Source organism: Cellvibrio sp. ATLC23 (assembly GCF_057196725.1).
In genome coordinates, this window is the sequence record NZ_JBXUOS010000012.1 from 1 (window position 1) to 57,671 (window position 57,671).

Sequence of the window (57,671 nt, forward strand, 5' to 3'; positions counted from 1 at the left end):
CATCCGCAAGTGCCCACACGCATTGCTTGATCTGTCTTGTTAAAAAACCGGTTAGCGCTTCGGCTCAACCGTGGGAGGCGCATTATACGCACCTTCTTACTATTCGCAAGCGTTTTCTTTTTCAGATTTCGCTTGCCGGTAACTCGCTTAAAACACTCAGCTTTTCGCTTTTCGTTACCACTCACCGTTTGGCGAGGCGCGTATATTACGCTATTTTTTTACTTTGTAAAGCGTTAATTTTATTAACTTTTTACATTCTTGCCGCACCTTTTAATCACTCCGCTTTCGCGGCTGACCCCGGCTCGGCAAGGGCGCGCACTATACGAACCCGACCACCCTTGCGCAAGCTCTTTTTGGAATTTAATGCACTTTAAATTCACACAAGATCAATGAATCACCAATCACAACAAAAATCATACAACCTCAAACAAGTGATACTTCTTTTTCCCTACTCGTGCGATATAAAAGCGACCGAAAAAAGAGTCCCCCGAGGCAAAACAATTAGCAGATTGCATATTGTCATCGATAGACTTAGCTGCACCATTGATAAAAACAGCACTTCTGGCCAGCGCATCTTTAATTTGCTTTCCTGATGCAGCCAACTCTGCATCAGCTAATAACTGAGTAAGCGGCATATCAACAATATCTGCACGAATTAATTTCGACGATGGAAGTCCATCTTGCTGCAACTGCAATAGGTCAGACTCACTCAACCCTGCCAATTCATCACTAAACAACGCTTGAGTGATGCGCTGGGCAGCCTGTAGGCCGGCATCGCCATGGACGAGCCGCGTAACCTCTTCTGCCAAGATGCGCTGCGCATCAGGCTTACCTTGACGAGCTGCATCTTCCGCTTCTATGGCAGCAATTTGCGCCACAGAAAGAAAAGTGAAGTAACGCAGGAACTTGTAGACGTCCGCATCCGCAGTATTCAGCCAGAATTGATAGAAGGCATAAGGAGAGGTTTTTGTAGCATCCAGCCAGACAGTACCCGTTTCCGTTTTTCCAAACTTTGTGCCATCTGATTTTGTTACCAACGGCATAGTCAAGCCAAACACCTGCGCCCCATGCATACGACGCGTCAAATCAGTGCCGCCAGTAATATTGCCCCACTGATCGCTACCCCCAATCTGCAAGGTACAACTATTGCGTGCATAGAGCTCAGCAAAATCATAGGACTGCAACAGCATATAAGTGAACTCAGTGAAAGAGATACCCTCACCTTCACGATCGAGGCGCTGCTTCACGGACTCTTTATTAATCATGTTATTAACGGAAAAATGCTTACCTACATCGCGAAGAAAGCTCAGCACGTCCATTTTTCCAACCCAATCAAGATTATTAACCACATCAGCAGATTGGCTGCCGCAATCAAAGTCAATAAATTGGCTAACTTGCCTCTTTAATTTATCCACCCAATTGGCAACAACATCTGATGTATTGAGTTTGCGCTCCTGAGCTTTAAAGCTTGGGTCACCAATTAAACCAGTCGCACCGCCCACCAACGCGATCGGTTTGTGACCAGCCAGCTGGAAACGCCGCAACATCAATAGAGGAACCAAACTGCCGATATGCAAGCTGTCCGCCGTAGGATCAAAGCCACAATAAAGCGTGCGACTACCGGAATTGAGGTGTTCGGCAAAAGCATCCCCCCCAGCGATCTGAGCAATAAGCCCGCGCTCCTGCAACTCTTGCAGGAAATTAGTATCTATAGCTGTCATAACGCACCAATCAAGCTTGTAAAAATGTATCGATTAGGAACAAAAACGCGCAAAGATACCTCATCTTCCCCCAATTACAAGACAAAACCAGGCGCTTGTTGCAGTAAGATGAAATTTTGGGGTGTTAATGGCGTTTTTTTCTGCTATAAATGTTGTCTCTTGGATCACTTATCTATAAAAGAATTGCGACTATATTTTCCGATGCCTCCAATAAAAAGTTACTACACGATCATTCGATCGACCCTGTTTCAACATCTGCCGCGCGGGCACCTCATGGCCGCTGTGGCACTATCTGCAGGATTAGTAGCCATTTTAGGCAGTAGCTCCCCGTCCGACTCCGCAATTGTAAGCACGCAAAGCAAGAACATCCCCGGGCTAGAAATACAAGGCATAGAAACTCAAGCAACGCCAATCGCCGTACCAGCAGTTGAAACCATTATCCAATCGCTCGCTGCGACTCCTGAGCCCACAAGTAGTCGCGAAATTGAACCTGCCCCACCACAGTGGAAAGAGTTCACCATACAAAACGGTGACAATTTATCAATTTTATTCAAACGCGCAGGCCTAAACGATCGCAGTATTTATGAATTGTTTAGCGATGCAAAAGACGCCAAAGGCTTACGCAATATTCGTCCAGGCCAAAAAATGGCTTTTTTGGTAGAAAACGATCAATTACAGAGCCTGAACTATACGATCGATAAACTAAATAGCCTGCACTTCACTCGCGGCGCAAAAGGGTTTACCGGCAAAGAAATTGCCCTAAAACCCGATATCAAGTATGCGTTCCGTCAAGCATCTATCGACAGTTCTCTTTATATGGCAGGTAAACGCGCGGGCATGCCCAGCAACCTGACAATGGAGCTGGCCAATATTTTTGGTTGGGATATCGACTTCGCGCTGGATATTCAAAAAGGTGATAGTTTTAAAGTGATGTACGAGGAGCAATTCCTCGATGGCAAGCGAATCGGCACCGGCAAGATCATGGCAGCCGAATTTACCAACGGTGGAAAAGCCTTTAAAGCAGTCCGCTATACTGATAAACAAGGTGCCAGCAACTACTACACACCCGATGGCCGCGGCATGCATAAAGCCTTTTTGCGCACCCCAATTGAGTTTGCCCGCATCAGTTCACATTTTAATCTTGCACGTAAACACCCCGTTCTACATATCATTCGCGCGCACAAGGGAACCGACTATGCTGCGGCAAGAGGCACCCCGATCCGCGCAGCTGGCAATGGAAAAATTGCATTTGCTGGACGCAAAGGCGGCTATGGTAATTGCATCATAATCCAGCATGGACAAGGTATTGAAACCCTCTACGGTCACATGAATGGCTTTGCTAAAGGGATGCGAAGTGGAACTCGCGTGAGCCAAGGCGATATAATCGGTTATGTAGGCTCCACTGGTTTGGCATCTGGTCCTCACTTGCACTATGAATTCCATGTTAACGGCCAGGTGCGCAACCCGGTTACCGTTCCACTTCCGAAATCCATCGGCATTGAAAAAACCGAGCTGGCGCGTTTTAACGAGACTACTCGTCCATTGATTGCCAAACTGGATCAGTACAAATCATCCAGCCGTTTGGCGGTTGCCAAAAGCGGCAGTAATAGCAACTAAATATCTCATGCCTCGGAGCCAGCTCTACATAGGCTTGATGTCCGGCACCAGCGCTGATGCAATAGATGCAGTGCTTGTCGATCTGCAATCCACTCCGCAGCTCATTGCAAGTCACACAACCCCCCTTCCAGCTAAAATCCGACACCAAGTTCACGCTCTCTCACTCCCCGGTCAGAATGAAATCGACCGAATGGGGGCACTTGATGCAGACTTGGGAAGATTATTTGCCCAGGCAAGCTTGGGGCTACTAAGCAATGCCGGGGTCAATGCAGCAGAAGTTGCAGCGATTGGCAGCCACGGTCAAACCATTCGTCACCGCCCCCCAGCTTCAGCTGAAGGTACGTTTACCCTGCAGATTGGCGACCCCAACCTAATCGCAGAATTAACCGGCATCACTACAGTGGCTGACTTTCGCCGGCGCGATATGGCAGCTGGCGGACAAGGCGCACCTTTAGTCCCCGCATTTCATCGCGCCATCTTTCATACGCGCGATAAAGATCGCGTCATTATTAATATCGGCGGTATGGCAAACATCACCTGGTTACCTGCACAAGGGAAAACACTCGGATTTGATACCGGCCCAGGGAATGTACTGATGGACACATGGATAGGAGAGCATCTGGGAAAGCCATACGATAAGCATGGCGATTGGGCAGCTACCGGTCAGCCATATGCTCCACTACTCACGGCGCTCCTGGCAGATCCCTATTTCACCTTACAAGCCCCCAAAAGCACCGGCAGAGAAAGCTTCAATCGTGTATGGCTGGAGAGGAATTTACACAAGTGCACGCCAGCGCCATCACCCGCTGATATTCAGGCAACATTACTTGAACTCACAGCAGTAACGATTGCAAACAGTATCGACCTACTCAGCCAAGCACCAAAAGAAATTTTTGTTTGCGGCGGCGGCGCTTATAACGCTGCGCTCATTAAGCGACTGAAAAGCCTGTTAGCCAAAGATGTCATAGCAAGCACTTCAGCGTTAGACTTGGATCCGCAATGGATAGAAGCCATGGCATTTGCATGGTTAGCGCAACAGACAATCCATCATCGCCCAGGAAATATCTGCGATGTAACGGGAGCAAAAAGAGAGGTGATTCTGGGCGGTATTTACCACGCAGGATAAATACCGGAAGGTTGTTAAGGTGGGATTAGACGGTAAACGAAGAACCACAACCGCAAGTGCTGGATGCATTCGGATTCTGGATGACGAACTTGGAGCCCTGCAAGCCCTCTTCATAATTCACCACCGCGCCAACCAGATAGGGATAGCTCATCGCATCCACTACTACTTTAACGCCATCGCGCTCCACTACTGAATCATCATCAGCCACTGCTTCATCAAAGGTAAATCCATATTGAAAACCCGAGCAGCCGCCGCCGGTGACGTAAACTCGCAGCTTTAGATCGGGATTGTCTTCCTCCTCAATCAGGCTCCGCACCTTGGCAATAGCGCTCTCGGTAACAGTGACAACTTGAGGGACGTAGATTTCAGCGGTAGACATACTTACTCCGAATAACAACAAAGCCCGGCGGGCGATGTTTATTATCCCTTTACCCCAGTAAAACAGTCAACTATTAAGCCTTTGCGCTCGCGATTTCCAAGACACTGGCTGACTCTTGCTGCTTATTGATCATACTGCCATTGACTTGGGCACCCTTAACCATCTCGATCGAGTGGTAATGTACAGTACCCGTAACATTGCCTTTGGCCGCCAACTCCAAATGCTTGCTCGAGTAAATATTGCCCTGTACCTTGCCATTTACAATAACAATCGGCGCTCGAATTTCCCCTTCTACTACGCCAGTATCTGAAATCACCACTTTTGCATCCTTCTCATCTTCAGCGATGATATTGCCTGTTACCTTTCCCTCTAATTGCAACTCGCCGGTAAAGTAAAGATCGCCCGTCACTTTGGTTGCGCGTGAGATAAGAGTGTGATTATTAGAAAATGCCATCTGGGTGCTCCTTAGCAACTGCTATTTAATTTCTGGCCATTCAAGGTCTGCTTCAACCGTCACTGGATTGCGGCCTGAGCTTGACTTAACTGCCAGCTCAACCCGTGCGGGAACAAATCCATCTGGCAACACTATCTCGCACTCAACAGCTTGAAAAAATTTAAAGTTCAGGGGGATATTTTCAGCCATAGATTCGGCGTCGGTTTTACTCACAACGAGTTCATGCAGGGACTTTTTAATCTCGTTACCATCCTGCTGCCCAACGACCAATACCTGCAACTGCCCGGAAAAATCATCGTCACCTTCCGCCAGTTTTTGTACAACCAGTTTGAATTGTTTTTTATTGTCTGCAAGCGCAGACACAGAAAAGATGCCGAAGCTTATCCCCTTGGGATTGGTACTTTTTTTCGAGGTCAGAATGCGGTAAACCTGCACTTCGCGCTCCAGCGCCGCCTTTTCATCGCGCAATACCATAACTCGCTTACGTAACTCTTCTCCTGCCTGATGATCAACCTGCGCATTTAATTGATACTTTGCCAATTCGCGCTTTGATTCACTCAACTCGTGATTCAGTGTCTCCAGCTGCGCGCGCAACTCTTGCGCTTCTTGCAGGGAAAGGCGCTCACTGCTGGCTTTATTTTGGGCATAAAAATAGGTGGCGACGAGAGCGGCAGTAGCAACTGCAAGTAATAGCAGTACAACAAATGCATTTTTGAGTGGCCGATGAGGAACCACTTTCATACGGTAGACAGGAGAACCTTTTACTTTAGCCTTAGCGGGATTCATAGCGACCATCTTATTATTGGCAGGATGGGGTATTAAGCCATCCCGCATAGTGAGCTTCAAATTAAACCGTTAGGGCATCAGCGCCACAACATCCAAACCGGCTTTTTCATCAAATCCAAACATGATATTCATATTCTGGATTGCCTGACCAGAAGCGCCTTTAGTGAGATTATCGATCACCGATAACACCACCACAGTATCGCGCTGTTGCGGGCGCAAAACCGAGATGCGGCAGACATTTGAGCCTTTTACACTTCTCGTTTGGGGCAATTCACCGGCGGGCAGCACATCCACAAACGGTTCGTTGGCATAGCGCTGCTCATAGAGCGCCTGCAAATCGGGCACCTTGTTCGCATCGAGCAGTGTCGCGTAAAGTGTGGCGTGGATACCGCGGATAATCGGCAACAAATGCGGTACAAAGGTCAGGGCAACTGGCGCGGCACCGGCAGGCTGCACATCGCGCAAGCCCTGCTCAATCTCAGGTAAATGGCGATGGCCAGCAACGCCATACGCTTTGAAGCTATCGCTGATTTCCATCAACAGATTGTCGATCTTAGCCTGACGCCCAGCACCACTGGCACCACTGGCGGCATTAGCGATCAGACGGGTCGGATCGACCAAGCCATTCTCAATCAAGGGCAGATAGCCCAATTGCGTCGCGGTAGGATAACAACCAGGGCAAGCAACCAGCTTGGCGGTGCGAATCGCTGCGCGGTTCACCTCGGGCAAGCCATACACCGCTTGAGCGACTAAATCGGGCGCGCCGTGGGTTTGGTTGTACCATTTTTCCCAGAGCGGAACATCGCGGATACGAAAGTCTGCCGAGAGGTCGATAATGCGCGCTTTGGTATTCATCAACGCGCCCATCATGTTTTGCGCCACACCGTGTGGGGTAGCAAAAAAGATGACATCGCACTCACCCAATACCGCTACATCTGGCTCGCTAAACGCCAAGTCGACATGACCGCGCAGGCTTGGGTACATCTCCGCCACTTTAGTACCAGCCTCGGCACGAGAGGTGATTACCGTCACTTCTACTTGTGGATGTTTGCTAAGCAAGCGGAGTAACTCCACGCCTGTATAGCCGGTTCCGCCAACGATGGCTGCTTTAATCACCTCAACCTCCAATAGATTGGTTCACTGTCATTGCGCTTAATTGAACGGGGCTGAGTCTGTTATCCTGCCCGCTGTATTCAACTTGGAAAAATTAAAGACGGCTATCATAAGAGCCTTATCCATAAATCGAAAGTAAAAGCTGCCCATTTTGCAGGGCAAATAAGCAGGTAATGCCCGTGGCCGATACACCAAATGACGATATCCCGCCCATTTCTACCAGCAGCGCCGCACCCATAGCAGGTAAATTGTCACTCGCTCAACGGCTGGAATACTGGCGCGAAACCTTTCGCGACCGCTTGGCCGATGTAGACTCCCTACCCCAGCTGACACTGCTTGGCTTACTCACCGGCATATTGGCTGGTCTGATTATTATTGCGTTTCGCCTGCTGATCGAAGTACCACTGGGCTACTGGCTGCCCGACAGCTTTGAAAATTTTGAGGCGCTAGACCCCAGCCTACACTTTTATCTTCCCTTGGTCGGCGGGTGCCTGATCGGGGTAGTGCTGCAGTTTATCGACAAGCGCCATCACGGCACCGGTGTTGGGCATGTCATTGACCGCTTGCAAAATCATCAAGGGCGCATGCCCGTGGGCAACTTTGCGGTGCAATTTTTTGGCGGTGCCGCCTGCTTATTAACAGGGCAATCGGTTGGGCGCGAAGGGCCTGCGGTACATATGGGCGCTGGCGCCGGTAGCCTATTAGGGCAGTGGATGAAATTACCCACCAACAGCTTGCGCCCCTTAGCGGGATGCGGTGTCGCCGCGGCCATTGCCGCCTGTTTTAATACCCCTATGGCCGGGGTGATTTTCGCCATGGAAGTGGTGGTGATGGAGTACAGCATCGCCGGTTTTATTCCGGTGATTTTAGCCGCTGTCGCAGGCACGACCTTATCCCACTTGGTATTTGGTAATGTCATCAACTTTGCGCCGCTCACCGGTGAGATGGGCGGTTTGCTGGAGATGCCACTGATCCTGCTTGCCGGTTTCTTTATTGCACTGCTCGCCGCTCTCTACATTCGCTCGCAAGCCTTTTGGTGTCGCCTCGCCCTCAACCGCCCTATCGCGCTGCGTTTTGCCTTTGCCGGATTAATCACCGGCTGCACCGCCTATTACTTTCCCGAGATTCTCGGTATCGGCTACGACACGATTGAGCGCACGCTGGCTGGCCAACAAGGCTTTTGGCTGTTAATAGGGATTATCATCGCCAAGCTATTCGTGACCAGTGCTGTATTGGGTGTGGGCATGCCCGGCGGCGTGATAGGACCACTGCTGTTTTTAGGTGCCTGCGCCGGTGGTGCCATAGGTGTACTCGCGCACAACCTGATGCCCGCATCAGCCAGCCCGATTGGTTTTTATGTGGTGCTGGGCATGGGCGCGATGATGGGCGCGACACTCAATGCACCGCTTGCATCGATGATGGCGATTATCGAATTAACCTATAATCCGGGTATTATTTTCCCCAGCATGCTAGTGGTAATCATCGCCTGCCTCACTACCCGCTGGGTATTTCGCTGCAACGGATTATTTGAAACCTTATTAAAAATCCAAGGCAAATTTCGTACACCGGAAATTGCGGAACAATTGCTCAATAAAACCGGCACGCGCCAATTGTTAGATCGCCATATCAAAATCTGCGCAAGCACCTTGTCTTATGCGGAAGCGAATACGCTGCTCACTCATCGCCCACGCTGGCTGGTGTTTGACGATAACAAACACATCATCCCCGGTCAGGATTTAGCCGCTTTTTTAGCGCAGCAAGGCGAAACCGGCGCAAGCGATACCATCAATTTATTAGAGATACCGGCGCGTCGTCTGGATATAATCCCGCTCGCGGATGACTCCACCTTATTTGAAGCGCTGCAAACACTTGAAGCGGCAAAAGTTGAAGCAGGCTATATCACCACATCACAAGCGCAGGTCGCAGGCATAATCACGCGCGACAAAATCAATAATTACTACCGTATTTAATATTGTTAATTTGAGGATAAAGATTTGGAATTGCTGAATTGGATTTTGTTGGCGCTGAGCGGCATCATTATTGTCTCTTACTTGTTCGATGCCTTTGCACACCACTCTCGCATCCCCTCAGTCGTTCTGCTTATTTTTAGCGGGATTTTACTGCGCATTGTGTTGGATTATTTTGGTTTCAGCATTCCCCTGCTCGATATGTTATTGCCAATTATCGGCACTTTGGGCTTGATATTAATCGTGTTAGAGGGTGCACTGGACTTAAAAGTCACGCGGGAAAATTCCGGGCTGATTGCCCGCGCCACCATTTGCTCGCTACTGGGGCTGTTAATTACCGGCGGATTAATCGCCGCGTTAATCCACTACAGCTTTGATGTTGATTGGCGTTTATCCTGGTTATACGCAGTCCCTATGGCCGTTATCTCTAGCGCAGTAGCCATTCCCGCTGCTGCATCACTCTCACCAAAATTACGTGAATTTGTGATTTACGAAAGTTCGATTTCCGATATCGCCGGGGTGTTATTGTTTTACACGCTGCTGGAAGGGCAAGGTAATTTTGGCCTGCGCGCACTCACTTCAGTCGGCACAGTGGGGCTGAGTTTGGTTGTTGGTTTTATCGCCGCTATTGTTTTGTATTGGCTAATCAGCCGCATTGAAGCTCATGTACGTTTTGTACCTATGATTGCCGGTATCGCGCTCATGTATGCCGGTGCAAAATTACTGCATTTAGCCCCACTGGTTATTGTGATGGTGGTCGGTTTGGTTTTGAATAATTTTATTCTCGTTAAACCACTACCACTGGTACGACGTATTCGCAGTTACAATTTCGGTGAAGAGCTGGATACATTTAAACATTTAATCGCCGAAGCCACATTTGTCATTCGCACTTTCTTTTTTGTATTACTCGGCTACTCAACGCTAATTTCCGATTTAATGCATACCCATGTATGGATATTAGCGACCGCACTGGTCGCCTGTTATTTAATTCCTCGCATCGCGATAGTCTATTTTTTTGCGGGCGACAAAAAAATAGAGCCACTGCTTTGGTTTGCACCTAAAGGACTCATTACTATTTTGTTAATTCTCAGTCTGCCCGAGTCAGAGTTAATTGAAAGTTTCCCCAGCGGCGCGATTATGTTGTTGGTGTTGATGTCTGCACTCTTGTTAACTTACGGCAATGTGCGTTATGGCAAACAGCATAAAAAGAAAATCCAAGAAGCTCAGCAAGAAGAAAAACCCGCGGCTACTACAACCGTATCAATTGATACAACCGCTATAGAGCCGCCGCCTGGGCAAATCACTCCCGATCATCCCATTAAATAATTAGCGCAGGTACATCATGCTCTGGATCAAAGCCTTCCATATTATTTCCGTTGTAAGCTGGATGGCAGCGCTATTTTATTTGCCGCGGCTCTTCGTCTATCACACCATGAGCGAAGACGAGATCAGCCGCGAGCGCTTTAAAATTATGGAGCGCAAATTACTGCGCGGCATAGCCAACCCGGCAATGATCGCCACCTTTATTTTTGGTGTCTGGATGAGTTGGCTCGGCTGGGAGTATTACTCCACCCAGATTTGGTATTGGTGCAAGATTACACTTGTAGCCCTGCTTACCGTTTACCACCATGCCTGCGTCGTCTATTTCAAACAACTGCGCGATGATCGCTGCAGCAAAAGCCATAAATTTTTTCGCGTGTTTAACGAGCTGCCGGTACTTTTGTTGGTCGGCATTGTCATTTTAGTTGTGGTAAAACCCTTTTAATATGAACAGCAAACTCTACGCAATTACCGATACCCAACTCTTGCCCGGCGACAAATTATTTTACGCCGTAGCCGCCGCCTTAACCGGCGGCTGCAAGCTGGTGCAATATCGCGATAAATCCGGCGACCAAATCCGCCGCTTATTTGAAGCCAAAAGTTTACTGGCACTCTGCATACAACATCAGGCGCAATTATTAATTAATGATGATGTTAACCTCGCTCAGGAGATTGGCGCCCACGGTGTACATCTGGGTCAGGGTGATACCAATCCGGTCGCCGCGCGTATTATTCTCGGCAGCCGAGCGATTATCGGTATCACCTGTCACGACTCACTGACACTCGCGCAACAAGCAATCAAAGACAGCGCCAATTACATCGCCTTTGGCCGGTTTTTTTCATCCAATACCAAACCCGATGCACGCCCAGCACCCGTCTCGTTAATTAGCGATGCGCGTAAAGCATTTGGCAAGACCCCCATTGCAGTGATTGGCGGTATTACGCTGGATAACGGCAAACAATTATTGGACGCAGGTGCCGATATGCTCGCTGTATGCCACAGTTTATTTTCCGCCGATGATATTACCGCACAAACCAAAAAATTTATTAATTTGTAGGAATCACCATGAGCCGCTCTGAAGAATTATTTTTACAAGCCCAAAAAACCATTCCCGGCGGTGTTAACTCACCGGTGCGCGCGTTTAAAGCCGTAGGCGGCACACCCATCTTTTTTGAAAAAGCATTAGGCGCTTATGTATGGGATGCGGACGGCAAACGCTATATCGATTACGTGCAAAGTTGGGGGCCAATGGTGCTGGGTCACGCCCACCCGGAAGTCATCAACGCGGTTATTGAAACCGCCAAATTTGGTTTAAGTTTTGGCGCCCCCACCGAGCGCGAAACTACACTCGCTGAAAAGCTGTGTAATTTAATTCCCAATATGGACATGGTGCGTTTTGTTAGCTCGGGCACCGAAGCCACCATGAGCGCCATTCGTCTTGCGCGCGCATTCACCAAGCGCGACAAAATTATTAAATTTGAAGGCTGCTATCACGGTCACTCGGATTCGCTGCTGATTAAAGCTGGCTCCGGCGCACTCACTCTGGGCGTGCCCAGCTCACCCGGTGTACCTGCGGTATTGGCCGATCACACCCTCACCTTGGATTACAACAACGCCGAACAAGTGCGCGAATGTTATGCCAAGCTCGGCGATCAAATCGCCTGCATCATTGTTGAACCGGTAGTGGGCAATATGAATTGTGTACCACCAGTGCCAGGCTTTTTAGAATGTCTGCGCGAAGTCTGCGATCAATACGGCAGCGTATTAATTTTTGATGAGGTGATGACCGGCTTCCGCGTAGGCCACACAGGTGCGCAAGGCCACTATGGTGTGAACGCCGATATCATCACGCTCGGCAAAGTGATCGGCGGCGGCATGCCAGTCGGCGCCTTTGGTGGCCGCCGCGACATTATGCAAATGATTGCCCCATCCGGTCCCGTTTACCAAGCGGGAACCTTGTCAGGCAATCCGGTGGCCATGGCCGCAGGCTTAAAAACATTAGAGCTATTAGAGCGAGATGGTTTTTACCCTATCCTCTGCACACGCACGACGCAATTAGTGGAAGGTCTACAAAAACTCGCGGATGAGGCAGGCATTCCTTTCACCACCAATCACGTTGGCAGTATGTTCGGTTTCTTTTTTACCAGCGAGAAAAAAGTCACCAACTTTAAACAAGTGATGGCCTGTGATATCCCACGTTTCAATAAGTTTTTTCACGGCATGTTGGAGCGCGGAGTGTATTTAGCTCCCGCGTCTTACGAGGCGGGGTTTATGTCGGGCGCGCACACTGAGGACGATATTAACAACACACTTAAAATTGCGGCTGAAGTTTTTGCCAGTTTGTAGTCGCTAGCAAATAAGTCACAAACGAAAAAGCCGGTACTGTTAATACAGCACCGGCTTTTTTAATACTCAAATAAGTAATTACCCCGTATACGCAGGCCCAAACCCAAAGCTCCAAATTAACACGGTGATGGCCATAATCGATACAAACATTACCAAGCCTATGGTGAGAATAGAGCTGGAATAAATGAAGCCTTCATCCTCCGGGATATTCATAAAAATTGGAATCCCCATATACAGCAAGTACACCGTGTAAAACACAGCGGCTATGCCCACCAGCATAGTGAGAATTACATTGGGATAAAGAGCGCACAAACCCGCAAGAAACAAAGGAGTCGCAGTGTAGGCGGCAAAAACAATACAACGCGCAAGACCAGGGGCCGAGTCATAAGTACGCGCCATCCAATTAATAAACACCCCGATAACAGCAACACCAGCAAGCATAGCCAAGTACATTAGTATGCTCATCACTGCCGCGCTGGATTCGGTCAGCATAACTGGAGCACCATTGCCGATCACCCAGCCCACTTTTGTAGTGCCGATATACATAGAGACAGGGGGAATTAATGCCAGTAAAAGAACGTGTGCAAAATACAAATGGGAAACGCTTTCTTGGGTATCGCGAATCTCTTCCCACTCTTGATGAGGGTGAATAAATAGACCAGCAACATGGGAAATCATAGTTTGTCTCCAACACTGTTATTAGATTATTCGGTATTAATCGTGATAGGTCTCAACAACTAAAAAACTATTTCCATCTTTTACAAGTATACGTTAGTGCCAGCCTTCCTCCTAAGTACAGTTAGATCAAATCAATTTCAAAAGAAAAATCTCAATAACTGCAACATCTATGATTAATGATGATTGCCGTAGTCCGATGATACTTAAAAGTCTATCTGCCCATTAATTTTTGCATATCAAACAACATATCTTTCACGCTGTAGGGTGACGTAAAACTGCCAACAAACTCCCCACTGGGATTGATCATGAACACTCGAGTCGAATGATTAACCTGATATTGTTCACCTACTTCAAGAGGCATATTGATTCCGGCGGGAATACTTAACACCTTACTGTTTAAAATTGCGGAACGATCATAGGCTGCGCCAAAAAATTTGGCAAAACTGGCCAACTCAACATTACTCCCCCGTAGACCAGTTATCTGCGAATGAAAAAATTGAACATAGCTCTCCAGTTTTTCTTGCCCGTCGCGCTCTGGATCAACAGATACGAATACCACTTGCAGCTCATCCCCCGCCCCCATCATATTTAGTAACTTGGCTAATTTCTGCAATTCCATCGGGCAGTAATCTGGACAAGATGTAAAGCCGAAAAAAACCAAACTCCAATGACCGCGAAAAATATTTTCATTAGCCACTTCACCACGATGATTTTCCAAAATAAATCCGGTCAGCGGTTTTGGTTCTGGCAATAGCTGAGCCGCAGTTAGCGGGGATGCAACAGAAAAATGCTGCATCCCCAATACAATTCCAAGTCCCACGCTGGCGGCAATTGCTACTGGATATAACACCTGCCAAGGTTTCTTATAAATCATTTTTTTTAACATGGAGGTCAAACTCTTGGGTACTGCCATCGCTAAAACTAAAAGTGAGTTTCACTTTGCTTTCAAGCGTCAACTCTTCTTGTGGCTCCATTAACATGATATGCATACCGCCAGGCGCCAATTGCGCTTTTGATTGGGCAGGAAGCTCCAAGTAGTCAAGGTGCTCCATGACTACTTTATCGCCCATCTTGCGAGTATTATGCAACATCACCATCGCGCAGCAATCTGCACTCAAACTCACGATGGTTTGTGGCCGCAGTTGCGGATTGTGAATTTGCATATAAACAGCGTTAACTGTTATTGCAGGTGGCGCCAATTGCACCCAGGCATCTTCTATTAATACTTGTGCTGCACTATAACTAGCCAAGCTACACAAAAATGCCGCCGCACCAACCTTATTGTAGTAATTCACTGAAACTCCACTTTGCATAATGATCAACTAACAACACCAAAAACAAAACCATTAAATGCACAATAGAAAAACGGAATGTTTCCATGGCTGTCACCGATGTAGCGCTAAACTTTAATTTCCACGCGTGATGAATAAACTTGCCATTAAGATAAATACTGGCAGCAAGATAGATAATGCCAGTCATGCCGACCAAGTAAGGTAAGAGGCACACCAAAAACAATAATAATGTGTAAAGTAAAATAGCGGTTTTAGTAAATTCGATGCCGTGAGTAACCGGCAGCATAGGGATATTAGCTTTGGCATAATCGTTACAACGATGAATAGCCAGTGCCCAAAAATGTGGCGGCGTCCAGGTAAATACAATCATCATCAATAACATCGCCTCACCACTCAAACTGCCAGTAATTGCAGTCCACCCCAACACCGGTGGCAAGGCGCCAGCAAGACCGCCAATCACAATATTTTGCGGTGTCGCGCGTTTTAGCAGCAAGGTATACACCACAGCATAACCAAATAAGCCAAACAGTGTTAACAACGCGGTGAGCGTATTAACGGCCAACAACAAAATCATAAAACCCGTAATCGCCAGTAGGCAGGCAAACCCCACTGCTTGCACTGTGGTTAATTTTCCTTTTGGCAAAGGGCGCATATAAGTGCGCGCCATTTGTGCATCAATTTTTTGGTCAAGCACATGATTAAACGCAGCGGCAGCAGCAGAGACTAAAGCAATCCCCAAGCTGGCCAATACAACCAATAAAAAATTCGGCGGTGTAGGCGTAGCCAACATCATGCCAACCCAAGCTGTGAGCACCAAAAGTGCAACCACTTTTGGTTTGGTGAGCTGATAATAATCGCGGAAATTCATGATGAAATCGCTACGCGCAAGGGCTGGCGCCACAGCGTTTTTGATACTTCCCATATACAACTCCTACTGCAAATAATTAGTCGTAATTAACGAGTTATCGTTATTTATTATTGTCTTGTTGCAAAAGATGTTTTTCTGAAAAAGAGAAATCCGCACAGACAGCCACTTTCCGTAAATATATTTGCCGTACAAAAACCACAAACAGCATTAATAGATTAGCTGCCACCACATTATGTGCAACAGCATTTAATAGCGGCAATCTCGCCACCACATTGATTAGCCCCAGCGTAAACTGCAACAGCAATAGGCCTGCTATAACAACTGCAATGTTTTTCATAAAACGTGTGTTCGCTCTGCACCAGCAGCAGTAAATAAATCCACCCAACGACAACAGAGTCAATATCGCCCCCATGCGATGTAGAACATGAATACTCATACGCGCCTCATAGGGTAACACGCCAAACTCATAGGTCTCATGACCGAGCGGCAAGTGCAAAGCAGACTGTACCGAAAATCGCTCAACCCAACCTGATTCACAAAATGGCAACTCGTAACATACGGCGGCAGCATAATTACTCGCCGTCCATCCACCTAACGCTATTTGTGCGATTAAAATCAACAAGACCCCATACGCAAAAGGCAGCAATGGCGTAAGCTGTGGCTCGCTTGGTAAAGATTGTTTCTGTTTAACCTGAAGCTGCCAATAAATTTCCATGCGTAGCAATGCCAACAAACTCAATAGAGTAAAGCCACCGAGCAAATGTGCCAGTACTACTAACGGTAGCAAATTGAGTGTCACCGTCCACATACCCAGTGCGGCCTGAAATACCACTAGGGTTAAAATGATCGCGGTTAATAAACGGAATTTTTTGATTATGTGGCTTACTATAAAAATTCCTAGCACAGTCAAACCTAACAAACCCGCTATGTAACGATGCAGCATTTCGTTGTGTGCTTTGTGCGGCTCTATTTGTGCATCAGGAAATTGTTGTTGCAGTTCGGCCACATGCCTTTCATGTAAAGGTGCGGTGAGCTTGCCGTAACAACCTGGCCAATCAGGACAGCCCAAACCCGCATCGGTTAAACGGGTATAAGCACCTAAGATAATCACTACCAACGCCAGTAGCAGGGTAAAGTTAACCAAGCCAGCAAAACGACTCATACATCACTCCTGTCGTAATTCATCAGCCGCAGTAGATCCGCACGAATATCTTTAGCAATATTTTTCATCTGCTCAACATCAGCAAATACCGGATAGCGCAATAATACCAAGCCATTCTGATTTACGATGACAATTTGATTCTCCAATTCAGGCTGAGACTGAGAACCAACCAACAGATTAACTGCAGGAAACTGCGTAAAGCCAACCCCGTGTGTCGACGCTAAAAACAGCGGTTCCAGATTGATTTGCTTGCGACCTAACCCAGTATAAAGCTGCTGCAGTGTATGTAATGCCTGCTCACACTCCTGATTACAATCTGCTGCACGCACATAAACTAGGCGCCAATGCGCCGCCGTAGATGAAGCGACAGGAAGCAACTGTATATCCCGTTCTAGCCACTCACCCTTATTAATACTGGAGTGACTAAACCACCCCATCGCCAAACTGACTTTAGCTGCCAATAAAGGCACCAGCGCACAGGCGATAAATAAGGTAAAAAATTTACGGCTTGTCATGTGGCAACTCCTTACGTGCACTGGCAATTAATGCAATCACAATCACTGCCACTGCCAATAAACCCCACTGTAATGCATAGGCGTGATGGCGCTCTGGCGGCAAAATAACGGGACGATAATGGATTAGAAATGGCGAATTTTTATTTTGATAAATAACACCCGAATGCAAAGGCTTCTGTAAATAAGTAGCGAGCTGCAAGCTATCAAGCTGTTGGATCCGCATAGGCCAACTACCACGATCCTCAATATTTGTACCCAACAACAAACCCTTGATGCGTGTGCGATAAACACCTTGCACCTGCAATTCTGCAGGGATAACCACTTCAGGCAACTGTTCACGAGCCAAGGGTGCCGCCAGCCACCCTAAATTTACCAACACCGGCACAGGCGATTTAGTTTCACTATGTGAATTTAAAGAATGGGTATCCGTAATTTCTTCTACGGCAATTATCACATCGTATCCAAAACGACCATTTACAATTTGGTTGTCCAATAGCCACACATTGGGTTCCAGCCACCGGGCGCGAAACTCTAGCTGCACACCATCGACCATCGCTGTATCAATGTGCGACAGCTGTGCCATGCTTAACGCCCCCTGTTGCTGCCAATCTGCAATACGCGCAAGGGTTTCAGTTTTTTCGGCCGCGCGTGATAATTGCCAGAAACATAAACCTAAGAGCAGCGCCACTACCGATAAATTGACCAACACCCATGGCCAGCGAACTACCCAATAGCGATTGAACGCTATAATGGTCATACACTCACTCCTGCTAAGGTGTTTCCATGTTGCTAAAAATTATTCTTGTAACTTTATTGGCGATTGTTATTTTCAGTTTGTTTCAAGCACTATTTGCAATGCTAAAAAATGATGAGGCGGCACCTAAGATGTCAAAGTTTCTCGGTCGGCGCCTGATCTTTTCAGCTTTAGTTGTATTACTCTTGATCGTGCTTTTAGTGACTGGGGTCATCACACCAAACCCTCGTCCTTATTAGTGGCTTACAAAACATAGACGAATACAAATAAATTCAGCCATACCACATCAACAAAATGCCAATACCAAGCTGCCGCCTGAAAACCAAAATGGCGCTCAGGCGTAAAATGATTTTTAAGTAAGATACGCAAGAAAATAACGATCAAAAATATCGTTCCCAAGGTGACATGCAATCCGTGAAATCCGGTAAGTAAAAAGAATGTATTGCCGTAGAGCCCGGAATCGAGCTGCAATCCCAGATCCTGATAGGCATGAATATATTCATAACCTTGTAAATACAGAAATATCACGCCGAGAATAATCGTGAGCATCATGAAAAAGCCCAACTGTGCCGGTTTTTTTTGCTCAACTCCTATGTGCGCGAACTGCAAGGTGATTGATGAAACAAGCAGTATTAGAGTGTTGTATAAGGGAATCCCATCCCAAGGCATAGCTTGAGTTTCTACACCGCCCGGTGTTTTGGTTAAGGGCCAGATTGCCTCGAATGTTGGCCAAAGAATTTCACCAGTCATAGCGTTATTACCAGCTCCATCTAGCCAAGGCACAGAAATAACCCGGGCATAAAAGAGCGCGCCAAAAAACGCCATAAAAAACATCACTTCAGAAAAAATAAACCAACTCATACACTGGCGGAATGAGCGATCCATCTGCGCACTATAAAGCCCGGCCACAGACTCCGTGATTACATTTTTAAACCAACCGAATAGCATATAAAACAAGAGCGCAAACCCCGCCACCAGCATATACAAACCTGCACCATGCTGATCTTTGGCCAAAGCATTTATCCACAGTGCGGAACCATAGCCAATAAAAAACAAGGCAACTGCGCCTACAATTGGCCACACACTTTGCTCTGGAACATAATAGCGTTGATAGCTGTCACTCATGGTTATTCCTCCATTCGCACAGACTGTTTAACGGCTTGCCGTCTGTGGAGTATTTTTATACAAACGGTAAGATAAGGTGATAGTTGAAAACTGTTTTGGTAACTCGGGATCAATATAAAATTGCACAGGCATTGCCTTGCGCTCATGCGCATCCAATGGCTGCTCAACAAAGCAAAAACATTCTATTTTTTTAAAGTATCGAGCTGCCTCACCGGGCGATACCGAAGGAACTGCACGCCCTACCATTGCCTCATCGGTATGATTTTCCACAAAAAAGCTCACCTGCTTTATTTGCCCAGGATGTAAGTGAACTCGCTGTATCTCCGGTGCAAAATCCCACGGCATAGCAGGATCGCGATACGCTAGAAACTCAACTGTAATACTTCTACTCTCATCTATTCGTTTTGATGTGGCCGCAGCAGTTGCAGCAGTCTTTCCATTAAGACCTGTAAATTCACAAAACACATCATAAAGCGGCACTAATGCAAACCCGAACGCAAACATCGCGAGGCAAATCAACATCAAATTACGCATTATCACCTTGTGAGAAACCATGTCTTACTCCAACAATGCTTTACTCGAACAATGAATAAACGCTTATTTCACCTGCGGAGGCGTTTGAAATGTGTGATATGGCGCGGGCGATGGAATCTCCCACTCTAATCCTTGCGCCCCTTCCCATACTTGCGCAGTGGCTTTCTCGCCTTTGCCGCACATACAGCGCACCACCATCCACACAAAAATTAATTGCGATAAACCAAACAACAATCCACCAATACTGATAAACGCATTCATATCAGCAAATTGTAATGCGTAATCAGGAATACGCCTCGGCATACCCGCAAGGCCGACAAAATGCATAGGGAAAAACAACATATTGACGGATACTAATGAACACCAAAAATGGAATTGGCCAATGCGTTCGCTATACATCACCCCGGTCCACTTTGGAATCCAATAATACACACCGGAGATAATGCCAAATACCGCACCGGTCACCAGAACATAATGAAAATGTGCCACTACAAAATAGGTATCGTGGTATTGAAAGTCGGCAGGGATAATCGCGAGCATCAAACCGGACAGGCCGCCAATGGTAAATAACACAATAAATGCAACAGCAAACATCATCGGCACTTCAAAAGTCATTGAGCCGCGCCACATAGTGGCCACCCAATTAAATACTTTTACACCAGTCGGCACTGCGATCAACATAGTGGTATACATAAAAAATAATTCGGCAGCTACCGGCATGCCAGTAGTGAACATATGATGCGCCCAGACAATAAAAGAGAGAAACGCAATACTTGCCGTTGCGACAACCATAGATTCATAGCCAAATAAAGGCTTACGCGCAAATGTGGGAATAATGCTGGAGACTATACCGAAAGCGGGCAAGATCATGATGTAAACTTCGGGGTGACCAAAAAACCAGAATATATGCTGGAACATCACCGGATCACCACCGCCAGCCGCATCAAAAAAGCTGGTACCGAAATATTTATCGGTCAACACCATGGTTACTGCACCTGCCAATACAGGCATCACCGCAATCAACAAAAAAGCGGTAATTAACCAGGTCCAAACAAATAGCGGCAACTTCATCCAAGTCATGCCTGGGGCGCGCAAATTGAAAATGGTAACGATGACATTCATCGCCCCCATGATTGAAGATATACCAAGCAAGTGCACAGAAAATACAAAAAATGCAGTGCTATCGGTACTGTAAGTCGTTGAGAGGGGCGCGTAAAAAGTCCAACCTGCCGCTGGTGCACCGCCTTCCATAAAAAAAGTAGAAAGCAAAATAGTAAAGGCAAACGGGAGTATCCAAAAACTCCAGTTATTCATGCGCGGCAACGCCATGTCGGGTGCACCAATCATCAGCGGAATCATCCAATTGGCCAAGCCGACAAACGCTGGCATTACCGCTCCAAACACCATCACCAAACCATGAACCGTTGTTAACTGATTAAAAAAATGTGGATCAACAAACTGCAGACCTGGCTGAAATAATTCAGCGCGAATTCCCATCGCTAAAATTCCGCCAATGAATAACATCAGCAAAGAAAACAATAAATAAAGCGTACCTATATCTTTATGATTAGTGGTGTACAGCCAGCGGGTAATGCCCTTAGGTTTATGATCATGGTCATGATGATCAGCCGGGCCAAGCGCATGGGAAGTTTCTGTGCTCATTATTTTTCTCCCTCTTTGATCGCGGCAATATCGGCAGCCTGCACCATATCGCCGGTATTGTTACCCCAAGCATTACGCTCATACGTGATGACCGCCGCCAGTTCGGAATTACTTAACTGCTTACCATAAGCCTGCATCGCCGTACCGGCCTTTCCTTCCACTACGATGCGAATATGTGCAGGAATATCTGTTGTCGCAATCAGACTCCCCTTGAGCCCAGGAATTGCTCCCGCAAGCCCTTCACCCGATACCTGATGGCATGCGGCGCAATGTGCTTCATACATTTTTTGGCCAAGCGTCATCAATTCCTGCATATCCATCATGCCGCGCGCCGCCTCTTCTGCTTTTAACCTTTCCTGCAATTCAAGCTGTTCAGCGACCCAACGATCAAACTCCTCAGGACTGCGCACATCCACCACTACGGGCATAAAGGCGTGATCTTTTCCGCACAACTCGGCGCATTGCCCACGATAAATTCCCGGCTTATCCACCTTGGTCCAGGTTTCATTGATAAAGCCAGGGTTAGCATCTTTTTTGATCGCAAAATCATGCACCCACCAGGAGTGTATAACATCATCGGAAGTGACCAGAAAACGAATTTTTTTACCTGTCGGCAGCACCAACGGTTTATCAACATCACGCAGATATAAATCGTTCTTAGTGGCGAGATTATTAATTTCGTCGCGCGGCGTCGCGAGCAATGAATAAAACTCGATGGGATGCTCAAGGTATTTATAGTGCCACTTCCACTGAGAACCAGTCACCAATACCGTGAGGTCGGCATCAGACGTATCCTCCATCGCAATTAAGGTTTTGCTCGCAGGAATAGCCATTGCAATCAGAATTAAGACGGGAATTGCAGTCCAGATTATTTCAACCTTCAAACTGCCATGAAATTGGGCAGGCTGCGCACCTTTTGACTTTCGGTGATGAAAGATAGACCAAAACATTAATGCAAAAACAACTACGGCAATCGCACAACAAATGTAAAAAATAATCATATGCAAGTCATAGACTTGATGACTGATATCTGTGACGCCGCGTGGCATATTATATTTTGGGTCTTGCGCAAACACCCCGTTGATTTGGGCTAACAACAACAGACCAATCCAATACTGCAATTTATTATTTATTAGGCACACATGGCATTTCACTGCACGACTCCTTCTTGTAGCTTATGGCTTTTATCGAAATCGCAAATGAACAGTTGAGCACGACTATCTGCATAATTCACAGAAGCCTAAAACCCCAAGACCTGTTCATACATTTGCGTAGCATTGCACATAGAACAAGCATACAACTATAGATACTTACGCAAAAAAATATCGAGCAACACTCGATGAGAGAGATCAGGAACAAACCGGAACTAACCCGGCGAAAGGTGCGACCTGACTACAGAGATGGCGATTAGGCCAAGTGGCGGGGAAAACTACTGAAAAGCACCCACAACAATCACTTTTCAAATACCCAAGTCTTTTATATTCAAAGACATACAGCCAGAACACAGGACGTACCAGAAACCCGGACACCTCACTTCTAACAATTATCGGCAGCATTACTTCATATTGTAGTTAAGTTTAAAAACTACTGAAAAAGCAAATCTACCTAATGGATTAACTATAAACCCATCGCATTAAAACGCAAGACATATCCTTAAAACAAAATTCCAGCAATAAACAATTGCTTTTATATAACAAAAAACGCCAAGAGAATTAACCCTTGGCGTTTTATTAACGAATCAAATCAGTAGTTAAGTACAAACTATCCGCAATCAATTAAAAACGAATAGTGCCACCTAACATTAAACGATTTTCAAAATCTCCATCGTAGTAACTCAGTTCCAAGCTGGCATTATCGGTAAAGTAATTACGCGCGCGAATAAAATAGTCCGTCCTGGTGTCGCTATCGTTAAATTCATCGCCATCATAGGAAGAATTAACAAAGCCAGCCCCCAAACTCAAATGCCGATCAAAATAATAATCTGCAGCCACCCTAATTGTATCTGAAGCGCCGTAGATATCCTGATAGGCATAACTGGCCTCAATGTTTAACGCCTGTTCACCGGCGAAAGGAATAACGTACTTACCATTAATATTCCACTGCTCAGACACATCAACATCTTCTTCAAATTCCGACCAAACCAACAACCCTGTAACTGGAGCAACACCCGCCTTTATAAACCAGGAGGAATCCCATTTTGACGAAAAGCTAGCTGCATCAAAACTTTCATCGCTCGGTAAAGAATATTTTGATTTGTATTGATTAACACCAGCACCCACATAAAAAATCGTGTTGGGAATATAAAAATCAACACCTAGCGCACGGTGATAAATATCTAAACGGTCGCCCGACTCTTTAAATTCATAATTGGTAAGGTTGATATAGACGCTGCTCGCTTTTTCAACAAAAGCAGCTTCTGCAAGGGGATGGTTTTTTGTGTCTACGGGAGAAAGATAATAGGCTCCTTCAAGACCAACAGAATAGCCCTCTTCAGAGCCGTCTGTTACGTCAATATCCTCGTAAAAAGCCGATAATTCACTTTGGTAGGTTGCAGCAAGCGCGAAGGGCGATGTTAAAAAACCAGCAGTAATAATGATGGACAATAATTTCAATTTCATAATCTATCCTCTGATATAGACAACAGCATTTGTAGTAATGCTGGAGGCATACTAGCGGGAGAAAATTGAATTGAAACTGAACGATACAGAGTGTTACAAATTGCGCTTATTCATTAAGCGAAAAATTAAACCGGGCGTATAAAACCGTTATGCAAGACAATCACAGGAAAACTTGCGTTCATCCTCCAAGCGCAAAGCCGTGAGCGAACCACCCCATACACAGCCGGTATCAAGCGCGTATACATTTTTAGTATTTGTATGACCTTCCAGTGCTGCCCAGTGACCAAAAATAATTTTTTGCGTGCGCGTTTTACGTGCAGAAAATGAAAACCAGGGTGCAAACCCAATCGGCGCGGCATCCGCACTCTCTTTGGTTTGCAACTCCAATTCACCTTCAGCGCTGCAAAAACGCATGCGGGTAAAATAGTTAGTGATTAAACGCAAGCGATCAACACCAGCAAGATCATCACTCCAGCGACTGGGCAAATTGCCATACATACCCGCTAAAAAATGTTCTATTTTGTCTGACTGCAAAACGTTTTCAACTTCGCGGGAGCGAGCCAATGCTTCTGCCAAATCCCACTGCGGTGGAATACCGGCATGTACCATGGTGAAATTTAATGCAGGATCACAATGTACTAATTTTTGCTGGCGCAACCAATAGACCAAATCAGCACAATCGGGGGCGCGCAATAATTCATCCAGCGTATCGCTTTTACCGAGCTTACGCAGGCCATAATAAACGGCGATAAAATGCAAATCGTGATTGCCCAATACGATAGTAACGGAATCGCGCAGCCGATATAAAAAGCGCAAAGTAGCGAGAGTGTCTGGCCCGCGATTAATTAAATCGCCCGCGAGCCAGAGTTTGTCGTGGCGTGGATTAAATTTAATTTCTGCTAACAGGCATTGCAGTGGTTCAAGGCAACCTTGAATATCCCCAATTGCATAGGTTGCCATATCAATACCTGCCGATTTTTTTATTAAATGTTTTTAGGTAAAATTTAATGCACAGCGTGTGGCGGCACTAAGGCAAAGGTGGGAATCGGTGCATCAAACATAACACCGTCCTCTGCGCGCATATGATAAGTGCCTTCCATAATGCCGGTTTCGGTTTCAAGAATAACACCACTGGTGTAAGTGTAGCTTTCTCCCGGTTTTAAATGAGGCTGCTCACCCACCACGCCCATACCCTGCACTTCTTGCAGTTTTTCATTAGCGTCAGTGATGCGCCAGTGGCGACTAATCAATTGCGCGGGCACGTCGCTTTTATTCGCGATAGTGATGGTATAGGTATACACATAGCGATGTTCGAGCGGCAGTGATTGGCTGGCCATATAATTGGTGCGCACTAATACTTGTATATCCGACATTTTAGTCAGCCTCTTTCAAGGTTTGGCCATTCAATGAAAGCTCGCCAAGCAAATTACTCATGGCGACATATTCAGGCAAACTGATTTCTTCCGGACGAAGTTGTAAATTCACTGGCAGGCTTTCCATTTGCTCAGCACTCAATAATTGTTTGAGTGAATTGCGCAGGGTTTTGCGGCGCTGTTGAAACGCGACATTTACCAATGTTTCCAAACTTTTAATATTGTTTGCTACATGCGGCAACTGTGCGTGCGGGGTCAAGCGCACAATGGCTGAATCCACTTTGGGTGCAGGATCAAACGATGTAGGCGGCACATCAAACAAATCTTCCACCGCACAATAGTATTGCACCATGATCCCCAAACGACCGTAAGCGCTATCACCCGGTTGCGCCGCCATACGCTTCACCACTTCTTTCTGCAGCATAAAGTGCATATCTTGCACGCGATTGGCATAAGTGAGCAGATGAAAAATCAGCGGTGTTGAGATGTTGTACGGCAAGTTGCCAACTATGCGCAGCGGCTGATCGTTTTTAATTAATTGTGCAAAATCAAATTGCAGCGCATCTGCTTGGAACAAGTTAAAATTCGGGTGATGTTCGAATTTAACTTTCAACCAAGGCACCAAATCGCGATCCAGTTCGATCACACTTAGGTTGTCGCAACTGTCGGCGAGCAATTGGGTAATCGCGCCTTTGCCTGGGCCGATCTCTACAATCAGATCATTTTTTTGCGGATGTACCGCGCGCACGATTTCGCGAATAATGCCGTGATCGATCAAAAAGTTTTGCCCAAAACGTTTGCGCGCCTTGTGCCGTGATTCCGGTTGTGACTCCCGTTTTGAAAAAGAGTGCAGCGTTTTTTTCATAAACATTTTCCAATAATTAGCGCGCGTGTTTTGCTTCAACCATAGCTAGAGCGTAACTTAATGCAGTGCGTAAGCTGCCCATATCGGCTTTGCCTGTGCCGGCCAAATCCAGCGCGGTGCCGTGATCAACCGAGGTGCGTGTGATCGGCAACCCCAGCGTAATATTCACCGCCTGCCCAAAGCCTTTGTATTTTAAAACCGGCAAACCCTGATCGTGATACATGGCGAGCACTGCATCGGCGTTATCCAAATATTTTGGCGTAAATAACGTATCGGCTGGTAGCGGGCCAATCAGATTCATTCCCCGCGCGCGCAGCCGTGCCAACACCGGCTCGATGACTTCAATTTCTTCGCGCCCGAGGTGACCGCCCTCACCGGCGTGCGGGTTTAAACCACACACCAAAATACGGGGCTGAGCGATACCAAATTGGGTTTGCATATCGCGCTGCAAAATTTCCGTCACTTGCGTGAGTTCGTCTTCGGTAATTGCCGCTGCAACATCTTTCAGCGGCAAATGGGTAGTGGCCAATGCCACACGCAAGCCCTCGGTAGCGAGCATCATCACCACTTTGTGAGTGTGCGTTTTTTCCGCGAGATATTCGGTATGGCCACTGAATGCGATACCGGCATCATTGATGATACTTTTTTGTACCGGGCCAGTAACCAGCGCTGCAAAATAACCAGCTATGCAACCTTCGATAGCAGCATCCAGCGTGTGCAAAATATAAGGTGCATTTTTAACATTCAGTTTGCCCGGCACAGCGGACTCAGCCAACGCGATAGGCAGCACCGCCAATTCACCGGCCGCACTCGGGCGCGGCGCATCCTGCAGATTGATTTCGCGCAACTGCAACGGCAAACCTAATTGTTGGGCACGTGTTTGCAATAATTGTGGGTCAGCGATTGCCACCACCTCATAGGGCAGGGCTTGCTGCGCCAGCATCACGGCCAAATCTGGACCTATACCGGCGGGTTCACCCGGAGTTAGAGCAATTCGATATACAGAGGTCATGCTATCTGCGCCTAAAAAATAAATAAAATACTATGCTAAAAAACACAGCGGCTAAAAACAGAACCGCCCATGGCAATCCAATTTTTAGCCGCCGATAAAACCGGTAAAAAACTACAGGCTTAGAGTTTGATTTCGACGTAAGCCTCTTCGCGGATTTGGGTCAGCCACAACTGAAACTCTTCGTCAAAACGACGTGAACGCAACACGTTAGCCGCTTGGTTGCGTTTCATTTTATCGCTCATATCTTCTTTGCGGCGTTCGAGAACTTGCAAAATATGCCAGCCAAACTGGCTCTTGAAGGGGCGAGTAATGCCACCGATAGAGGTATTGCCCATTGCCTCTTCAAACTCAGGCACAAACATCCCCGGAGTGGCCCAACCTAAATCGCCGCCGCTCAACATAGAGCCAGTATCTTCTGAATGCTCACGGGCGAGCTTGCCAAAATCTTCGCCTTTTTCAATACGCATTTTTAAATCCAACAGTTTCTGACGCGCTTGTGCATCGTCCATAATTTCTGAGGTTTTGATCAAAATATGGCGGGCATGAGTCTGCTCAACTAACTGCTCGCCGCCGCCGCGCTGTTCAATATTTTTGAGGATGTGAAAACCGGCGCCGCTGCGGAAAGGCTTAGATACTTGCCCCTCGCGCAACTCAGCCATTTGATTGCCAAACAACTCCGGCAGTTGCGCCAGTTTACGCCAACCTATATCGCCCCCCTGCAGCGCAGCTTGATCATTGGAATAACTAATCGCCATCTGGGAAAAATCACTGCCCGATTGCAGCTTTTGGTAAATATCGTTGACTTGCTTTTCAGCGGCGGCAATAGTGTCTGCATCGGCACTGCTGGACACGGCAATTAATATATGGCCGATATGAAAATCCGGCGAGGTAGCAAACTTGCCATCGCTAGACGAAAGAAAGTTATTGATATCTTGTTCAGTCACTTTGATGCGGCTATTCACTATGCCCTGCTGCAAATGACTGATAGTCAACTCATTGCGCATTTGTTTGCGCAGACCCTCGAGCGTCAAGCCTTGCGTTTTCAAATCAGCTTCAAGTTGCGCCAAGGTAATTTGATTTTTTTGCAGCACCCGACCAATTGCCTGATCGATTTCTGCTTCATCGACTTTGATTTCGTAACGCTCGGCCATGCCCAATTCAATACGCTCGATAATCAGCTGCTCAAGAATTTGCTTGTTGAGCACATCCTCGGGTGGCAATTGCTGGTACTGGCCTTTCAAACGCTCCAGAATGGACGCCTTGCGATCATTCAATTCACTTTCCAGCACTACATCTTTATCAACAATAGCCACCACCCGATCCAGTGATACTGTATTGCTTTGCGCCAAACCGAGTTGGCTGGTCGCCAGCAGCACACCGCCTAACAATAATGTCCAACCCATGTGCAAAAGATGTGGCCTGCTTTGGTTCTTACTCATAATTCAATCACTGTTTTATTGTAGAGATGCTTCACGCTCACCATAACCAAACATGGCTTTGTCGAGCAAGTTACTAATACGTTGACTCAAATTGCCAAAACCGCGCAACTGCACTTCGATAAACACACCGCGGTCATAGTCATTACTGCTGAGGTTTTCCATAAAATCGGGACTAAAATCGAAATCCACCCACTGCCGCGCGAGAATACGCACGCGGTAGCAGCAATCGGTATATTCGAGCCCAGCAAAGGTGTCGAGTTCCGCATTGTACGTAAAATCGTAGTTAGCACGGGCAATTAATGCCCATTGGTTGGAAACTGGCCAGAGTGTGGTGATGTCGATCTGATTCAGGTTTTCGCCAATATTCGGGGTAGTTTCCAGTGGACTGAGCGAAACCGGATCGCGACTATAGCGGTAGCCAACGTTCAAAATCCGATATTGCTCATCCATGTAATTCAAGCTGGTACTGACAGTATTTATCTGCTTTTGCTGATGGTCGTAAAGCACGTCACTGCTAATGCGCAGATGATCGCCAATCAGCGTACTCACCTGTCCTGCCACCGCCGAGCTAGTGCGGGTATTGGCATAGGCGTCATCATTATTGAGGATGCTGACTTCCCTGTCTTCAAAGTAGCTAATCTGACCGATACTCAAGCGCAAGCGCTCTATGCCGGTATCGCTCTCTACAAAGCGGCTGGTTACACCCAGTGCTAAGTGATTGGTATCATCGATGCGATCACCGCCCGAGAAGCGCGAGTCGCGAAACAGTTGGTTGTAGGTAAAAATCAGATCCGATGTATCAAAATTGACATAGCTAGCTGCGGATGTGAGGCCATAGAGTGCGTCCTGATTTTCATAATCGCGATAGAGATAAAATGCACGCGGCTCCAGGGTTTGGGTAAATGCGTCGCCAAACAAGGTTTTGTCACGCTCAAAATACAAACCCATATCCAGTGAACCTTGCGGCGCTAAGTATTGCTGGCTGCTGTCCACATCCGTGCGCAGATTGGTCGCCTCTAACTCGTAACCAAGGGTTTTCAGACCCACGCCCGGCTTTATATAGCCGATGGTAAATTCTTTATCCCACGTGACTTTGTAGTTAGTGCGCAAACGCTCTCCGGTGATCAAATCCGCTTTGTAGAGCGCATTGGCGGGATCTTCTTCAAAATAGCGATTCATGCCGAAATGAGTGAATTCATTGTCCAGCTCGATCAACCAATCATTGATGCGGTATTGGCCATCGGCATGCAAGCGTGGTAATTCGCGGTAAGGCAATTGCGAACTGGTCAGCAAGCGAAACTCTTCGGCTTTGGCGCCCAACTGCCAATGCTCACTGCTGTAAGTGGCGGCGGCACGCTGGCGAATATAGGCTTGGCGATTTAGATCAACCGCGCTGCCATCGACATCGCGAATATAATCGGTATCGCTAACATCGGTGTAATCAATTTCAGTCGCCCATGGTTGGTTGCGCCCGCCGGTTTGCTCCAAGCTGTATTGCCAACGATCTTTGCCGAGATACTGTTGATCGATTTCATCGTCAGCGCGGCCAGTATCGCCACTGCGATCGTTGTTCAGCACACTGCCACTCAGCTCTGTATCAAAAAATTCGGACTTGTGGCGCAACTCGGTCACGAGCATATAGCCATGATCAGAAAGGTAGCGCGGCGTGATAGTAGCATCGTAATTGGGCGCGATATTCCAGTAAAACGGCGCGGAAAACTCGCCTATGCCGTCACTTTCATCAAAACCTATTGAGGGAAACAAAAAACCGGTCAGGCGATCAGGCCCCACTGGAAAACGAAAGTAAGGCGCGTAAACCACCGGTACATCTTTGATATGCAAACGCATGTGCTTGGCGGTGCCGTAGTGTTTGTCGTTGTGCAGGGTGATATTTGAGCCGCGGATTGACCAGGTGTTATCGCCCGGCTCACAACTGGTAAAAGTGCCCTGATCCAGACTGATTACCGCATCGCCAAATTTTTGCAGGCTTTCAGCACGGCCGCGCACGCGGGTTTCGTACAGCACAAAACGGGCGTTATCCAAGCGGGCATTGCCGGTATTGGTATCGACATAGGCTTTGTCGGCGCGCAGTAATACGCCCGGCTCACGTACTTGGATATTGCCCTCAAGCTCCGCTTCGCGGGTGGTTTTATCGAAAGTGAAAGTATCGGCGCGAAAGGAGCGGCGCCCCTGCGTCAGGCGCACGTCATCGCGCATGATAAATTTGGTTTGCTTTTCTGACTCTGAGTAATCTGCGGTGCCAAAGATATTGGCTTTTTCCGGATCCATATCCGATTCAGCATCATCGCGCGGCGGCGCCACATAGGCACCACAACAGGCGGTAGGCACTTGCGCGCGCTGCTCGGGGGTTAGCTCATCCAGCGGCACCCAATCCAATTCGCGCAATTGCTCATTGGGGTCTTTTGGGGTGGAAGAGTCAGTCGCCCACACCAAGGGAGCAGACAGGAGCAGCAATCCCGCACACTGGGCTGCAACACACAGGGCTAGGCGGGAACGAAGAAATTTACTGCGCAGATACTGTTTGGGGTGATGCTGGGATGGAGCCATTAACCGCGGTCTCAAATAGGCGCGCCAAGTATGCCGCCGAAAAAATTGATGCGATTCTACTGTAAACAACCTGCACAGGGAATGAATTGGGGGAAATCGCCTGGCTGGGGTAGAATCCAGCCCTAAAGGCAAGCACAGCTGATGCCGCCCAATAATCACCTCAATTTCGGAATCTGCATGACCACGCCCCATACCAAGGTCGATCCAATCGCGACAAACGCATCGACTGCAGCGGCCACCGATGGCAGAAAGTTAGCCCTTACTCACTGGGTAACCCATAACACATCAGCAGAGTTGCATCCCATTGAGCTACACAGCTTGGGAGGGGATGCGGGCTTTCGCCGCTACTTTCGCTTTCAGACACCGTCACAATGGTTGGCAGTTGACGCACCGCCCGCTAGCGAAGATACCGCGCAGTTCCTCGCCATCGCCCGTCTGATTGAACAGCAAGGTGTGCGCAGCCCGCGCATTGCCGCCGCCGATGCCAAGCAAGGGTTCTTGTTAGTTGAAGACATGGGCGACCGCTTATTCTTTCGCGAAGTCGATTCCAGCAATGCCGATAGCCTCTATCAACAAGCAATTTCTACCCTGCTGCAGTTACAGCACAGTCAGGATGATGTTGCACTTATTCCACGTTACGACCGCGCACTCTTGCGCCGCGAGTTGGAAATATTTAGCGAATGGTTTGCAGGCAAATTGCTCGGGCATTCACTCACCGCAACAGAGCAGCAGTTACTCAATAATGTGTTCATCCAACTGGAAGACAACGCCCTCGCCCAACCGCAAACCTTTGTGCACCGCGACTATCACTCACGCAACTTATTACTGCTCGATGACAACTCCCTCGGCGTGATTGATTTTCAAGGCGCGCTCTGGGGCGGCGCCACCTATGACCTAGTCTCGTTGCTGCGCGATTGTTATCTGCGCTGGCCCGCAGAAAAAGTCACGCACTGGGCGCTGGATTATCGCCAACGCGCCATCGCCGCCGGCATTATTCCGAACATCAGTGAAACCGAATTTCTGCGCTGGTTTGATTGGCTCGGTTTGCAGCGCCATATAAAAGTGCTGGGTATTTTTGCGCGCTTGAATTTGCGCGATGGCAAAGCTGGCTATTTAAATGACCTGCCGTTAGTGATTCGCTACACCCTCGAAATTGCCGAGCAATATCCACAATTACAGGCATTCGCCACTTGGTTTAAACACACCTTATTGCCACTGGCGCAACAGCAGAGTTGGTATCAGGACTATCGAATTGCAGGAAATCGAATCGCAGGAAATCAAACGGCGGACAAACAATGAAAGCGATGATTCTCGCCGCCGGGCTCGGCAATCGCATGCGCCCACTTACCGATCACACCCCCAAACCGCTGCTGTGCGCAGGCGGTAAACCGCTGATTGAATATCATCTGGAAAATTTACAGCGTGCCGGTATTCGCGAGGTGATAATCAACCTCGCTTACCTCGGTGAAAAAATTCGCGCCCACTTAGGAGATGGCCAACAATTTGATGTAAATATTCACTACTCCACCGAACCCGAACCACTGGAAACCGGCGGCGCTATTTTGCACGCAATCGATTTGCTCAGCGCTGAGCCTTTTTTATTAATCAATGGCGATGTCTGGTGCGATCTGGAATTTGCACAATTTATCCAGCAGCCATTTAGTGAAAACCAAGCGGGGCATTTACTGCTGGTGCCCAATCCGCAGTTTCATCCACAGGGCGACTTTGCTCTGGCAGAAAATGGCCAATTACTCGATGATCCCGACAAAACACATCCACAACGATTTACCTTTGGCGGCATCAGTTTGCTCAAGCCGGAATTAATTAGCGAGTACCCGGGCAAGCGACAAAAATTTCCGCTGGTAGAAGTTTTGCGCCGCGCAATTAACCATAAACAACTGACCGGACAAGTACACAGTGGCCAATGGAGCGATGTAGGCACGCCCGCAAGGCTAGAAGAACTTGAACACTCTTTACTGCAACACTCAACCAAAACTGCTTAACCCACTACGTTTAACCCACTATAAGGACGCACCATGTTAAAAGCCGATTTCAGCTCACCCAACCCCATCAGTCTCGCCAAACTTATTCCAGTACTGATTGTATTGTTTCTGCTTACGGTTGTTTACGGCAGTTGGTACACAGTGGACCAAGGTGAACGCGGTGTGCATTTGCGCAACGGAAAAATTATCGGTACCGCAGCACCCGGTTTGGGTTTTAAAATTCCACTCATTGATACAGTGGTAAAAATCTCCACACAAACCCACACCGCCAATTATCAAGCGCTGCAAGCCTATAGCCGCGATCAACAACCCGCGACGATTCGCGCATCAGTCACTTTCAGTGTGCCAGCCGACAGAGTGGAAGAGGTCTATGCCAACTTCAAAAGTATCGACTCAATGATGGCACGTTTGGTTGATCGCCAAGTGCCTACCCAAGTTGAAAATATTTTTGGTAAATACACCGCAATTTCCGTGGTGCAAGAGCGGATTAAATTCGGTATCGATGTCACTGACGCCATCACCAAAGCCATCAATGGCCCGGTAGTGATCAACTCAGTGCAGATTGAAAATATCGATTTCAGTGCAGCTTACGAAAAATCCGTAGAAGACCGCATGCGTGCAGAAGTGGAAGTGCAAACGCAAAAACAAAATCTGGAAAAAGAGCGGGTAACAGCGCAGATTGCCGTCACCAAAGCACAGGCAGAAGCCGATTCACAATTAGCCCGCGCCAAAGCAGAAGCCGAAAGTATTCGTATTAAAGGTGATGCAGAAGCCTCGGCAATTAAAATTCGCGCTGAAGCGCTGGCGCAAAATCAAAATTTAATTGAATTAACTAAAGCGGAAAAATGGAACGGACAACTGCCTACCACCATGCTGCCCAATGGCACCCTGCCATTTTTTAACACCAACAAATAAGCAGCAGATACAACAAGGGCGCCGATAGTGGCGCCCTTTTTTATAGAATCAATTCATCGCCAACAATTGCATCGCACCAAATTCATTAACTTGCAAGACCAGCTGGATATCATTATTTGAACTATCCACCACTTTCCCATTAAGTAACAACTCGGTTTTAATCGGGTATACCCCCTGTGGCAAACCTTCAGGCAGGGTAAACGAAAACTCATTTTGGTAGCGGCCACCGCGTTTGGTTTTTGCGTTCACCGGCTTGGTAAAGTTTTTTAACTCTTTGTTATTGTCTTCATTGTCGTAAATCGCAATGCGCTCTTCGATCAATGCAGTTTTTTGTTTGGTGCCTGGCACTACCACTATATCGGACTGAATAATCACCTCTTTGCCCGGTTGAACAATATTGCCCGGCAGGGTTTTGGTGACGTATTGCGTCGCCATAGGCTCGGCAGGCAGGTTGTTGTTTTGCGCTTTGTACTCTTCCGCTACCTGCCCCTCTTTTGCAATTCGCTCGGAGCGATGTTTGATAATCATTTTGGTCAACACCGTCACTGCCACTGCTACAGCAGCCACGCGCGCCGCCGCTTTTAAGCGCTCGCGATTTTTACAGCCCTGATCGCCACTACTGCACTTGTGAGATCGATCTATATTGTCTTTCAAATCTTTTAAACTAAACGCCTGTAGCGGATTCGCCAAAAGACATGACAATAGAACAATAATCGCTTTGCTTTTCATATTTGCAGTACCTGATCGGTTATGGTTGCGAACTCTTGATCTCAATACACTTACTTAATTGTAAAACCGGTTTCCTTAAGTTTGCGCTGGGTTTCTTGCGCCCGTGTTTTTAACGCAATTGCCGCTTTGTTAGTGGAATCCAAATCCAGTGCCGACTCCGCCTTGGCAATCGCGCAGGCATAATTCTTTTTCCCCATGCAGCGCTCGGCATCATCGAGCAGTTTTGCGGTTTTTGCGCCCAGCTCTTTATATTGCTGCTGCGCCATCGCTGCCGACTGTTTCAATTCAACCGCCTGCGCGCTGGCCGGATCAACCGACAATACCTTAGCTGCCACTGCCAGTGCACAATCATAATCCTTTGCGTTCAGGCAATTTTGCCCAGTTACTAATTCCTGATTAATGGACTGCTGCTGCGCTGCCAATGCTAATTGTTGTTGCTGTTCAATCTTGGCAATTTTTTCCATGAGCAATTGGCTGGCCGAATGACTGGCATTGAGTTCACGCGCGCGCTCGGCAAAAAGCCTGGCACAATTTAAATCCTGCTGCTGCAAACAGGTTTCAGCCTCTTGCACCAAGGCCGCCATTTTTTCCTCATCGACACGTTCAGCCTTGGCCGTTTGCGCTGCCTGTAAAAGAGCGATGGCAACCTGATTATCCGGCGCAAGATTGGTCGCCACCATGCTCTGCTCGATCGCACAATTAAAATCGCTCTGCGCAAAACATTGTTGCGCTGCAGTGATTTTTTCGGCGATGGTCGCCTGTAATGTTTGCTTTGCTTGATATTGGCTATAACCAAACCAAGCCGCACCGGCGAGTGATACCAGCGCCAAACTGACTGCGACGGTTAACATTAACGGATTGCGCCGGGGAAATAACTCATCAACAAATTGCGCAACGCTCGCCGTGCGCTCTGCTTTAGTGAGTGCCAGTGCATGGCTCAGTGCTCGCCACTCACGGGCGCTGAGTTTATCCAAGCGTTTTGGCGTCAGCTTTTGTTGCTGCGCATCCAACGCTGAGCGATTGTTATAGGGGTGGCGCCCCGCCAGCATTTCATACACCACACAGGCGAGCGCGTAGACATCATCGCTAAAACCAAGCGGTTCATCTTTTACCATTTCGATGGTGGCATAAGCAGGTGTCAATGCGCCTAACTGCCCAGCATCAAAATGGTGTTTTTGCACTTCTTTGGAGGCGGCGCGCGCGATACCAAAATCCAGCACCTTGGCGTTGCCATCGGTATTAACAAACACGTTGCCGGGTTTGAAGTCGGCATGAATTAATTTTCGCTGATGGGCATAAGCCAGCGCAGCACACAAATCTTTGGTGATTTTCCAGACCCGCTCTTTCGCCAGCCCCTTGCCACGCTGCGCCTTGATCAGTTGATCCAACGGCTGCCCTTCGAGCAGCTCCATGGTCATAAACAGCGTATCGCCCTCGCGATCAAAGTCGTGCACCGTGACAATATTAGGGTGGGCGAGGGTTTGCGACTTGGCGGTTTCCTGCTGCAGGGTAACAAAAGCGTCGGGATGGTCTTTGAAATCCTGATTGAGAATTTTGGTGGCGATATAAGGATTGGGATCCTCCGCTTCGACTTTGCGCAGATCCTTGGTTTTATAGACGGTGCCCATACCGCCGTGCCCCAGCACATCTTCCAACAAAAAGCGTTTCTTCAGCAGTGTGCCCTTGCCGCTCTGGGATTGTTTAACCAGCTCCCGCGCCTGCGCAAATCCAGCGGAGTGATTATGGGGAGCGCTGTATTGGGTGAATTGCGTGGCGTTGGGAGCAGCAACAAATTCATCGCCGCTGCGCACAGTTGTGGCATTCACATCGGTTTGATTGGATTCATCATGAGTAGACACGCAAAAATCCCCTGGAGGTTTCAACCTTGATCGCTGGCGCCAATATTATCATGCCGCGTACCTGTATACTGGTTAGCACAGCAACTCCCCCCACCACGACTATAATCAGTCAATTACTCGGGGATATTGGTTGACAAAAAAATCGAACACGGCATAATGTCGCGTCCTTGAATCCCGACCCTTTTTTCGACAGTATTTGTCCAGAATTTATCTTATAGGAGCACTAAGGTGGCAAACTCACCCCAAGCCAAAAAACGCGCGCGTCAAAATGAAAAAGCTCGCAAGCACAACGCAAGCATGCGCTCTATGGGGCGTACTTACCTCAAGAAAGTGCTTGCCGCTATCGCCACTGGCGATAAAGCAGCTGCCCAAACCGCTTATGTTTCAGCTGTTTCAGTGATCGATCGTATCGCTGACAAAGGCCTGATTCACAAGAACAAAGCCGCTCGTCATAAGAGCCGCTTGAACGCAAAAATCAAGGCATTGGCAGCAGCTTAATCGCCCTTTTGATCTCGCGTGTAAAAAAACCGGCTTAAGCCGGTTTTTTTATGCCCGTAATTTAACCCAAATGCTGCCATAGACACCATAAAGCATAATTTTAGGTCTATACAGTGTCATAAAAACAGATTATCTTCGGCAGCAACTTTTGCTTGGAACCTTTTCCAGCACAACCAAAAAGAGAGCTGGGCTTGGGGTGATATCAACTGGCGAGCAACCCGATAAAGGATGCAGTTGCCCACAGTTAGCACCTAACCCAGAAGTGCACATACTAATAATGGAGATACTCTATGCTGCCGCGTGACCACTATCTGAAACAAACATTTCAAGATACCGTTAACTTTCCCGATGGTTTTGAAAAAGGTGGCCTATCGGACATTCAGGCGCGCCTGATTCGCAAACAGGGCATACTGATAAATGCCCTAACAATGGAAGAAGTCTCAGACCCCACCGCAGACGATCTGCACATGCTCAAAGTCATCGCCAATCAGAGCGCCCCCAAAAGCCCTATAGAGCAAGCTTGGGTCAAATATCTCTCTATCGTCAAAACACGCCAAGCCGCAGCACCCACCAAGGCCAGCAAAACCAAAACAACCAAGGCAAAAGCAGCTGAACCCGCCACTGAAGAGGCTCCAGCCACCAAGGCAAAAGCTGCCAAGAAAACCGCAAAAACAGATTAATAACATCTTCACGCTGCAACAAAAAAGGCGCAACCATTAATGGGTTGCGCCTTTTTGTTATCCGCAGCGCATTAAATGCTGCCGCTTAGAACTACTGCGGAATCAACACCTGCACTGAATAGCTGCGCCCCGCCTGAATATTACCAATGCAATTATCATCAAGCAGCTCACCATTACAGCGCACCTCGATTGCACTCACATTACTGCGCACCAACTCCACCTTAAACTCGGCACCGCGGAAGTGCCGCACCACAGAAGCACTCGGCCAGTGCGATGGCAATTGCGGCGCGATGCGCAGCCCTTTTTCACAACCCTGCAAACCAAACACACCCTCAATCAAACAGCGATACACCCAAGACACAGTGCCGGTATTAAACAGCTGTGATGAACGCCCCGCAGTGCGCGGATACTGGTGATAAGCACCGCGATAATAATTGGGGATATACACCGGCAACTGACCGCGCTGCAAATAATCTGCCTCACTTGGACCAGGAATCATTTGGCGCAGCAATTTATAGGCACGATCCGAATAGTGATGATTTTTTTCAGCAATGCTAAACAAACTGTAGATATAAAAAATCGCCGCGTGATTGTAAACCGAACCGTTTTCCGCCGAACCGGGATGCTTCTGCGTCACCCGACCCACATCATCGCGCATCGCGGTATATGCAGGCGCAAGCATGGTTACACCGTAAGGTGTTTCCAATTGCTGCTCAATGGCGGCAATCATTTTTTCTCGCTGCTCTGCACTCGCCGCACCTGCTAAAATCGCCCAACTCTGCGGATTTAAAAAGATGCGCCCCTCTTTGTCTTTGCTTACACCAAACACCACGTCATCGTCAGTGATACCGCGTCCGAACCAGTCGCCATCCCACAAGTATTTATTCACTGCTGCATTCACATCTTGCGCACCAGCACTAAATTCGTTTTGCAATCCTGTTTGGGATTGTTTAGCGCAGACATCCGCCCATAAATTCAATGCATAAGCCGTTGCCAGGGATAACCAACCAGAAACGCCCTTGCCCTTGTAGCCCACCATATTCATTGGATCACACCAATCACCTTGAGCGATAAAACTCAGGCCGCGCTGATCGCGCGACTGCAATAACCAGCGCATCGCATTAGAGATGCGCTCGAATACGGAAAGAGTTTTACCATCATGACCTGCTACAGGTTCTTGCAAAATGGCGTAGTCATTGGTTTCGTCGAGATAGGTTTTTAAACACACCGGTAGCCACACGCAGTGATCCGTGTGAGGAATTTGGTTGATATATTTCAACTCGGCACCTTCGGCGAGCAAAATACCATCCGGCATAGCGCCCGATTCTTCCTGTTGACTGAGCGCATGCAAAAATGCCGCGCGGGTAACTTCGGGTTTGATGTAAGTCATCCCCATATTGTCTTGCAGATAATTGCGCGTTTGCGGGTCTGTGGTTAAACGATTGACATCACCGTGATAAAACACCTGACGCGGCAGCCAATTGTTTACAAAATTATTTAACTCCGCATCGGGCGTTTCAATTTGTAAACAGCCACTGCCAGTGGCGATATAGGCGGCATAATCCGCCTGCGCTTTAGCAAAGCCCGATGCGCTCAAATAGGTATCGCGCAGGTTTTTAATTTCTGCATCGTCAAATGCCGGCCCAAAAATAAATCGATAATCTTGCTGCGCCTGATCCGGCATTTCCAAACGGTATTGCAAAATCGCCGCAGGCGTTTCATAACGCGCATCACCGCAGGCGAGCACATCCGCTTGCAACGCAGTTGGATTGTGCAACCCACCCTCGCCTTCAAAGGTTTCCTGCTTGGCCTCCCAGGCAACGGGGTTAACCTCATGCAAGAAAAATGTTTTGTCTTTGAAATTTTTATTTTTAAAATAGTCAGCCACTTTTTGATAAGGGGTGACACAAGTAGCGATAATTCCGCCGAGATCTGCACGGTATTCGGCCGACTGATTCATCCAAGACATATAGCCAACAGGGAAATAAGTATAGACACTCAGTTTGCGCACGCGGCCGGAATTATTAATCACGCGCAATTGCCACAATTCCACCACATCTTTTACCGGCAGTGACAGCGTCAACTCGGCGCGCACACCATCGCACTCAATCGCCCACTGCAAATCGCTTTTGCCAACAGAGAAAACATAATCTTCGTAGGGCGCACGCACTGGCTCATAGGGCGCAGAAAAAATCTTTCCTGTTTCTTCATCTTTGATATAAAAAAACCGCCCCGGATGATGGGCATAGTAGGGCTGCTCCGGCTGCATAAATGTTTTTGCTTCCAGATTCGGCGCATAGGCATATTTAGCAGGTTCGGGCTGCATAAATTGTGCAACCGCATAACCGCGACAGGTTACCTGAATCATCATCTGCTGATTCCACAGAAATCCTGCAGCGCGCGGCATGGCCGTCGGAGTTAACAAATCATAGCGTTCGCCAGTCTGGCTGGGACTCAGTAGAGCGTTGGTCATGAAGGTGTCCTATCGAAAACAATTATTACGAGTGGGGAGGGAAATAAAAAAGCGCCGCAACACGGCGCTAAATTAAAGCAGTAATAGCTAGGAGTGACGCGCCTCAAGCTCTTGCTGGATTGATTCCACTTTAGCGTCACTCAGGTTGTAAAACAGTAGCGATAATGCGGTGAGGAGCGCAAATAACCCGGGCACCAAGGTTTGCATATAGATGATGCTATCGAGCGAAGCGCCATCCTGCATCTGACCTGCTTGATAGCCCATCATCGCCAACACTGAGAGCATTAATGCCGAACCAATTGCGCTGCCAATTTTTTGCGAGAAAGTGGTAGCAGCGAAAGTCATACCTGTTGCGCGGCGCCCATTTTTCCACTCGTTATAATCAGCCACATCAGCATACATCGCCCAGGTAATCGGCGGTTTAAAACCCAGTGCAATACTGATCAGAATATTCAGTGCAAACATCCAGATAATTTCTTTAGGTAACTCTGCACTATCGCGCACTGTGCCATCCGCGCCGATACGCTTCACACTAATTACCTGCCCGTTCGCATCAAGCAGATTCAATGCCGGCCCTGTTTCCGCCAAAGGCACACGCTCTTTAATAATCCAAAAAATTTTGTCGTGGCGCAGCCACTGATAGACATCACCCTCTGCATGAGGCCTCCCAAGCAAGGTGGCCGCATCAAGCTGCACCTCATTAGAGGTTATATCCAATACACCGTTAGCGTGCGGCTTGGGCACAAAGGTGAATGCAATTGACAATATCGCGACCACACACAGCAACCACATCAACAATTTACGTTTATCGACATATTTAGTAACGGTTGAAGCGAACATTGCGCCGACCATCAGGCCCGCCATTTGCAAACCTATATAGTTGCCAAGCAAATCCGGGCGCTCAACAAAATAGCGAAAATAATAAGCAGCTGAACTACCGCGCAGTGTCATAGTGATCATAAACACCAGCGCCAATACAAATAACACCAACCATGGGCGACAGATGAACAGATCTTTCAAATCATTTAAGGGATGGGTTTTTTCTTGCGTGAGCGCTGGCTGGATTCGCTCGCGCGTAGTCAAAAAAGTAACCATAAACAAACAGCTGGCGATGATTGAGTAAATAACCATGGTCATCTGCCACCCTTTTGCGGAATAGCGATCGCCATCACCAAAATACTCTGCCAATTCCGGCGTGGCCGCACCCACCAAAATACTGGCGAAGTAGGCAAAGAAGAAGCGCGTGCTATTGAGCTTATTGCGCTCCTGGGTGTTAGCCGTTAAGACTGCGGAGAGCGAGTTGTACGGCATATTCAACACGGTATAACAAAGCATTAACAGGCAGTAAGACGCGTATGCCCAGATCAACTTACCTGTATCATCCAACTCAGGGGTGCTCATGGTTAAAATGCCTGCACCCATCATCGGCAGCGCACCCCAGAGTAAATAGGGGCGAAATTTTCCCCAGCGAGTATTGGTGCGATCGGCAATGCCGCCCATGATTGGATCGGTAATCGCATCAATAATCTTGGTAACGGTAATCATGGTTGCCGCTGCAGCAGCGCCAATACCAAACACGTCCGTATAAAAAAATACTAAATAAGATCCAATAATCGCCCAATAAAAATTGAATCCGGCATCACCCAAACCGTAACCAATTCGCTCGCGCCAGCTCAGCTTAGCGAGGCGATCATCTTTTGTTGCCAGGGGCTGTTGCACATTCACCATTACTCTCCAACTTTTGATTAATAGCATTTCGCCACCCGAGAGAGCGGTATCCATCAGAGGGAAATGCATTAGGGCTCTAGTAGTAGGTCTTGTTTTATAGTTTTTTGCGGATTACAGACGGCAAACAATCGCTACAACAAACGACTGGTCGAAGCACGCTTGCGGATCTCATAACCCATATCTATTTTTTTCGACTCAATCGGTTTCTCATTGAGCACACGAATAATCATTTCAGACGCTTTAACACCCATCTCATAACGGCCAACCGACACACTGGTGAGCGATGGGTTTACGTACTCTGCCGCTTCGATATCGTTAAAACCACAAATTGCCATATCCTGAGGGACACGAATATTCATCCGCTGCGCCTCAAACAAGGCACCGAGAGCCAAGTCATCATTCACACAAAATACAGCGTCGATAACACCATTCGTGGAAGCCATTAAACTTTTGAACAGTTCGCCACCAACACCAATCGAAGATGGCTCTGGGGTGGTGACTATGTAATTCTTTTCAAACTTACCCGCCTGCTCGAGTGCAAGCTTGTAACCCTGCATACGCTGCTGCACACGCGGGTCCATACGGGCGCCGATAAAACCGATGCGCTCATAACCCTGCCCCAGCAAATACTTCACCACATCAAAACCCGCGCGGCCGTGCGCAAACCCAACATTCATATCGATAGGATCGGCCAATAACTCCATGATCTGCACGATCGGAATACGCGCCTTATGCAGGAAATTTTGACAGGCTTTGGTCTGGTCGCCACCGGTGATAATCAACCCTTCGGGCGATTGGCTCAGCAGTGTTCGCACCATTTTTTCCTCTTCCAGGGGCGAGTAATGGGTATCAACCAAGAGTACCTTATAGCCCGCTGCGCCCATCACCTCATAAATACCGCGCAACACCTCGGTAAAGACGATGTTACTCAATGATGGAATGGCAACGCCTATCACTCTTGACTTGGAGGAAGCCAAAGAACTGGCATGCTGATTGGGTATGTAACCGAGCGCATCAATGGCTTTTTGCACCTGAATGCGCAGAGATTCTGATACTTTTTCGGGCTGATTGATCACGCGGGAGACAGTGATTGCACTAACACCTGATGCATCGGCCACATCAACAAGGGTGATTTTCTTATCGGAACTTCTTTTTTTTGCTGTTTTCATAGGCAATATCTGCACTTGGCTATTATTTTTTGCTAACATACCACAAGCACAATGATTGCGCTATCATCAGCATGCTCGCATGCTTTGATCTTTCGGTGTACACGAGAAAACTTCCATGCACTATTCAGTAGCGATAACTAACCCTGATGCCAGCACCCACCTCATTATTATTATGGGTGTTTCAGGTAGCGGAAAGTCATCACTGGCCAAGGCATTGGCTGAACACTACGGTTACGTCTATTTGGATGGCGACGACTTTCACAGTCAGGAAGCGCGCGATCGCATGGCGAAAGGTCAACCCCTGACCGATGCCATGCGCCTGCCATGGGTCATTCGTATGCGCGATTACTTTCGCGGTGTTGCACGCAATCATCAGCATTCAACACTGGCATTTTCCGGCCTTAGACGCATGCATCGCGACGAGCTGCGCAAAGCCGGATTGAAAACCATTTTCCTCTTTTTAAACAGCGACAAAGACACCATTCAAAATCGCGTCAACAAACGCGCCGGGCATTTCATGGCGCCCAGCTTGGTCGATAGCCAATTCGACAGTTTGGAAGACCCGAGCCACGAACCAGATGTATTCACAATTGATGTGAATGCCCCCTTTGATCAAGTGCTCTCAATGGCGATCCATGTAGTTGATCGGGAGCTTCATCATCAAGCAGACGCACTACTTGCCTAACACAGGCTTGGCTTTCCGCCCCACACCAGCGAGAATGTGAACTCTTGAGCCAGATCTTGATCCAATGATCAACATCACCCATGGAGAATCACAGATGTCATCTTCAAAAGTTATCTTCATTAGCAGTTTATTAGTACTTGCCGGTGCGATTTCTGCCTGCGCTGGAAAAACCCAATACCGCAGTGCCTGCGCTCAAGAAATCGATGCCGCTTGGAGCGAGCTATCCATCGCCAAAGCAGATGGCTTTAGCGGAACAGTCAGTTACACCAAAGCGCTAGGCCTGATTACCACCGCACGCACCATGCAAGGCGTGGAAAACTTCGATAACTGCTACAACCAAGCTAAAAGCGCACGCTTCTATATTCGCGAATCGCGCAAAGGCCAGTAACAAACTCCCGCATATAAAATACCAATCGATAAAAAATGCCCGACATCTGCCGGGCATTTTTATTTTGCAAGATTACATTTAGGAACCAATCACTCCACCATCATTTTTAGTCACTAGCACCGTTGTAGAACGCGGTCGAGTTTTGCCGTCGCTGGCAGGGTAGCTAATTCCTGGATGCTGAATATTGAGCCACAGGCTTTTGCCATCCGGCGTTGCAGTCAAACCGGTAATTTCGCAGCCGCGCGGCCCGACCAGAAATCGTTTCACTTCACGGGATACGGGATCGGCACAGAGCAATTGATTGCAACCCATTGGTTGATACACACTTTCTTCATCGTCGAAATCGGTTTCAATCCACAGGCGGCCATCGGCATCAAACCACAAACCATCCGGACAGGAAAATTTATCTCCGCGAATAGTGCCCTGCTGATTTTCCGGAAAGGCTTCATCAGCATGATTGCCCGCAAGCAAAAATATTTCCCAGTTAAATTCTGTCGCCGCCGGATTGGAGTCTTTTTCCGCCCAGCGCAGAATTTGCCCGTGATGATTTTCTTGGCGCGGATTTGCGGCATCCACCGGCTGATCCGGTTTGGTACCGCGCTCATCATTATTAGTGAGCGTGACGTAAAGCTCGCGTGTGTGCGGATCAACCGCCACCCACTCAGGGCGATCCATCGGTGTTGCGCCGAGAATATCAGCGGCAGCGCGCGCATTAATTAGTACATCTGCCTGATTCATAAAACCATTGCGCGCGGTTAACCCCCGCTCGCCCCACAGCAGTGGCAACCACTCGCCACGACCATCGCTATAAAATACCGCAACGTACAAAATGCCTTCATCTAACAAATCCAGTTTTGCGGTTGGATTTTTTTTATCAAAGCGCTGCTGCGCGACAAATTTATACACATATTCGCCGCGCGTATCATCACCCGAATACACGGCCACTTCGCCTGCATCACCCACCACAAGGGTTGCACCCTCGCGCGCAAAACGCCCCAGTGCGGTACGTTTTTTTGGCAGCGATTGCGTGTCAAAAGGATCAAACTCAACCACCCAACCAAAACGATTTGGCTCATTCACAAAGCCATTAAAATATTGTTTTTCGGTTGGTGTTGCATCAAAACGCGGATCGACAGTTTCCCAATAGTATTTACTGCTATTTGCGCCATTAGCAATGCCGTAACGCTTATGGGAAACACGCTGCTGCCAATCTTGCGTGTCGCGATTAACAAAATAATTATGCCAATTTTCTTCACAGATTAAATAAGTGCCCCAAGGAGTTTGCCCCATTGAGCAATTGTTTAACGTGCCCAGCACCCGGGTTCCAGTAGGATCTTGCGCGGTTTTCAAATCTGCCGAACCAGCTGCAGGCCCGGTAATTTCCATGGGAGTATTAGCGGTTAAGCGACGATTAAATGAAGAATTTTTTACCCGCTGCCAATTGCGCGGCTGATCGCGTTTAATTTCGATCACACTCACACCGTGCGCAGCCTGCTCTTTTAATACTTCCTGCTCCGGGCGATGAATAATACCTTGCGCATCAAGTGTTTCAGTGGGGCCATTGGGATGCAATGACGGATTCGTGTATTCATGATTAATCACCAACAAACCGTGATCATTTGGCGCAGACGGAAACGGAAAATAGGCCATGCCGTCGTGATTTTGTCCCGCCTGCAATTGCTGCTCTTGCCAAGTATTCGTTGCATCGGCTTTCCAGGGAGTTGCACCGGCAATAACTTCATCGCCCCAGGAAAAAAATGCGCGCGCACTATAACCTTCTGCTACCACAACACGATCAAAATCAAGCGCAGCTTGAATTGGCACAGATTTAAATCCAATCACTGTTGATGTGGTTTGTAGCGGAAGCACGGGCGATAACTTTTTAGCATCGCTTGTGCAAGCCGATAAACTTCCGCCCAAAAAACCGCCTAGCGCCAACCCGAGCCCACCTTTTAATAAGTTGCGGCGATTAGCGATAACATCTGACAGCCAGGGATTGGCAGATGGGTTAACGGGAATATCATCCACATCGACAAGTCGGAGATTTTTCTTATCATTCATTGCCATTTACCTTTAATCTAACTGCAACGCGTTACGGATTTTTTCCCAGCTCACATATTTAAAATTCTGCGGTGCTTCCGGCATGACTTTATGGCCGTCCTGCACCACTAACATACCCTCAGTAAATACATCGCCGAGATTGGCATGAGTCACCTCAAGGCCATCGGTTTCCGAAACGCCGTCAATATTCTTATCTGCACTTAAATCAATACGAATTGCACCGCGAACTTTATAGGGAGCCACCGCATCAAGAATCACATAGGAATTATTACCCTGACTGGACACCACCAGATAACTTTTATGTTTACCCTGATAAATTCCCAATCCCTCTACGTCGGCCACTAACACATCGCCCGCGCGCAATACTAATTCAACTTGCGTTCCTGAGTTTGGTTCAGCGCCGATGGTCCACACCGCTTCATCTTCTTCGCCCACAAACAAGCGCTGGTGTTTGTCGTCAGCCACACAACCTTCCGGCTGGCTCTGCACAAAAAAACTGCGCACTTTTTTGCCCTGCCAGTGAATAGATTTTTTATTTTTCGGATCAGTAACAGCGGTTAATTGGATTTGCTGGAACTCACCGCTTTTTGCATTGGGAATAGCATAGGTGATGCCACTGGCATTCTGGTACAGACAAAAACCGTAAATATCCTCAAGGTCAGTAGCGACGCTGCCGGAATAGGATAATTTTCCATTGTTTGGGTCGATGGTATAAATCGCCAAACTATTATCATCGCGATTGGTAGCAACAGCTATGTCGACTACTTTTTTACCAAAGGGAACCGCGTAGCGCACATCGACATTATTTAATTTTCCGGTATTAAACTGCTGCACTTCGCGCCCTTGCATATCGTACACAAATAGGCCTTGCTGTTTATTAGTGCCGATCACCAAACTTTTTTGCGGGCGTTTTTTGTTGATCCAAATAGCAGGATCATCTGCGGCATCGCCAAAACGCGCCATCACTTGGGTTTGCACATCCGCTGTCACACTCACCATCGCGTGGGCTGACTTTTCCGGTGTTAATTGCCAAGGCAAGGATAAAAATTGGTTGCCAGTTTTTTCATCGCCCACTACCACTTTGAGTGCATATTTGTCCGCAGTATTAGCGCCCACCAAAACTGCTTTTACCATTTCCGGTTCATCAGTATTGGGAAGGTTCTGTACCTGCTGTTGTTTGAATTTACCTTGCTGTGTGCGATACAACACCAGTTGTTTTTCTTCCGCGATTGCGGCGATCAATCCTTGCGGCACCACGGCCAGCGATTCCACACTGCCGCGCAATGCACCAAAAGGCTGTTGCATATCCACCGCTATGCGACCGGGAGCGGATTCCTCGGAAGCACCCTGCGCCCAAATGCCGACACCTTCTTCGGCGACAAATAAAATGTCCTGCGCATCATCCACTGCACAGGCTTTGCTGTTAGGTGCTATGGGTACACGGCGCAATAATTTTGCGGCGGCGTTGCCATTGGCATCAATCACCAACCAGTGCTCCGCCATGCCGCGTTCATCCAGCAAATAAAGCGAAAGGTGTTTTCCGCTTACATGGCTTAAACACAAATTTTCGATTTTAAATTCCGGTGTAGGTACACGCAGCAATTCGCGCAGTTTTCCTGTCTGCGGATCAAGTGCGATCAAGCCCGCTTGCTGCTCAGGTAAAAATACCGTTGCAGCAATCAACTCTGCACCGGTAGTTTTTTGTGAAGCCAATGTCACTGGATAACGCCAATCCAACAATTCTGCCGATTGTGGCAATTGCGCCAGTGACGAACCATCGGCTGCGCGCCAGTGAATGGCATCACCCAGGCTAAGATAAGTCATTTGCTGTTGCTGCAGCACCGGCAATGGCGCAACCAAACCTTGTTTTAACTCAGGCGGTAAATTATTTTCAGCAACCACAGGCAAACAAAAAATAGCCAGCGCACTGGCCAGCAACACACTACGCACATACATCATAATCAAAACCTTTGTTATAGGATGGCTCAGCAAGAGCCATCCGAATCGCAAGAGCACATCCAATCAATACTTAAAAATGCATAAAGGTAATACCGAGTTTATAGGTCGCACCGTAGCTTTCGTATTGCGAATTGTAGTTAGCATCTTTCACGTAGGAGTAATACACCTCATCCGTCAGGTTCAATGCTTCAAAATGCAATTTAACCGAATCACTCAAGTAATAACGCAGAGAGAAATCCAACTGCATTTGATCGTCGACATAAGTGTCTTTCACCGCGTCCATTGGATCACTTACTTCAATTAAGTAATTAGATTTATAGTTGGCCGACAAGCGCATGCTCATCACATCAGACTCGTAGCCCAGCATAAAATTCGCGGAAACGTCTGATTGGCTAGGCATAGGAATATCGCGCACGATAAATTCACTGTCGTCATAACCGCCGATTTGTGCCGAAGAGTCAACAAAGGTTGCATTGCCGCCAATCAGCAAACCATCCCAAGGTGATGGCAAACTCGTGAACTGTTTAGACGCGGAAAATTCAACACCGAGTATGTCGGCTTTATTGCCATTGACATAGGTTACTACTTCATCAAACCCTTCATAACCCGCAGTGCCACCCAGGTCAGTTTGATAAACAAAATTGTCGATGGATTTATAAAACGCAAACGCTGAAATTACACTTGCAACACCGGGGTAATGCTCAATGCCCAAGTCGATATTACTGGACTCCAGCGATTTCAAATCCGGATTGCCAAACTCTGCGGCAATATCACCGTCATCTTCTTCAATCAAGCGGCCGGGAGACAACTCGGCAAAACCAGGGCGCACTACTGAGTTAGTCCAAGCGGCGCGCACTTGTGTTTTATCATTGATGCTGTAGCGAATATGTAAAGCAGGTAAAAAACAATCGTCAGAATTTTCAAACGAGGTCGCACTGACTTCACCGCTGTCTGCATCATAGGAATTGCCCTGCGCGGTAAATTCCGTGCTTTCATAGCGCACGCCGGTCAGAATGCGCCACGCATTAATATCCACACGCCCCATCACATAAGCGGCGCTGGTATCTTCAGTGACAACATAATCGCCAATGCTACTTTCTTCTTCATCCCATTCTGCATCTGCAACTGCTGCTTTGACCTGCGCAGCATTAATAGAGCTACCAAATTGGCCGTGTTTATAATCTACCGCGCCACCAGAAAATGTGCTGAGCGATGTATCGCCGGTAAAATCTTCCGCAATCCACACTTCGACATCATTATCTTTTTCACGGGCGCTGTGTTTTGCCCCAAACTTTATTTGTGCTGGTTTATTGCCCAACTCCAGGTCGCGGGTGAAATCCAGATTAAATGCCGTGCTTTCATCATTGGTATTAGTACTACCCAACTCAACTTCATCTAATTTATAACTGGCCGATTGATAAAACTCAGCAGGCGCATTGATGTGAATTTTTCTGTTATTGCCATAGGAGAGATCAAATACTTCATCGGCAATAACATCATCGTCAATTTTAAATACCGCACCGGCAATATTTTGCGGCTCGTCTTCGCCAGATTTGCTATAAGCCGCACGGTAATCCACAGTCCACTTATCCAAACGGGTCTGCCCGCCCAGTGAAGTCGAAAGAATTTTTTGCGTTTCGGTGCGATCTTTTAATTCGCGCTGCACTTCCGCCGAACCGACTTCGCCTTCGGCGACAGCACCTTCAAATTCAATAACATTGGCCAAACGAATTTCTGCATCTGTGTATTCGCTGTACAGGTTGCGCCAATATAAATCAGTATTGTCATTGGGTTTGTAATCCAAATTCAAGGTAATACCGGAGCGCTCGCGGGTAATACGGTAATCGCGCTGTTCCAATTCTTCTAACAGAGCACCTTCGTCAAAATCCCATGCGCCGCCAGTTTCTACGTTATCCGAACCGAACTCACGTTTGAACGAACTGATCCCAAACGCTACGCCGAGATTGTTTTCATCACCACCCAAACTAAATTGATTGCTTGCGGTCGCGGCAATTTTCGGGCTGGTATTTTCAGTATTTTCATCAAAACTGCCTTCAGCCGTGAGTTGATAAAAAAATCCATCGCGATCAAATGCCGACAGGCTTTGCACATCAATGCTGCCACCAAGTGAATTGGCATCCATATCCGGTGTTAAACTTTTGGTCACTGTTAAGTTTTCTAACAAGTCCGATGGAATTACATCCAGCGCCACTGCACGGCGATCCGCATCCGGCCCCGGCACACCGACACCATTAATGGTGACGGCGTTGTAATCTGGCCCCATACCGCGCACACGCACGTAGCGGCCTTCACCCTGATCGCGCTCAATTGATAAACCGGGTAAACGCTGTAAAGATTCAGACACATTGGTATCCGGAAATTGACCAATCGCATCGGCCGATACCGCAGTAATAATATTGTCGGCACTGCGCTGTTTATTGAGCGCTTTATTAATGCCCGCCACTTGACCAATTACAATCATATTCTCAACCAAACCGGACACACCGGTTAATTGAAAATTTTCGCGTGTGGTTTGTTGATCTTGCACAATCACTGCGCGTTTAATATCGTCCGCACCGATATAACTGGTGACCAGTGTGTAGTTGCCGGGTTTAACATCCAAAAACACAAAGCGTCCGTCGCGCTGGCTCACAGCTTCGCGGTTCAATTCTGCGATGCGAATTTTTGCACCCTGCAAGGCAATGCCTTTTTCAGTAGCGTTTACCTTTCCTTCGATGCGCCCATCAGCTACCGCACCGCCAGCCAAGCCCGCGATCACAACTGCCATAGCTGTTTTGATGAATTTTCGATTCATGTTTGATTCCGATGCATATTTTTTCACACTAAGCTCCCCCGTTAATTTTTTTAAAAAGATTCAACGGCGCCAAACTAGGGGCAATAAATGACACTTCTGTGACGAACGGGCTTAGGCGCCAACAAATACCCTGAGCTGATTTGCCTCCTCTACTGCTGCTAAGTTATTTTCAACACCTCCAACCCTGATTCATAAAACCGTCACACGAATCTGCTATCGGTGCAGCACTTTTATCTTACGAGTTATGCGCGGTTATGCTGAAACACCACAAATGGAAACTATTTTTTGTTGGCATGAGTGCAAATTTGGCGCTAATCGCCAGCCTTGCGATTGCCGATTTAAAATTATTCGCGGAAATTAATTGGCTGGATGTGCTCAGTGAAGGTGGCGCCGCAGCGCTGGCTTTGGTGTGGCTCGTATTAATTTTGCACAGCCGCCCAACTGGGCGGGTCACCCAGTATTTAAGCTTGGGTTTAAGCGGAATTTTTTTGGCTGGTTTTCAGGATCTGCTCGACGAATTTATTCGTTTCCCCGATGCAGTGCAGTGGGATCACTGGATAGAGTCAGGCTGTATGCCGATTGGTTTATTATTTCTCACTCTCGGCATTTATCACTGGCATAAAGAACAGCTCAGCATTAACGCGCAATTGCGCAAACGTGAGCGTTTATTTCGCGAACACCGCAGTATGGATTTCACCACCAATTTGAGTGGCGCCGATTATTTGCGCAAGCAGTTAAGCCAAGCACTGCCCGAGCATCGCCATGCAACTAACACGCTGGCGCTACTGCTGATTGATGTTGATAACTTTAACGAAATTAACCGCTGTTATGGCCATCAACAGGGCGACCATTTATTGCAATCATTAAGTGAATTGATATTGCTGAGTATTCGCCGCAACGATTTATTGTGCCGCTACGCGGGCGATAGATTTGCATTAATACTGCCCAATACTGGCCGCGTAGTAGCAGAAAAAATGGCCAGTGAAATATCCATGCTGGTACAGCACCTTGCCTACAAAACCTTTACCCAAGATGAAAGTCTATTTCACTCGGTCAGTATCGGTGTAGCGCTCACCAGTATCGACAGCAGCACACCCGACTCAGCTGAATCGCTGATCGAACGCGCAAATCTGGCGCTACTACACGCTAAAGAAAAACGCCGTATGGCGATACAACAGGCGGCTTGATTAGCACCATGAGCCATAATTTGCATGCAGCGACTGAAGATGTTTCCCCGACTTACAAACCGGGCCACTACTTTGAAATTGACACACCTTTTATTCCAGCCCACCAGTGGCCGCGCGCATTGATCGACTTGGCATTAAGCCGCGGTATGGAAGAACATAAATTACTGCGCGACACGGGTATTTTCTGCGAAGACATAACCACCAATAATCTACAGCTAACACCGCAACAATGTTTTCAGCTAATTCAAAATATGCAAAAACATTCACATAGTCAGGAGTTCAGTTTTTTACTGGGTCATCAAATTTTTTCCGCGCCTGCCCACCCAACAAAGCACCACAACCCAACAACGCACCATTCAACAATTAGCCACGAAAAAAATAATTTACACAACACCGCTAATTTGCAGCAAGCGCTTGATGTGTTGCTCGCGCAGCAAATTCAATTGATGCCGCTGCTCAACTTGCGCAGCGTGTATGAACAAGATCGGCTAGTCATCTATTGGCAAGACGCCTGTGGTGCGGAGGCCACGCAGATTTTTTTATTGGAGATGATGTTTACTGCACTCAACTCACTCACCCGATGGCGCAGCGGTGAGTCTTATCCCTGGCAGTTTTATCTGACCCATAAAAAACCGGATTACATCGAACAATACGATGTTCACCTCAACAGTAACGTACAGTTTTCCAGCCAAACAAATGCCATGGCCATCGCACGGGATTATCTGCATCGCCCGTGGAAAATTAACCATAGCGATCAACCTGCCTCTCACCGTCCAATAGCGGCACACACATCGCCAGCACTGGAATTTCAGCGCGGTTTTTTGGCTGAAACCTATATCTATCTGCAAAACAATATCCGCCACAACCCAAATCTTGAGCAGACCGCAGTTGATTTTGGAATGAGCAGCGCCAGCTTCAAACGCAAGCTAAAAAAACACCACAGCCATTTTCAGGCGCAATATGATTTGGCGCGCCGTGATTTGGCGATTATGTGGCTAAGCCAGAAGGGATGCACCAATGAACAAGTCGCGAAGAAATTACATTTTTATGATGTAGCCAACCTGCGCCGCGCATTTAAAAAATGGACGGGCAAGTTACCGCAGGCTATAGGGAAAATAGGCTAAAAAACGCACGGTCATCAACGATTTATTTGCTGCAAACCGATTTCGAAAAATGTGTTTGCGTAGGTTATCCTACGTACCTATTGCGGCTTTTTCAGCACTCTTATCAAACCTTCCATGTTTTAAAAAGAATATTGCCTGATTAATAGCTGTTGCATCTTTCATAAGAAATGGATGACTGACCGGAATCGTGATGTGATCGGCCATACCTTCAAGTTTTGTATTTTCAACGGATACTTTTCCATCGTCAGGGTTAGGCAGCATAGTCGATAGAATTAAGTTAATACTTTTTGTTCCGGCAATGATACCCACCTCAAATTCAGCTCGACCCAATTTAAATGGCACCGATTCCACATCGGTTCCCAGCTCCATTCCTGCTGGCCCATTTATTAATTTATAACCGGGAACGTTCTTCAATTTATCTGTCACTTGGCTTCCCTTATTTGGAGGGCCAAGCATTACAGTTCTTCCAAGATTCTCAATTGAATGGGCTCTTAAATACTGCCTCAATACTATTCCGCCTAATGAATGAGTAATGAAATTGATTTTTTCATTAGCTTTGCATTTACCCAAGGCAACAGGAATCTCCTCCGCAGCGAGAGCCTGAATATTATTTTTTCTGGATGCATAATCATGATTAACTACCGAATACCCTTCGCTGGACAGGGATCTTTCCATTTTTTTCATTGAATCACTGCTACGTGCCAGCCCGTGAAGCAAAATTACGCACTCACTTGCGTGAACATGTGAATAACACATGATTAAAAAACAAAATATTATTTTACGCATAGAGTATTGATAAGTAATTGTTGGCTACGGCTTCAAAAAACATTCGCATGTTATAAAAAACGCCGCAGTGAAGGATGCACCTGAACTTCGCAAATTGGCCAATACCGGAAGTTCTCATTTATGTAGGCTGAGCAGTAATACCCAACGTTTTGGACATTGAGTTAAACTTTGGGCATTGCTGCCCAACCTACGTGCTCATCTCATCTCATACAATGAGATGAGCTTGTTGCTGTAGCTTTCTAATATAATCATTCAAAGATCTATTAAACTTAGGAATGGCTTCAGCTACAAAATCCCAGTTAAAGCTAAGCAAAGCACTAGTCCAACCCACTTGAGATATTATCCCGTCTTCATTGGGTTGTTTATCACCATGTTTTATGTAAAAACTTTGTTGGTCATAATGGGCTCCCTGCTGGTTGCGATATGCTCTAGCTTGTTCGATAAACAAGTAAAACCTTTCTCGAACATCTCCTGAAAATGCCTCCGAAATCACATCATCAAGAATGGGTTCCCAGAACGTCTTTTTATTGCCAGAAATGAGACCAGTCTTCCCATAACCATCGTTAAAAATAGTGCAGAATTTAATTATTATTTCTTCAGTTATTAATTCATCAATCAGGTGAACATCATGGATGTCTGGAAATAGAGAGCCATGCTTAGCTTCAAAGTTATCTAACGCCTCTCCTTCAAGTCGCACACCAATTTTTAACCTTGCACGCTCTTCATCATATAGTTCAGTGATATTCTGTGGTCTTCCAGAATCACAGAAACGGTCAACTCGTAGTCTCAATTCCAAAAGATCTCTAATTTTAGTAATTGCTACTTGCCACAAATATAACCTTCCGAGGGTTTCTTTCTCGCTCGACACTATATTTCTCCTAACATAGATGGTAAAAGTTATACCGAGATCAGATAAAATCCATTCGTTTGATTGCTTGTTATGCATTCTCTTGGCGACGCTGGAGCTTGTTATATTCTTATGTACAATGGAAACAAATATCACTCCATAATCCTTTGTGCTCTGGTTTTATGACGGGGCCATTCGAATCAGAGTGGATACATGCGAGAATCCCTTTCCCAGGAGGAAAAGCACCTTCACTTTCTCTAACATCTAATAAATCGAGCAGTTCAGCCTGTTTTGACTCTTTGATATAGCTCTGACTAACAGCCTCAATCCGTCATATATTTCGTTTTGGTTAATTTATTGATTTCTCCAAAAAAATATAACAGTAAATTAAATTGCATCAACAATATAACCCACTGAACGTTATTCCAACTAATTTGGTGTGATGCCGTATAACTCCAAAAAAAGTAGATGAGCCGCAATAGTTTAGTTCTTGGAGTATCAAAGGCTTAGCTATCACTCCGAATCAATTATGGAGTTATATGCAGCACAAACAATCTCAATTAGTTGCCGCGCTCATTTGGCTGACCGTCCGCTTTGGGCACATATCTGCCCTTAGAAATGTTGGGGTTCGCAAGCTCACCACCAACCTACTCACATATCACGAACAAATATCACCTATTGATAATAAATTCCATTACAAAATATAATCGAAACAACCTATGATCCGCTTAAACTAGCGTTATACGTATTTTGATTTTTTAACAAGCGATCAACTATTTCAGAAAAGCTATTCGGCGCGGAGAAAAACATTCCTCCGTCTATCGCACCCTTATGATCTTTCGCAATTGCCGAAAGTCGATCTCCAGCAGGAACCAAAACCAATTTTCCCTCGACAATTTGCTTGTAATTAACACCAGTAACTGCCCACCGGTTAGATTTCATTTCGATAACATCCAGCATTACTTGCCGGCTTTGAATTGGATCAGCAAAGTTTTGTTGCAACAAGCAATCAACGTCATACCAGTGACGAGACAATCGGGTTGGATTTGGTTCGGCGGTTTGTGTGCAAAATTGATGTAGCGCTGTTAGCTTTTCCCACAGAATGTAGGCAGGATCGTAGGCTTTAACTTTTGCAGTTGGCAAATTTAATGCAGCAAGCTCGGAAACTTCGCCAAGATACGTATTGACTTGCTTGATGACAGTGGGGCGGCCACGATTTCTACCACCAAATTCAAGAAGGATATAATCCAATTGGTAATTATTTATATCCTTCGCAAGCCTCGGATAACGAATGTTAATTTTCTCACCCTTGGAATCTGCATCTAGTTCTGCAAATAACCCGTCTATATCGTACACAGCAAATCGGCTATTCAAACGGGCAACTAAAGCTGCCGACCACTGCGTTAATAACTTGCTTTGTTTTTCGCGAAACTTTTTCTGTTGGCTTGGTGTGCTATTGGATTTTTCCCACGCCTCCATTTCATCTTCAGCTTCTGCCAAATCTGCCCAGTGAATAGATAGATCAATATCCTCAGAAAAGCGCTGAATAGCGCTCCAGCATTTGCTTAACGCAGTCCCGCCCTTGAATGCAGTGCTGTAATTTCCCAGTAAACCTTCATCAAATAACAAGCGTAATACTTCAGTTACCCAAAGATCTTTTTCTAAAAAATTACTGGCAAGCCCATACCGATGATGCTGTGCACCCAGCGTTAAAATCTCCCCCAGCTCATTGTATTTAGCTGGATCTTTATAAAAATCAAAAATGTTCACTGGGCGATAGTCCGTTCAAATGATTCCAGCTTCGTTTGCCAAGGTTTTGGCAATGGAGATTCAAGTAGCTTATGAATAACCGATTTTGCGTTTGAACCAGTCAATGACAAACGCTTAAATGCAGTTGTTAAGGTATTCATTTCCACAGCGTCTGCTCGCGTAACCGACAGCCCGCGCAACAAAGCACCTTCTGGCTTTCCCTCCCAACGCAACTGGGTGGAAGAGCGATGTTTTACTTCAACAATTTGATTACCCACCTGAAAACGACGACTGGGGCCATCGCTCCAATAAACAGATTTCATCGGCGCTTGCGTTTGAAAGCCAAGGCGATATGCAGATTCCAGTCCTTGACTCACCAGTTTGTAGCCATGCTGTTTGGCCCAGGCGCGGGCAACATCATTGGCGCTGGCAGTAGTTTTAATGCTTGGCATGCTTGGCAAGGGTTTGGGGCGAGCATAGAAACCTTTGGATACGCGAGCGACCACCCCCTCTTTGACCAAGCGACTAAATGCCTTTTGCACAGATGCTTCAGTACCCAGCTCATAAAAACTGTTAATGGGAAAAGGAACGCCGCGCTGCATACGATTTAGCCGGGCTAGTACCTTCCGAGCGGATGACATAGCAATAATCCTGACATTATATTGATATAGTGATATAATTATAGTTCAGTATTTACAAGGCTTACAAGAATTAATATGTC

At 47.2% G+C, this 57,671-nt stretch carries 53 protein-coding genes; 18 read left to right on the forward strand and 35 right to left on the reverse strand.

The genetic code is table 11. From position 1 onward, the window contains the following. The coding region (locus AC2CG4_RS16765; RefSeq protein ID WP_484487363.1) for a hypothetical protein at positions 1-374 on the forward strand (374 nt) is incomplete at its 5' end. Between the two features lie 39 nt (positions 375-413). Here the strand turns inward: AC2CG4_RS16765 and tyrS are convergent. After that, positions 414-1,721 carry a tyrosine--tRNA ligase gene (tyrS, locus tag AC2CG4_RS16770; protein ID WP_484487364.1) on the reverse strand — a complete coding sequence of 436 codons (1,308 nt, stop codon included), beginning with the start codon at positions 1,719-1,721 and terminating at the stop codon, positions 414-416. A gap of 273 nt (positions 1,722-1,994) precedes the next feature. On the opposite strand from tyrS, the gene AC2CG4_RS16775 reads away from it, so the two are divergent. Then, positions 1,995-3,338 carry a peptidoglycan DD-metalloendopeptidase family protein gene (locus tag AC2CG4_RS16775; protein ID WP_484487365.1) on the forward strand — a complete coding sequence of 448 codons (1,344 nt, stop codon included), beginning with the start codon at positions 1,995-1,997 and terminating at the stop codon, positions 3,336-3,338. A 7-nt stretch (positions 3,339-3,345) separates the two neighbouring features. Then, positions 3,346-4,464 (forward strand): anhydro-N-acetylmuramic acid kinase, encoded by a 1,119-nt coding sequence (locus AC2CG4_RS16780; RefSeq protein ID WP_484487366.1) that lies wholly within the window; start codon positions 3,346-3,348, stop codon positions 4,462-4,464. A gap of 25 nt (positions 4,465-4,489) precedes the next feature. Here the strand turns inward: AC2CG4_RS16780 and erpA are convergent, their stop codons facing one another. From erpA to argC, 4 genes are all read right to left on the reverse strand, one after another. Next, positions 4,490-4,843: an iron-sulfur cluster insertion protein ErpA gene (gene erpA, locus AC2CG4_RS16785; RefSeq protein ID WP_310067074.1), complete on the reverse strand. Its 354-nt coding sequence runs from the start codon at positions 4,841-4,843 to the stop codon at positions 4,490-4,492. A 73-nt stretch (positions 4,844-4,916) separates the two neighbouring features. Further along, positions 4,917-5,297, reverse strand: coding sequence for a bactofilin family protein (locus AC2CG4_RS16790; protein ID WP_062058802.1), 381 nt, complete (start codon positions 5,295-5,297; stop codon positions 4,917-4,919). A gap of 21 nt (positions 5,298-5,318) precedes the next feature. After that, on the reverse strand, positions 5,319-6,083 hold the full coding sequence (locus AC2CG4_RS16795) for a DUF6776 family protein (protein ID WP_484487367.1): 765 nt from the start codon (positions 6,081-6,083) through the stop codon (positions 5,319-5,321). 69 nt (positions 6,084-6,152) lie between these two features. Beyond that, entirely contained in the window at positions 6,153-7,199 is a 1,047-nt protein-coding gene (gene argC, locus AC2CG4_RS16800; protein WP_484487368.1) for an N-acetyl-gamma-glutamyl-phosphate reductase, read from the reverse strand. Between the two features lie 170 nt (positions 7,200-7,369). On the opposite strand from argC, the gene AC2CG4_RS16805 reads away from it, so the two are divergent. Genes AC2CG4_RS16805 through hemL form a run of 5 tightly spaced genes read left to right on the forward strand, consistent with a single transcriptional unit; the run spans position 7,370 to position 12,830 of the window. Beyond that, positions 7,370-9,166, forward strand: a complete 1,797-nt coding sequence (locus AC2CG4_RS16805; RefSeq protein WP_484487369.1) for a chloride channel protein — start codon at positions 7,370-7,372, stop codon at positions 9,164-9,166. A gap of 24 nt (positions 9,167-9,190) precedes the next feature. Continuing rightward, the gene (locus AC2CG4_RS16810) at positions 9,191-10,489 is read left to right on the forward strand and encodes a cation:proton antiporter domain-containing protein (protein ID WP_484487370.1); all 1,299 of its coding nucleotides are present in this window, start codon (positions 9,191-9,193) and stop codon (positions 10,487-10,489) included. A gap of 16 nt (positions 10,490-10,505) precedes the next feature. Continuing rightward, positions 10,506-10,928 (forward strand): protoporphyrinogen oxidase HemJ, encoded by a 423-nt coding sequence (gene hemJ / locus AC2CG4_RS16815; protein ID WP_484487371.1) that lies wholly within the window; start codon positions 10,506-10,508, stop codon positions 10,926-10,928. A 1-nt stretch (position 10,929) separates the two neighbouring features. Further along, positions 10,930-11,541 (forward strand): thiamine phosphate synthase, encoded by a 612-nt coding sequence (thiE, locus tag AC2CG4_RS16820; RefSeq protein ID WP_484487372.1) that lies wholly within the window; start codon positions 10,930-10,932, stop codon positions 11,539-11,541. 8 nt (positions 11,542-11,549) lie between these two features. After that, positions 11,550-12,830: a glutamate-1-semialdehyde 2,1-aminomutase gene (hemL, locus tag AC2CG4_RS16825; RefSeq protein WP_484487373.1), complete on the forward strand. Its 1,281-nt coding sequence runs from the start codon at positions 11,550-11,552 to the stop codon at positions 12,828-12,830. Between the two features lie 78 nt (positions 12,831-12,908). Here hemL and AC2CG4_RS16830 read toward each other — a convergent pair whose 3' ends face one another. The 7 genes from AC2CG4_RS16830 to AC2CG4_RS16860 all read right to left on the reverse strand — a co-directional run bounded on the left by AC2CG4_RS16830 (position 12,909) and on the right by AC2CG4_RS16860 (position 18,102). Further along, positions 12,909-13,508 (reverse strand): Yip1 family protein, encoded by a 600-nt coding sequence (locus AC2CG4_RS16830; protein ID WP_484487374.1) that lies wholly within the window; start codon positions 13,506-13,508, stop codon positions 12,909-12,911. Between the two features lie 211 nt (positions 13,509-13,719). Next, entirely contained in the window at positions 13,720-14,394 is a 675-nt protein-coding gene (locus AC2CG4_RS16835) for an SCO family protein (RefSeq protein ID WP_484487375.1), read from the reverse strand. Continuing rightward, positions 14,372-14,803, reverse strand: a complete 432-nt coding sequence (locus AC2CG4_RS16840) for a copper chaperone PCu(A)C (protein ID WP_484487376.1) — start codon at positions 14,801-14,803, stop codon at positions 14,372-14,374. The genes AC2CG4_RS16835 and AC2CG4_RS16840 overlap by 23 nt, the downstream gene beginning before the upstream one ends. Beyond that, positions 14,787-15,722: a heme o synthase gene (cyoE, locus tag AC2CG4_RS16845; protein ID WP_484487377.1), complete on the reverse strand. Its 936-nt coding sequence runs from the start codon at positions 15,720-15,722 to the stop codon at positions 14,787-14,789. The genes AC2CG4_RS16840 and cyoE overlap by 17 nt, the downstream gene beginning before the upstream one ends. A 46-nt stretch (positions 15,723-15,768) precedes the next feature. After that, on the reverse strand, positions 15,769-16,830 hold the full coding sequence (locus tag AC2CG4_RS16850) for a COX15/CtaA family protein (protein WP_484487378.1): 1,062 nt from the start codon (positions 16,828-16,830) through the stop codon (positions 15,769-15,771). After that, positions 16,827-17,345: a hypothetical protein gene (locus tag AC2CG4_RS16855; RefSeq protein WP_484487379.1), complete on the reverse strand. Its 519-nt coding sequence runs from the start codon at positions 17,343-17,345 to the stop codon at positions 16,827-16,829. The genes AC2CG4_RS16850 and AC2CG4_RS16855 overlap by 4 nt, the downstream gene beginning before the upstream one ends. Then, a complete protein-coding gene (locus AC2CG4_RS16860) occupies positions 17,332-18,102 on the reverse strand; it encodes an SURF1 family protein (RefSeq protein ID WP_484487380.1) in 771 nt (256 codons plus the stop codon). Before AC2CG4_RS16860 ends, AC2CG4_RS16855 begins: the two co-directional genes overlap by 14 nt. Before the next feature lie 26 nt (positions 18,103-18,128). Between AC2CG4_RS16860 and AC2CG4_RS16865 the strand changes: the two genes are divergently transcribed. Beyond that, the gene (locus AC2CG4_RS16865) at positions 18,129-18,338 is read left to right on the forward strand and encodes a DUF2909 domain-containing protein (RefSeq protein WP_484487381.1); all 210 of its coding nucleotides are present in this window, start codon (positions 18,129-18,131) and stop codon (positions 18,336-18,338) included. Between the two features lie 4 nt (positions 18,339-18,342). On the opposite strand, the gene AC2CG4_RS16870 is transcribed toward AC2CG4_RS16865, so the two are convergent. The 11 genes from AC2CG4_RS16870 to AC2CG4_RS16920 form a co-directional block, all read right to left on the reverse strand. Beyond that, positions 18,343-19,224: a cytochrome c oxidase subunit 3 gene (locus tag AC2CG4_RS16870; protein ID WP_484487382.1), complete on the reverse strand. Its 882-nt coding sequence runs from the start codon at positions 19,222-19,224 to the stop codon at positions 18,343-18,345. 27 nt (positions 19,225-19,251) lie between these two features. Then, entirely contained in the window at positions 19,252-19,779 is a 528-nt protein-coding gene (locus AC2CG4_RS16875) for a cytochrome c oxidase assembly protein (RefSeq protein WP_484487383.1), read from the reverse strand. A 42-nt stretch (positions 19,780-19,821) separates the two neighbouring features. Then, a complete protein-coding gene (gene ctaD / locus AC2CG4_RS16880; RefSeq protein WP_484487384.1) occupies positions 19,822-21,420 on the reverse strand; it encodes a cytochrome c oxidase subunit I in 1,599 nt (532 codons plus the stop codon). Then, complete coding sequence (coxB, locus tag AC2CG4_RS16885) at positions 21,420-22,574, reverse strand: cytochrome c oxidase subunit II (RefSeq protein ID WP_484487385.1); 1,155 nt, start codon at positions 22,572-22,574, stop codon at positions 21,420-21,422. Before coxB ends, ctaD begins: the two co-directional genes overlap by 1 nt. 621 nt (positions 22,575-23,195) lie before the next feature. Continuing rightward, complete coding sequence (locus AC2CG4_RS16890; RefSeq protein ID WP_484487386.1) at positions 23,196-24,038, reverse strand: putative porin; 843 nt, start codon at positions 24,036-24,038, stop codon at positions 23,196-23,198. Positions 24,039-24,185: 147 nt separating this feature from the next. Further along, positions 24,186-24,998 carry a symmetrical bis(5'-nucleosyl)-tetraphosphatase gene (locus AC2CG4_RS16895; protein ID WP_484487387.1) on the reverse strand — a complete coding sequence of 271 codons (813 nt, stop codon included), beginning with the start codon at positions 24,996-24,998 and terminating at the stop codon, positions 24,186-24,188. A 44-nt stretch (positions 24,999-25,042) separates the two neighbouring features. Beyond that, positions 25,043-25,411 carry a Co2+/Mg2+ efflux protein ApaG gene (apaG, locus tag AC2CG4_RS16900; RefSeq protein ID WP_484487388.1) on the reverse strand — a complete coding sequence of 123 codons (369 nt, stop codon included), beginning with the start codon at positions 25,409-25,411 and terminating at the stop codon, positions 25,043-25,045. Position 25,412: 1 nt separating this feature from the next. Continuing rightward, entirely contained in the window at positions 25,413-26,276 is an 864-nt protein-coding gene (rsmA, locus tag AC2CG4_RS16905; RefSeq protein WP_484487389.1) for a 16S rRNA (adenine(1518)-N(6)/adenine(1519)-N(6))-dimethyltransferase RsmA, read from the reverse strand. Positions 26,277-26,292: 16 nt separating this feature from the next. After that, positions 26,293-27,288, reverse strand: a complete 996-nt coding sequence (gene pdxA / locus AC2CG4_RS16910; protein WP_484487390.1) for a 4-hydroxythreonine-4-phosphate dehydrogenase PdxA — start codon at positions 27,286-27,288, stop codon at positions 26,293-26,295. Between the two features lie 119 nt (positions 27,289-27,407). Then, the gene (locus tag AC2CG4_RS16915; RefSeq protein WP_484487391.1) at positions 27,408-28,727 is read right to left on the reverse strand and encodes a peptidylprolyl isomerase; all 1,320 of its coding nucleotides are present in this window, start codon (positions 28,725-28,727) and stop codon (positions 27,408-27,410) included. A gap of 15 nt (positions 28,728-28,742) precedes the next feature. Next, on the reverse strand, positions 28,743-31,295 hold the full coding sequence (locus AC2CG4_RS16920; RefSeq protein ID WP_484487392.1) for an LPS-assembly protein LptD: 2,553 nt from the start codon (positions 31,293-31,295) through the stop codon (positions 28,743-28,745). A gap of 177 nt (positions 31,296-31,472) precedes the next feature. Between AC2CG4_RS16920 and AC2CG4_RS16925 the strand changes: the two genes are divergently transcribed. The 3 genes from AC2CG4_RS16925 to AC2CG4_RS16935 are packed head-to-tail and all read left to right on the forward strand — an operon-like array spanning position 31,473 to position 34,213. Further along, positions 31,473-32,594 carry an aminoglycoside phosphotransferase family protein gene (locus AC2CG4_RS16925; protein ID WP_484487393.1) on the forward strand — a complete coding sequence of 374 codons (1,122 nt, stop codon included), beginning with the start codon at positions 31,473-31,475 and terminating at the stop codon, positions 32,592-32,594. Beyond that, positions 32,591-33,298, forward strand: coding sequence for an N-acetylmuramate alpha-1-phosphate uridylyltransferase MurU (gene murU / locus AC2CG4_RS16930; protein WP_484487394.1), 708 nt, complete (start codon positions 32,591-32,593; stop codon positions 33,296-33,298). Before AC2CG4_RS16925 ends, murU begins: the two co-directional genes overlap by 4 nt. Before the next feature lie 33 nt (positions 33,299-33,331). After that, positions 33,332-34,213 (forward strand): SPFH domain-containing protein, encoded by an 882-nt coding sequence (locus AC2CG4_RS16935; protein WP_484487395.1) that lies wholly within the window; start codon positions 33,332-33,334, stop codon positions 34,211-34,213. A gap of 48 nt (positions 34,214-34,261) precedes the next feature. On the opposite strand, the gene AC2CG4_RS16940 is transcribed toward AC2CG4_RS16935, so the two are convergent. Both AC2CG4_RS16940 and AC2CG4_RS16945 read right to left on the reverse strand, forming a co-directional pair. Then, the gene (locus tag AC2CG4_RS16940) at positions 34,262-34,942 is read right to left on the reverse strand and encodes a hypothetical protein (RefSeq protein ID WP_484487396.1); all 681 of its coding nucleotides are present in this window, start codon (positions 34,940-34,942) and stop codon (positions 34,262-34,264) included. 50 nt (positions 34,943-34,992) lie between these two features. Beyond that, positions 34,993-36,801, reverse strand: coding sequence for a serine/threonine-protein kinase (locus AC2CG4_RS16945; protein ID WP_484487397.1), 1,809 nt, complete (start codon positions 36,799-36,801; stop codon positions 34,993-34,995). Positions 36,802-37,029: 228 nt separating this feature from the next. Here AC2CG4_RS16945 and rpsT point away from each other — a divergent pair, with 228 nt between their 5' ends. Further along, positions 37,030-37,299, forward strand: a complete 270-nt coding sequence (gene rpsT / locus AC2CG4_RS16950) for a 30S ribosomal protein S20 (RefSeq protein ID WP_062061190.1) — start codon at positions 37,030-37,032, stop codon at positions 37,297-37,299. A gap of 290 nt (positions 37,300-37,589) precedes the next feature. Beyond that, the gene (maoP, locus tag AC2CG4_RS16955; RefSeq protein WP_484487398.1) at positions 37,590-37,979 is read left to right on the forward strand and encodes a DUF413 domain-containing protein; all 390 of its coding nucleotides are present in this window, start codon (positions 37,590-37,592) and stop codon (positions 37,977-37,979) included. Between the two features lie 91 nt (positions 37,980-38,070). On the opposite strand, the gene AC2CG4_RS16960 is transcribed toward maoP, so the two are convergent. The 3 genes from AC2CG4_RS16960 to gntR form a co-directional block, all read right to left on the reverse strand. Further along, complete coding sequence (locus AC2CG4_RS16960; RefSeq protein ID WP_484487399.1) at positions 38,071-40,452, reverse strand: GH36-type glycosyl hydrolase domain-containing protein; 2,382 nt, start codon at positions 40,450-40,452, stop codon at positions 38,071-38,073. Between the two features lie 87 nt (positions 40,453-40,539). Continuing rightward, on the reverse strand, positions 40,540-42,249 hold the full coding sequence (locus AC2CG4_RS16965; RefSeq protein ID WP_484487400.1) for an MFS transporter: 1,710 nt from the start codon (positions 42,247-42,249) through the stop codon (positions 40,540-40,542). Positions 42,250-42,311: 62 nt separating this feature from the next. After that, positions 42,312-43,349 (reverse strand): HTH-type transcriptional regulator GntR, encoded by a 1,038-nt coding sequence (gene gntR, locus AC2CG4_RS16970; protein WP_484487401.1) that lies wholly within the window; start codon positions 43,347-43,349, stop codon positions 42,312-42,314. A gap of 115 nt (positions 43,350-43,464) precedes the next feature. Here gntR and AC2CG4_RS16975 point away from each other — a divergent pair, with 115 nt between their 5' ends. After that, positions 43,465-44,034, forward strand: a complete 570-nt coding sequence (locus tag AC2CG4_RS16975) for a gluconokinase (protein WP_484487402.1) — start codon at positions 43,465-43,467, stop codon at positions 44,032-44,034. Between the two features lie 94 nt (positions 44,035-44,128). Next, positions 44,129-44,422, forward strand: coding sequence for a hypothetical protein (locus tag AC2CG4_RS16980; protein ID WP_062061204.1), 294 nt, complete (start codon positions 44,129-44,131; stop codon positions 44,420-44,422). A gap of 78 nt (positions 44,423-44,500) precedes the next feature. Here AC2CG4_RS16980 and AC2CG4_RS16985 read toward each other — a convergent pair whose 3' ends face one another. The 3 genes from AC2CG4_RS16985 to AC2CG4_RS16995 all read right to left on the reverse strand — a co-directional run bounded on the left by AC2CG4_RS16985 (position 44,501) and on the right by AC2CG4_RS16995 (position 51,257). Beyond that, entirely contained in the window at positions 44,501-46,483 is a 1,983-nt protein-coding gene (locus AC2CG4_RS16985; protein WP_484487403.1) for a PhoX family protein, read from the reverse strand. Between the two features lie 12 nt (positions 46,484-46,495). Beyond that, the gene (locus tag AC2CG4_RS16990) at positions 46,496-48,442 is read right to left on the reverse strand and encodes a phytase (protein WP_484487404.1); all 1,947 of its coding nucleotides are present in this window, start codon (positions 48,440-48,442) and stop codon (positions 46,496-46,498) included. Positions 48,443-48,512: 70 nt separating this feature from the next. Continuing rightward, positions 48,513-51,257: a TonB-dependent receptor gene (locus AC2CG4_RS16995; protein ID WP_484487405.1), complete on the reverse strand. Its 2,745-nt coding sequence runs from the start codon at positions 51,255-51,257 to the stop codon at positions 48,513-48,515. A 254-nt stretch (positions 51,258-51,511) separates the two neighbouring features. Here AC2CG4_RS16995 and AC2CG4_RS17000 point away from each other — a divergent pair, with 254 nt between their 5' ends. After that, on the forward strand, positions 51,512-52,444 hold the full coding sequence (locus tag AC2CG4_RS17000; protein ID WP_484487406.1) for a GGDEF domain-containing protein: 933 nt from the start codon (positions 51,512-51,514) through the stop codon (positions 52,442-52,444). A gap of 8 nt (positions 52,445-52,452) precedes the next feature. Beyond that, positions 52,453-53,568, forward strand: coding sequence for an AraC family transcriptional regulator (locus AC2CG4_RS17005; protein ID WP_484487407.1), 1,116 nt, complete (start codon positions 52,453-52,455; stop codon positions 53,566-53,568). A gap of 69 nt (positions 53,569-53,637) precedes the next feature. Here AC2CG4_RS17005 and AC2CG4_RS17010 read toward each other — a convergent pair whose 3' ends face one another. The 4 genes from AC2CG4_RS17010 to AC2CG4_RS17025 all read right to left on the reverse strand — a co-directional run bounded on the left by AC2CG4_RS17010 (position 53,638) and on the right by AC2CG4_RS17025 (position 57,591). Then, positions 53,638-54,354, reverse strand: coding sequence for an esterase/lipase family protein (locus AC2CG4_RS17010; RefSeq protein ID WP_484487408.1), 717 nt, complete (start codon positions 54,352-54,354; stop codon positions 53,638-53,640). A gap of 205 nt (positions 54,355-54,559) precedes the next feature. Beyond that, entirely contained in the window at positions 54,560-55,222 is a 663-nt protein-coding gene (locus AC2CG4_RS17015) for a hypothetical protein (protein ID WP_484487409.1), read from the reverse strand. A 696-nt stretch (positions 55,223-55,918) separates the two neighbouring features. Then, complete coding sequence (locus AC2CG4_RS17020; RefSeq protein WP_484487410.1) at positions 55,919-56,971, reverse strand: nucleotidyl transferase AbiEii/AbiGii toxin family protein; 1,053 nt, start codon at positions 56,969-56,971, stop codon at positions 55,919-55,921. After that, positions 56,968-57,591 (reverse strand): DUF6088 family protein, encoded by a 624-nt coding sequence (locus AC2CG4_RS17025; RefSeq protein ID WP_484487411.1) that lies wholly within the window; start codon positions 57,589-57,591, stop codon positions 56,968-56,970. Before AC2CG4_RS17025 ends, AC2CG4_RS17020 begins: the two co-directional genes overlap by 4 nt. Positions 57,592-57,671 lie beyond the last annotated feature (80 nt).

Excerpts from the sequence above, each read along its gene's own strand:
- AC2CG4_RS16780 (WP_484487366.1), top strand. The coding sequence starts at position 3,346 with ATGCCTCGGAGCCAGCTCTACATAGGCTTGATGTCCGGCACCAGCGCT.
- AC2CG4_RS16855 (WP_484487379.1), bottom strand. The coding sequence starts at position 17,345 with ATGACAAGCCGTAAATTTTTTACCTTATTTATCGCCTGTGCGCTGGTG.
- rsmA (WP_484487389.1), bottom strand. The coding sequence starts at position 26,276 with ATGAAAAAAACGCTGCACTCTTTTTCAAAACGGGAGTCACAACCGGAA.
- ctaD (WP_484487384.1), bottom strand. The coding sequence starts at position 21,420 with ATGAGCACAGAAACTTCCCATGCGCTTGGCCCGGCTGATCATCATGAC.
- AC2CG4_RS16850 (WP_484487378.1), bottom strand. The coding sequence starts at position 16,830 with ATGAGTCGTTTTGCTGGCTTGGTTAACTTTACCCTGCTACTGGCGTTG.
- murU (WP_484487394.1), top strand. The coding sequence starts at position 32,591 with ATGAAAGCGATGATTCTCGCCGCCGGGCTCGGCAATCGCATGCGCCCA.
- thiE (WP_484487372.1), top strand. The coding sequence starts at position 10,930 with ATGAACAGCAAACTCTACGCAATTACCGATACCCAACTCTTGCCCGGC.
- cyoE (WP_484487377.1), bottom strand. The coding sequence starts at position 15,722 with ATGGGAAGTATCAAAAACGCTGTGGCGCCAGCCCTTGCGCGTAGCGAT.
- AC2CG4_RS17000 (WP_484487406.1), top strand. The coding sequence starts at position 51,512 with ATGCTGAAACACCACAAATGGAAACTATTTTTTGTTGGCATGAGTGCA.
- AC2CG4_RS16920 (WP_484487392.1), bottom strand. The coding sequence starts at position 31,295 with ATGGCTCCATCCCAGCATCACCCCAAACAGTATCTGCGCAGTAAATTT.
- AC2CG4_RS16935 (WP_484487395.1), top strand. The coding sequence starts at position 33,332 with ATGTTAAAAGCCGATTTCAGCTCACCCAACCCCATCAGTCTCGCCAAA.
- AC2CG4_RS16860 (WP_484487380.1), bottom strand. The coding sequence starts at position 18,102 with ATGACCATTATAGCGTTCAATCGCTATTGGGTAGTTCGCTGGCCATGG.
- AC2CG4_RS16895 (WP_484487387.1), bottom strand. The coding sequence starts at position 24,998 with ATGGCAACCTATGCAATTGGGGATATTCAAGGTTGCCTTGAACCACTG.
- tyrS (WP_484487364.1), bottom strand. The coding sequence starts at position 1,721 with ATGACAGCTATAGATACTAATTTCCTGCAAGAGTTGCAGGAGCGCGGG.
- AC2CG4_RS16995 (WP_484487405.1), bottom strand. The coding sequence starts at position 51,257 with ATGAATCGAAAATTCATCAAAACAGCTATGGCAGTTGTGATCGCGGGC.
- apaG (WP_484487388.1), bottom strand. The coding sequence starts at position 25,411 with ATGTCGGATATACAAGTATTAGTGCGCACCAATTATATGGCCAGCCAA.
- gntR (WP_484487401.1), bottom strand. The coding sequence starts at position 43,349 with ATGAAAACAGCAAAAAAAAGAAGTTCCGATAAGAAAATCACCCTTGTT.
- AC2CG4_RS16790 (WP_062058802.1), bottom strand. The coding sequence starts at position 5,297 with ATGGCATTTTCTAATAATCACACTCTTATCTCACGCGCAACCAAAGTG.
- AC2CG4_RS16985 (WP_484487403.1), bottom strand. The coding sequence starts at position 46,483 with ATGAATGATAAGAAAAATCTCCGACTTGTCGATGTGGATGATATTCCC.
- AC2CG4_RS16925 (WP_484487393.1), top strand. The coding sequence starts at position 31,473 with ATGACCACGCCCCATACCAAGGTCGATCCAATCGCGACAAACGCATCG.
- AC2CG4_RS17025 (WP_484487411.1), bottom strand. The coding sequence starts at position 57,591 with ATGTCATCCGCTCGGAAGGTACTAGCCCGGCTAAATCGTATGCAGCGC.
- AC2CG4_RS16940 (WP_484487396.1), bottom strand. The coding sequence starts at position 34,942 with ATGAAAAGCAAAGCGATTATTGTTCTATTGTCATGTCTTTTGGCGAAT.
- AC2CG4_RS16975 (WP_484487402.1), top strand. The coding sequence starts at position 43,465 with ATGCACTATTCAGTAGCGATAACTAACCCTGATGCCAGCACCCACCTC.
- AC2CG4_RS16990 (WP_484487404.1), bottom strand. The coding sequence starts at position 48,442 with ATGATGTATGTGCGTAGTGTGTTGCTGGCCAGTGCGCTGGCTATTTTT.
- AC2CG4_RS16870 (WP_484487382.1), bottom strand. The coding sequence starts at position 19,224 with ATGAGTGACAGCTATCAACGCTATTATGTTCCAGAGCAAAGTGTGTGG.
- AC2CG4_RS16795 (WP_484487367.1), bottom strand. The coding sequence starts at position 6,083 with ATGAATCCCGCTAAGGCTAAAGTAAAAGGTTCTCCTGTCTACCGTATG.
- AC2CG4_RS16835 (WP_484487375.1), bottom strand. The coding sequence starts at position 14,394 with ATGTTAAAAAAAATGATTTATAAGAAACCTTGGCAGGTGTTATATCCA.
- hemJ (WP_484487371.1), top strand. The coding sequence starts at position 10,506 with ATGCTCTGGATCAAAGCCTTCCATATTATTTCCGTTGTAAGCTGGATG.
- AC2CG4_RS16915 (WP_484487391.1), bottom strand. The coding sequence starts at position 28,727 with ATGAGTAAGAACCAAAGCAGGCCACATCTTTTGCACATGGGTTGGACA.
- AC2CG4_RS16875 (WP_484487383.1), bottom strand. The coding sequence starts at position 19,779 with ATGGTTTCTCACAAGGTGATAATGCGTAATTTGATGTTGATTTGCCTC.
- hemL (WP_484487373.1), top strand. The coding sequence starts at position 11,550 with ATGAGCCGCTCTGAAGAATTATTTTTACAAGCCCAAAAAACCATTCCC.
- pdxA (WP_484487390.1), bottom strand. The coding sequence starts at position 27,288 with ATGACCTCTGTATATCGAATTGCTCTAACTCCGGGTGAACCCGCCGGT.
- AC2CG4_RS17010 (WP_484487408.1), bottom strand. The coding sequence starts at position 54,354 with ATGCGTAAAATAATATTTTGTTTTTTAATCATGTGTTATTCACATGTT.
- AC2CG4_RS16775 (WP_484487365.1), top strand. The coding sequence starts at position 1,995 with ATGGCCGCTGTGGCACTATCTGCAGGATTAGTAGCCATTTTAGGCAGT.
- erpA (WP_310067074.1), bottom strand. The coding sequence starts at position 4,843 with ATGTCTACCGCTGAAATCTACGTCCCTCAAGTTGTCACTGTTACCGAG.
- AC2CG4_RS16865 (WP_484487381.1), top strand. The coding sequence starts at position 18,129 with ATGTTGCTAAAAATTATTCTTGTAACTTTATTGGCGATTGTTATTTTC.
- AC2CG4_RS17005 (WP_484487407.1), top strand. The coding sequence starts at position 52,453 with ATGAGCCATAATTTGCATGCAGCGACTGAAGATGTTTCCCCGACTTAC.
- AC2CG4_RS16830 (WP_484487374.1), bottom strand. The coding sequence starts at position 13,508 with ATGATTTCCCATGTTGCTGGTCTATTTATTCACCCTCATCAAGAGTGG.
- maoP (WP_484487398.1), top strand. The coding sequence starts at position 37,590 with ATGCTGCCGCGTGACCACTATCTGAAACAAACATTTCAAGATACCGTT.
- AC2CG4_RS16965 (WP_484487400.1), bottom strand. The coding sequence starts at position 42,249 with ATGCATTTCCCTCTGATGGATACCGCTCTCTCGGGTGGCGAAATGCTA.
- AC2CG4_RS16980 (WP_062061204.1), top strand. The coding sequence starts at position 44,129 with ATGTCATCTTCAAAAGTTATCTTCATTAGCAGTTTATTAGTACTTGCC.
- AC2CG4_RS16890 (WP_484487386.1), bottom strand. The coding sequence starts at position 24,038 with ATGAAATTGAAATTATTGTCCATCATTATTACTGCTGGTTTTTTAACA.
- AC2CG4_RS16805 (WP_484487369.1), top strand. The coding sequence starts at position 7,370 with ATGCCCGTGGCCGATACACCAAATGACGATATCCCGCCCATTTCTACC.
- AC2CG4_RS16960 (WP_484487399.1), bottom strand. The coding sequence starts at position 40,452 with ATGACCAACGCTCTACTGAGTCCCAGCCAGACTGGCGAACGCTATGAT.